This window comes from Halalkalibacillus halophilus DSM 18494 (assembly GCF_000423105.1).
In the GTDB taxonomy this organism is placed as follows: Bacteria; Bacillota; Bacilli; order Bacillales; family Alkalibacillaceae; genus Halalkalibacillus; species Halalkalibacillus halophilus.
The window spans coordinates 1-57,671 of the sequence record NZ_AUHI01000008.1; the positions used below are offsets into that span (position 1 = coordinate 1).

A 57,671-nucleotide genomic window follows, 5' to 3' on the forward strand; every position below is an offset into this window, starting at 1 on the left:
GTTCAAGAAAGTAGATCTCATTATCTTAGATGAAATGGGTTATATTCCATTCAGTAAAGATGGAGCGGAGCTTCTGTTTCAGTTGATCACAGACTGGTATGAGCAGAAAAGTCTTATCATCACTTCTAATTTAGAATTTAGCCAATGGAATCGCATTTTTGTTGATGCAAGACTGACTGCTGCATTGGTGGATCGTGTGATTCACCATGCGCATATTCTAAGTTTCACCGGCAACAGTTATCGTGTCACACACGCACTATCGAATTACCCATCATAAAATATGGGCTGGCAATGTTCTCGAATTTCTTTTGCATTTTTATCAAGTTTTCTCTTGCAAAATACAATAATCACTTTAATCAAGTTTTTCATTAAAAAGAGCTCTATTGCTGCATCTCAGAACTTTTTATATGATATTAATAAAAACGGAGGTGAGCATCATTTGAATAAGTTACCATTAACAAAGCCATCTAACCTTATACTACTTGAAGAGATCTTACTAAGGTTACCTAGGAAGCATTTAAACTATGGAATTATTGAAAGTGAATTTTTAAAGGTTAGAGCTGGATACCTTGGTGAGAAATCCATTCCCTATTACCTTAATATCCTCGACCTTTCTAACGCTAATATCTTTCATGGTCTAAGACTACCTGCTCCGAATAATTACTTTCAAATCGATGTTTTAATTGAATTTGATAAATTTCTTCTGCTGATTGAAGTAAAGAACATTAAGGGATTAATCAAGCTTGGTCAGCACCCTGACCAGATGACTCAAACTATAAACTCACACACTAAACCTTTTGACGATCCCCTCTCTCAAGCAAAAATTCAATCCTATCATTTAACTAATTTTTTATTAAAACACAAAGTCCCGCAGAAACCGATTCATACTATTGCCGTTTTTAGTCACAAAGAAGTAATTCTTGACCTTGATATCGAAAACCCTAATTATATTCGCTCCATTCAATTACCTAACTTCATCACTAACTTAAAAAATGATTACGTTTCAAGTCACCTTTTACCTTCGAATGAGATATCTAAGATACTTCTCTCCTCCCATTCGCCAAAACAATACAATCTATCAAACTATAATTTAACTAAAGAAGACCTTCAAACAGGCGTCATCTGCACTAAATGCGATACTCTTCCTATGAAAAGAATAAATAGAAAGTGGTCATGCCCCAAATGCAACTATCAAAGTCGGTCTGCTCATGAAAATTCACTTAAATCCTACAAGATTTTAATAAATAATAAAATTTCAAATAAAGAAGCTCAAAAATTTCTTCATATCAACTCTACTACTTCATACAAAATTCTTAATCGATATACACAATCTAAAATTGGGGCTAATAGAGGAAGATACTACCTCCTCCCTTAACTCTCATCCAACATCAACTTCAAATATCGTTCAGCATCATCGGCTAGCCTTCCCGCCTCGAGTTGATTGTAATATTCGATTACTTGGTGAACCAACTTAATCCCTTCTTCCTTTTCACCTAATCGAATCAAGTACATTCCTTTCATTTGCTTAACTATTAGCCGAATATCTAAATCACGCTCACTACAAGTTTCTTTTAAAGAAGTTAGAAAGTATTCAAATGTTTCGTGATCCACTTGATAGTCTTTTATATTAACTGGTCCTAGCAATCGAAACAGTGTGTTTGTAAGGATGGATTGGTATTGTTTTTTATAAAAATCATTTCTGTAACTCGCTCTTTTGGAAACGTTTTTAGAAAGAACAACTACCATTTCTTCTGGCATATTTAATATGGTTGAAGCGTAAAGACGAAGTTCATAATTACCCCAAGCTTCCGTCTCGAATAAGTAGTTAAAAAGGTGGGTCGGTTCTTCATCTTGATCAATGTTTTCATTAGTTAAAATGCGTAGACGGATAGTTACTACATCCATATGACAGCGATAATAAATTAGGTTTGTTTCTTTCCAAAATTTCTCTTGTTTCCTATATAATCTTTTCAGCCATTCTACATCATCATAAAAATAAGCTTGCTCTACATCATCAAAAAATTTATTAAACCAACCTTCTTCTCCTTGTTTAGAAATATAAACAAATTCTTCCATAGTCATCATCAAATTCCCTAGTAATTTTTCCAATGTTGAAAAGGAGATATCCGATTCTCCTCGTTCAAATTTTGATAGAAATGATACCGATAGTTCATCTCCTGCTACTTCTTTTAACGTTTTGCCTTTATGTAATCTTACTTCACGGAGCTTTTTGCCGTTCTTCATGTTTAAACTCCTCCTTTCAAAAATTCCACTATATGAAAATTTTATCACATAAGACTCTTAGACGATTTAACATAGAAAAAAAGGGGGGCAAAATAATGATGAATCATTTTATCGTTCAAAACGTAAAGACTTTAAATTTTGATACCGAGCGCTTTGAAAAGAAAGATATTGAAATCAAAGATGGTGTAATTAAAAAGGTAGAAGAAAAAATAAATCAATCACTACCAACTATCGATTGTTCGAATCAGTATGTGATTCCTGGATTAATAGATATGCATGTACATATTAAGTCAGGATTTGCGCATGATTTTTTAGCAGCTGGAGTAACCACCGTTAGAAACACAGGTGGGAACGTGTTGGAATTGAAGTCACTAATAGAAGCAGAGCCAACTGCACCTATTCCAAGAGTTTTTTCTGCTGATCGAATCATCGATGGTCCTCCCGGTTTATGGGGTGATACTAGCCCGTGGAATTACGTAACATCTGATGAAACAGAGGCAATCTTAGAAGTTCGAAGACAAGCTGAAACTGGGGCCAACTTAATCAAAGTTTATGGATTATTAGAGAAGGATTTAATGAGAGCTGTGGTAGAAGAAACTTCAAAATACAATTTACCTGTCAGTTGTGACTTAGTTCAATCAAAGGAAATAAATTGTGTAGAAGCTGCTCGTTTAGGCGTGAAGTGGAATGAACATGCTGCTGGTGTTATACAAGCGCTTGGTTACAACTCGCTTACCTCATGGGATGGTCTATTTGTGGAAGAAAAATTATATCCTATCGCCCAAGAATTGATAGATCACAAAGTCATCCTCTGTCCTACAATGACCTTATTTGATCAAATGAATAAATATCCTAGTGTGTGGAATCCGCTTAAGGAGAACATAAATGAATCCTTGATCAATCAATGGAAGATGATTAGTCAACATAAAGAAAGTCTCAACCTGAGTGCAAAACTTACATCGATTAATCAAGCATTTTCTAGAATCTATAAACAATTAGGAGGAACAGTAGTTGCTGGTACTGATTCACCTGCTGGTATTTACACATGGCCAGGCTATGCTTTACATCGTGAACTAGAGTTGTTTGTTCAAAATGGATGGTCAAAAATAGAAGCTATTAAAAGTGCCACGGTTGATGCTGCAACCTCTATGGGAATACATGACTCAGGATTAATTGAACCCAGTTATAAAGCAGATTTGATTTTTCTCAAAGGGAATCCATTAAAATGTATCCAACAAACACAGTCTATAAATCAAGTGATGAAAGGAGGTAGACTATACTCTCAGGAAGAAATATTAAAAAATAAACCTTCTGAATCAGAAACAGTTCAATCTATGAAAGAATTTCTAGACGTATTTCACTCCCAAGTTAATGAATCATGGTACGAAGAGTTAATTAAAATTTTATAAAAAAACACCACGCCCCATCCCAGGTGTGGTGTCTACTAAATTCTATTAAACTCTCCCAGGCAATGGTGCATTCTCAGAAACTAATTTCTGATCACGCAACTCTTTCCAAAATGCTACTGGTATATCTGAGTTTAATGCATCTAAATTTTCTTTGATTCGTTCAGGTCGAGTTGTACCAGGTATGACTGCTGCAACTGCTGGGTGTGCTGCTGAGAATTGTAAGGCAGCAGCGATCACATCTACTTGGTGCTTCTCAGCGATTTGATTCAAGTGTTCCACATGAGAAGTCACGTCTGATGGTGCTTCCTGGTATTTATAATGATCTCCTCCTGCAATGACACCAGAGCCGAATGGAGCTCCGACCACAATTCCAACTCCTTGTTCTTCCGCTTTTGGCATCAAGCGTTGAAGTGCATGCTCATGGTCAAGAAGGGTATAGCGAGTAGCTTGTAAGCTAATGCCTGGGTTTGCGTTTTCTAGGTCTAATGTGATTTCAATTGGTTCTGTTGTATTAACTCCAAGACCCCAATCTTTAATCAAACCGTCTTCTTTCATTTGCTTCAATACTTGAAAAGCACCAGTTCTTGCTTCTTCATATTTCGCAAGCCACTCATCTCCTTGAAAGTCTGGAGAAATATCGTGTACAAACACATAATCTAATCGGTCCGTTTGCAGACGCTCAAGACTCTGTTCAATCGAACGGCGTGTTCCTTCTGCTGTATAATCATCTGTTACTTTATTTTTGCGGCCGAATTCAAATAGCCCTTCTTTTTCTTCTGTTTCGTCTTCTATTACACGACCAACTTTCGTACTTAACACATAATCATCGCGGTTATATTTTGATAATACTTCACCTAAACGGCTTTCTGCTAGACCTGCTCCATAAAACGGTGCAGTGTCAAAATAGCGAATACCATGATCCCACGCAGCTTGTACCGTGGCCTTTGCTTCATCTTCTGGAATATCTCTAAACATATTGCCTAACGGAGCTGTTCCGAAGCCAAGTTTTCCATCTTGTTTTAAGTTAATCATTTCTTTTCATCCTCCTCAGGAATGCATATTAAAAGTTATGCTTCCTATAGACATTTATATCTACCCAACTAATGGGCCTTCTTATGTAATTGCCGTTATTTTTTAGAAGTAAACATCTGTATACGCTTTCAGAAGGGATTTTCAATAGAATTACTTTATGCAAAAAATAAAACGCAGGCAAATGCCCACGTTTATTTTCGTTCAAAATCATATCCGCGTTCTTCTAATAATTCCAATACGTTATCTTCTCCAAAAAAGTGAGCCGTTCCAGCAGCAATTAAAATTTTACTTGCATCATGATTTTCAATTGTGTCTTCAATAGAATCTGCCATGCCTTGATCGCGTTCAAACAACAACCGATTCACATAATCTTCCTCGATTTCAGGGTTTTCTGCATCTTCCTCAACTTCTCGAGATACACCTATAAAATCCTCTTCCCCTGCTCGCCATGCTTTTAACATATCACTTAAGTCTTCTATTTGTTCATCCACGGAACGCGAAAGATTTTGTTCTAACGTATATAATTGAGAATCCATATCTCGTGTGTATAGTTGATCTATTAAATCATCATAGCTTTCTAATTCACCAATTTCTGTATCGTCAGAAACATTATCATATAAATATTCTTCTACACCATGGTCATAACTGTATTCAGATTCAGTTAAGATATGTTGAGCAAAAAGTTCCTCAACCATCCAAGGCTGGAACGAGTTCACCATATCAAAAGTGAGCATATTACTCTGAGCAACTTCTCGTACTTGATCTATTTGCTCTTCATTTAAGTAATCATCTAACCTCTCTCCCCCTTCTAAATACATATATTCACGTTGTTTTTCTGCCATTTCCATCAGCGCACTCTGATCAGACATATCAATTTCTGTCATTAAATATTCCGCATCAGAAATGGCGTCTTCAATTTCATCTCGAAGCGGGTACATATCCTCTTCCCCAGCATGGATCGTACCTAGTATGTACACTTCCTTATCATTGTGCTCCCCTTCCCAGAAAAAGCCTTCACTTTCTTCCGGCACTTCAAGATCTTCAATACTTTCGGGTTCACTTTGACACGCACTTAAAATCATTACCATCATAATAGAACTCCATAACAACTTCTTCATTAACGCTTACCTCCCTTATTTTCGTTCGAAATCATAGCCACGTTCAGCTAATAGGTCAATCACGTTTTCTCTACCAAAAAAATGGGCAGTTCCAGCTGCAATTAAAATTGTATCTGCATCATGGTTTTCGATCGCATCTTCAATGGAATCGGCTATATTTTCGTCACGCAAAATTAACCAACGATTAAAATAATCCTCTTCAAATTCCGCATTCTCTGCATCTTCATCCACTTCCCTTGAGAAATCACGAGCTTCCTCTTCACCCGCACGCCAACCATCTATGGCGTGATTAAGTTCGTTAATCGTTTCTTCAAAAGGGACCGAGAGAGCTTGTTTAAGGTCGTAAAACTGTCCCTCGATATCGGGATTATAGAGAATCTCCTTTCTTTCAATAGGATCTTCTAAACTTCCAATTTCCGTTTCTTCTGGTATATTTTCATATAAATACTCTTCCACCCCTTGATTAAATGAGTAATCAGTTTCATTAGCAATAAATTGCTCGAATAACCCATAAATCATATGTGGTTGAAAAGTGTTTGCAGTTTCAAATTTTAAATTATTATTGGCTTCAACTATTTCACGAACTCGCTCTAACTCCTCCTCGTTCAAATGATCTTCTAATTTCTCATTGTCTTCTAAGTACATATTTTCACGCTCAAATTGACTTAATTCTTCTCGAACATCAGAGTCAGTAATATGAATTTCTTTCAAAAGGTAATCTGTGTTTGCAATAACCTCTTCAATCTCATCTCGCAACGGATACATCTCTCGTTTACCCGCATGAATTGTACCTAATATGTACACTTCCTTGTCATTATGCTCCCCTTCCCAAAAGAAGCCTTCACTCTTTTCAGGAACTTCTATATCTTCAATGCTTTCTTGCTCATTTTGACAAGCACCTAGAAGTATCACTATCATAATCAAACCCCACAAAAATTTCTTCATTAAAGTTTATCTCCCTTATTTTCGTTCGAAATCATAGCCACGTTCAGCTAATAGGTCGATCACATTATCCTTACCGAAAAAATGAGCATAACCTGCAGCAAATAAAATTGTCTCCGCTTCATGGTTCTCAATAGCATCTTCAATGGAGTCCGCTATGTTTTCGTCGCGGATAAATAGCATCCGATTTACGTAGTCTTCTGCAGCTTTTGCATTCTCTGAATCCATATCAATTTCTCGTGATAGATCTATAAATCTTTCTTCCCCTGCACGCCAAGCTTTTACAGATTGGTTCGTTTCTTCTAAAATTTCCTCAATTGGCGTCGAAAGAAGTTTTTTCAAGTGATAAACCATCCCTTCGATATCTGGGCTTCTAAGAATGTCGATTTGCTCAATAGGATCTTCTAAGCTACCAATTTCCGTTCCTTCTGGTATATTTTCATATAAATACTCTTCCACACCTCGATTGAATGAGTAATCGGATTCTTTATAAAGAAAAAGATTGTATTCATCTCTCACTGCCCACGGTTGCATTGAATTCGCCATATCAAACGTCAAATTATTATTTTCAACCATATGACGTAATCTTTCTAATTCTTCCTCATTCAATTGATCTGATAACCTTTCATCTCCCTCCAAGTAAAAGTTTTCTTTCCTTAGTTCATTTATCTCTTCCTGTAAGTCCGGATCATCTATATATGTTTCTGTCATCAGGTAATCCGTACTTGCGATCACCTCTTCCACTACATCTCTCAACGGATACATCTCTTCCGCCCCCATATGAATCGTACCTAATATGTACACTTCCTTATCATTATGTTCCCCTTCCCAAAAGAAGCCTTCACTTTTTTCAGGAACTTCTACTTCTTCAAGGCTTTCCGGCTCACTTTGACAAGCACCTAAAACGATCAATGATAACAATGGAATTAAAAATATTTTTTTCATCTGCACACCTCTTGGATTCGTTATGTAAAACTAAACTAAAAGTAAGACCAAACTCGCAATAATCGTTAACAAACTTGATGCAAAATAAGGGCTGACTGGAGAAACGAATTCTTCTTGGGAACTATTTCTAGGTTTATATCCTCCAAAAATCCCTGCGAGCGTACTTACTTCTCCAGCAGTAGATACTTTTCCGCCATATGTAAAGAAACAAGATATTATTCCAACCATAAATATAGCATTTACAGGACTAAAACTAGTAAAATGGAGAACAGCCATACAAATCCCGCCGAGTATTACTAGTGAAATCCCCAATTTTAATAAAAAGATCCTCATAAAACTCCCCCATAAAAATAATTATATTCAGTGTAATAGAAATGTAACACCTTTTCAATATTTTCTAATAATTTCTAGGGAGGGCTTATTTTGAATAAAGCAATCGTATTTCATAGTGGAGGGAAAGATTCTATGTTGGCGCTACATAGAATTACTCATCGCGAAGATTTTGAAGTGGTCCGTTTAGTTACCACCATAAACAAAGATGAAAAACGATCAAGTGTCCATGCGATCCGGGAGCAATTAATTGATCTACAAGCAGAAGCATTACAATTACCACTTGAAAAGATCTATTTACCAGCTGCACCTTCTAATGAAATCTATCAATCTGCTTTAGCTGAGGTATTCCAAAATGCTGAAGAAGAAGGTGTTACTCATTTAGTATATGGGGACATCCATTTAGAAGATATTCGGGCTTTTCGTGAACAACAGCTCTCCGACTACAACTTGAAGCCGATTTTTCCTTTATGGGAAGAACCTACGAATAAACTAATGCAGGAATTTTTAGATTTAGGGTACGAGACACTCATCACTTCTATTGACCCGAGTAAAGTTCCTGAGAAATTTCTCGGTAAAAGATTATCTAAAAGTACAGTAGAAGAACTACCAAAGGACGTAGATCCCTGCGGTGAAAATGGGGAATTCCACACATTTGTCGTCGACGGGCCATTATTTAACCAATCTTTATCAATAGAAGTGATTCACGACATCACAAGTGATGGCTTTTACAAGCATGTCGATTTGAACCTCTAAATAAAAATAGCTGGAAACCTATTATTCAGGCTCCAGCTATTACTTCCTTACCTATTTTCCATCCAATCAGGTTTACCAAACCCTTCGAACTCTTCATCTATGATCTCTTCAAATTCTTCACTTTCAATAACTTCAACTATATCCTCTACATATTCCTCTTCTAAATCTTCCGTGTTCACGACTACCCGATTACGGTAATCATCAGGCATTTCCTCTAAAGCAATCGCATCTAGTAAATCAAGATCGGCATCTAGTGCATAATTTCCTGGAACTGCGGAGAGATCTTCACTCTCTACTAGTCTTGGAAGTTGAGCCGCTTCTACTTCTGTAATTTCTAAATTTAAAGGATTTTCTTCGATATCAGTTGTATCTGCACGTAAAGCGTCAATTTCGTCACTGATCGTAATTAGTCCTTCATCTTGCAGCATGATCAATGTTCGAGCTAAGTTAGTAGGATCATTCGCAATTGCGAGAGTGCTTCCTTCTTCAATATCATCAACCGAATCATACGTTTCTGAATAAAGTCCCATCGGAGCTGTAGGAACAATAATTACTTCTGATAAATCTAAATTATTTTCTTCTGCGAAAGAGTCCAAGTAGATTTTATGTTGGAATAAATTCGCATCAATCTCTCCATTTGCTAACACATTATTCGGTTGTACATAATCAGTAAATTCTTGGTTATTCACTTCATACCCTTTCTCTTCCAGTAAAGGTGCGATGGCGTTATTTACCATGTCTGAATACGGCCCCACTGTTGCACCAAATTCAATTGTGCTGTCTGATTCCGTACCACCTCCATCATCACTGGAAGAATCATCTCCACATGCTGAAATAATAAGTGTAGTAATAAGTACGATGAATAATAATGTAAATTTTTTCATATTAAACTCCCCTTTAATTTTTTAGCGTTTATCTACTGCTTTTGAAATATAATCTCCTAAATATTGAATGAACTGAACAAGTACAACTAAAACGATAACGGTAGTGAACATGACGGTATCATCGTACCTGTAATAACCATAACGAACAGCTAAGTCCCCTATACCACCGCCACCTATTGTCCCAGCCATTGCCGAGTACCCGATTAAACTAATTGCCGTAATTGTCAATCCACTGATTAAACCTGGTTTCGTTTCTGGTAAAATAATGTCTTTAATAATCAACCACGGAGAAGCACCTGTTGCGATCGCAGCTTCAATTACTCCTTTATCAATATCCCTCGCAGCCGCTTCTACAATCCTTGCATAAAAAGGAATCGCAGCAACAGATAAAGAAACAGATGCTGCATAAGGGCCTATTGTAGAGCCAAGTAAGATTTGAGTTACTGGAAACAAGAACACCATCAATATAATAAATGGTACCGAGCGAACTAAATTCACAATTACTCCAAATACTGTTTTTAACGTTTTATTCTGTAGAAAATTATTTTGGCTGGTGACATATAAAAGAATTCCTATAGGTAGTCCTAATATTAATGCAATGGTCAGTGAGATTCCTACCATAATCAGCGTTTCAAGAAAGGCGTGATTCAGCTCAGGTAATATTTCAACGATGCGTTCCATGTTGAATCACCTCCACATGCTTTAAACGTTTATATAAGTAGTCAATTGCTTGGTCGACCTCTTTCTGCGTCCCTTTTAACTCCATGATGAATACGCCAAGTGGAACATCTTTAATATAGTCGACTTTTCCATGTAGGATATTACCAGTCACTTGATTGTTCTGAAGCATATCAGATACCACGGAATCACTCGCTAAGCCATCTATGAATTTAAGTTGAACAACAGTTCCTGTGCATTCTTTCCTAAGTTTGTCTGGTAGATTAATATCTAAAACTGTTGCAATAAACTTTTGAGTCAATTCATTTTTAGGTTGGGAAAAGATCTTATAAGTGGATGCTTGCTCCACAATCCTTCCATCTTCCATCACGGCACATCGATCACAAATTTTCTTAACTACTTCCATTTCGTGCGTGATTAGTACGATCGTGATTCCAAGTTCTCGATTGATTTTTTGAAGTAAGTTCAAAATGGATTGAGTCGTATTCGGATCAAGTGCAGATGTAGCTTCGTCACATAATAGTACGCTTGGGTTATTTGCGAGTGCCCTTGCAATACTTACCCGCTGCTTTTGTCCCCCACTTAATTGAGCTGGGAACTGATCAACCTTATCTTCAAGGCCGACAAGTCTTAGCAATTCCGTAACTCTTTCCTTCCACTCTTGCTTTGGCACCCCTGCAGCTTTTAACGCAAAACTTACATTCTCATATACGGTCTTAGAAGATACCAAATAAAAGCCTTGAAAAATCATCCCAATCGACTGCCTTGCTTCTCTTAATTCCTTTTGAGGCAGTTCTAGCAAGTCGGTGTCATTTATGTAAATTGAACCGGATGACGGCCGCTCTAGTAAATTTAAACATCTTAGCAATGTACTTTTACCTGCACCGCTATAACCAACAATTCCGAAGATCTCGCCTGCATCGACTTCAAACGAAACATCTTCCACACCAATGACATCGCCTGTTTTCAAATGAAATACCTTATTCAACTGCTCTACTTTAATCATATTCCCACCCCTTTCTTTTTCTGTATTGTATAGACTGTTCCTGAAAATCGAGAGAAGCGATTGAATCAAAAAAGCTCCCTTTCGAAGTGAAAGAGAGCTTAAATAGAACGATATCTACTTTACTCTTATCTTCCAGAACGAAACATTCTGCAGGAAGTAGCACCACTCCACATAGGAAGGTTGCTGTGGCATCAAAGGGCCTGTCCCTCAGCCACTCACGATAAGAATCGATTGTGTATTTAATTGGATGAAGCTTTAAGTTGATAGGTTTTATCATAATAGTGCGTCAAAGAAAAGTCAATAAGATTATCAAAAAAGATTTAATTTTTCGATTCGTTTGATAGCTTCTTCTAGTCTTTCCGGGGTTTCTAATAATCCAATTCGTACATAACCTTCTCCATATTGGCCAAACCCATTACCAGGCGCTACAACTACATGCGCTTCTTTTAAAAGTAGGTCCGCAAATTCCTCTGATGTATAACTAGGAGGAATGGACAGCCAACAGAAAAATGTTCCTTTTGGCGCATCCACTTTCCAACCAATCTTGTTAGCTGCGTGAACAAAAGTATTTCGTCGTTCTTCATACAAGTTAAGTAAATCAGTTACTGGGCTTTGATCACCAAGAAGCGCTTCCTTTGCAGCTTCTTGAATAGCTCCAAATAAACTGACATACAAATGATCTTGAAGTAAATTAATATGTTCGATAATGGAGGGATTTCCAACTGCGAAGCCAACCCTCCATCCAGCCATATTATACGTTTTTGATAAGGTATAGGTTTCCACCCCTACTTCCTTAGCTCCCTCTGCTTGTAAAAAACTAGTCGGTTGACTGCTATCGAACCCAACTGCTCCATAAGCAAAATCATGTACAACAGCAAGATTATGTTCTTTGGCAACAGAAACCGTCTCATCGAAAAAGCTTTCACTCGCAACGGCAGAAGTGGGATTGTTTGGGTAATTTAAGTACATTAGTTTTGCTTGGCTTAGTGATGCTTTTCCTATTACCTCGTAATCTGGTAAGAAATTATTCTTTTCTAAAAGCGGCATGAAGGAAGGACGAGCACCGGCTAAAGCTATTCCGGATAAATAATCAGGATATCCAGGGTCCGGCAGCAGTGCTAGATCTCCTGGATTTAAAAGACATTGACTGATCTCAACTAATCCTGTCTTCGATCCGAAAAGGACTGCCACTTCGTGAGTAGGATCTAAATCCACATCGTAATTACGTTTATAAAAAGTTGCTACAGCTTCCTTTAGTTCTTGTTGTCCTCTAAAAGGAGAGTATTTGTGGTTTAAAGGATTTTCTGCGGACTTTTGTAAAGAATCTATGATGTGATTTGGCGTTGGTTGATCGGGGTTACCTTGGCCAAGATTAATTACATCATGTCCTTCATTTTTTAATTGCATCGTTTTTCTTACTAATTCTGCAAAGAACTGTTCCGGTAGTCTCTCTAACATTTGTGAGGGGCGGAATTCCATGCTCAAACCTCCCTAATTTTGCGGTTTAGTTTTCTCAAAGCTTATCTACTTTTTCACAACTTGTAAAGTGAATTTTTAAATTGACATCCTAATTGTTGGGTGACATAATCTATAATCAAACAAATCCACAGGTAAAAAGGAGTTTCCCTTTATGATTACATATCCAGTCAAAGGCGCACCAAATGCTTATCAGCTCGGTTATGGGGTGATACAACAATTAAAAGAATTAACTTCCCAACAACAATTACTTCATGGTTTTCTGATTCATGGGGATAAATCATGGGAAGCCGCAAAACCATTTATTCCTGAGGTCTCATGCACAAAAGAAAGCTATCAAAACCGGTGTACTAAATCAGAAGTAGAGCGCTTGAGCCAAGTGGCAAAAAACGCTTCAGCAGATTATATTATTGGGGTTGGTGGAGGAACGATCTGCGATTTAGCAAAAGCTGTAGGTAACCAAACGGGGCTTCCAGTCTTCTTGATCCCAACGCTCGCTTCCAATTGTGCGCCTTGGACACCTCTAAGCGTTTTTTATACAGAAAATGGCGACTTTGATGGATATGAAATATTCTCCACTGCTGTCCACCAAGTCTTAATTGATCCTGCACTCATCCTTACCTCACCAAAAGACTACCTATCCGCTGGCATTGGGGATACGATTGCGAAATGGTATGAAGCTGACGTACTTTCCAACCATTTAAACGAGCAACCCCTATCATTAGACATAGCCCTACATGCTGCGAAAATTTGTAGAGATGAATTGATTAAAAACGGAGAAAAAGCCCTCGTTGATCACGAAAAAGGAAATGTAACAAATGCTTATGTCCGTGTAATTGAAACGATCATATTAGCTGGAGGGATGGTAGGAGGATTTGGGGAAAAGTATGGTAGAATCGCTGCTGCTCACGCGGTCCACAATGGACTTACCCATTTGAAAGAAACAAGTAATGACTTACACGGAAATAAAGTTGCTTATGGAATTTTAGTTCAACTAGCTTTAGAAAATAACTTAGATGAAATTCGTAACATGAGGCAATTTTATTCAAACATTGGGCTTCCTACAAAATTAAAAGACTTGAATATTACTGAGTTTGATGAGGAGATGTTATATACTGTTGCAAAGGCAACGGTCAAACCTGGTGAATCCATTCACCTCATGGGAATAAGTGACGCTTCCGATGTTGTAAACGCAATAAAAACGGTTGAAAGTATAAATCAAGAAAAGTAGTTCGTTATCCAGAAAAGCTGCGTCATATCCAGAATTCTCCTCGTTTATCCACGAGAAATTTTTTATATCCAGAATTATGAAGTGGATATCCAGAAATGTCGCGTATATATCCATAAAAAGTAAAATTTATCCACAAATCTCTTTTCGCATGCAATAGTTACTTGTACTTGCTACCTTTTAAAATGAAAAAACTCCAGCCGCGGCTGGAGTTTTCCTGTCTATTAAAGCATTTCTGAAATTGTTTTTCCTTGTAGGAAGTTGTAAAGGTAGCCAGGTCCACCTGCTTTGGAGTCTGTTCCTGACATGTTGAAACCGCCAAATGGGTGATATCCAACGATTGCTGCTGTACAACCACGGTTAAAGTATAAGTTACCTACGTGGAAGTCTTCACGAGCGATTTCTAAGTGGTTGCGGTTATTTGAAATAACTGCACCTGTTAGACCGTAATCTGTGTTGTTCGCAATATCAATTGCTTCGTCGAAGTTCTTCGCTTTTGTGAATGCAACAACTGGTCCGAAGATTTCTTCTTGCATGATTCGTGCTTCTGGATCCACATCTGCGAAGATTGTTGGATCAATGAAGTAACCTTTCGAATCGTCACTGTTTCCACCTTGGACTAGCTTACCTTCTTTTTTACCAATTTCGATATAATCTGTGATCTTATCAAACGCACCTTGGTCTGCAACTGGTCCCATGAAGTAATTCTTATCTGAAGTATTACCTACATCAAGATCCTTCGTTAACTCAATAGCACGCTCTAATACTTGATCGTACACATCTTCATGAATCACTGCGCGTGAACAAGCAGAACATTTCTGTCCTTGGAAGCCAAATGATGATTGTACAATAGATTGAGCAGCAAGTTCGAGATCAGCTTCGTTATCGACAACGATTGTATCTTTTCCGCCCATCTCAATTACAGTACGCTTCAGCCATTTTTGACCTTCTTGTACTTTACCAGCTTTTTCGAAGATTCCTGTACCAACATCACGAGAACCTGTGAAGCTAATGAAACGCGTTTTCGGATGCTCTACAATGTAATCTCCTACTTCTTTACCGCTACCAGGAATGTAGTTGATTACACCTGGAGGCATACCTGCTTCTTCAAGTACTTCCATCAGCTTATAAGCAATAACTGGTGTCGCACTAGCTGGTTTTAATAGTACTGTATTTCCTGCAACCATTGGAGATACTGCAGTACCACACATAATTGCGAATAGGAAGTTCCAAGGAGATACAACTAGTCCAGCTCCTAATGGAATATATTCGAATCGGTTGTTTTCCACAACACGACTATTTATTTCGTGACCTTCATTAATTTCTAGCATTTGACGCGCATAATATTCTAAGAAGTCAATTCCTTCTGCAATATCTGCATCTGCTTCTTTCCATGGCTTACCGCCTTCTTTAATGATCCAAGCGTTAAACTCATGCTTACGTCTACGAACGATTGCCGCAGCACGGAATAGGATGTCTGCACGTATTTCTGGGCGAGACTTTCTCCACCACTCAAATGTTTCGTTCGCTACGTTCAATGCTTTCTCAGCTAATTCTTGATCAGCTTTTGATACGCTACCTACAACTTCGTCTTTCTTTGCAGGATTGTATGAAACGATGCGCTCATCTGTATAAATGTGTTCACCGCCAATAATTAATGGATAATCTTGACCTAACTCCTTTTCCACTTGCTTAAGGGCGTCTTCTAAAGCTTTTGCATTCTCTTTTATAGAGAAATCTGTAAATGGTTCGTGTTTGTACGGTTGTACCATGAATAAAAGCCTCCTCTAAATACATGATTCACGCTAGTAATAGCGCTTCCACATAATATTTTAAACCAATAGTAGACCGTTATCAAATAAAAAATCAGAAAAGCTCGTTTGAGGGTAAGAAGCTTAGAGGAATTTTGCTGTAGAGGAAGGTTGTTTGCTGGCAAAACACGCTTTATGCCGGCAAACGAATTCTTTCGCCTGCAATCGGAAATGTATGCCGGCATTCAATTTTTCTCACCTGAATAAGAGGTCCAACCGCCCGAAAATCAATTCCTCCCGCCCGATTCGACTAAAACGCGAGTCATCCCCGAAAAAAACGCCCACTAGGCAAATAGTGGACGTCTAATCTTATTGATAAATATGATAAGTTGGCTCTTCTTCTCCAGCTTTACGAAAGAGAACACTCTCTTGTTGAGATGGGGATTCTAACGTAATTTCCACATCAAAATGGGCTGGGAATTGATCCATTATAATTGTCGAGAGGTGCTGTGTGAAACCTATCACCTCTTGCTTACTATGGAATTCAATTGGGATATTAATCGACAACTCATTCAAGGTGTCATCAACATAAAATCCTTTACCAATTACACCTGTATAATTAGGGAAATATTCCTCTACTTCTCGTGTGAACTCTGCCATCATTTCCGAATGCTCATGATGATCTTCATCTGCTTCGTTAGATGGGAAAAGAACATACTTCTCATCTACCGATTCCCACTCGCCTGTTTGCATATCATTCGGTTCTACAACGGTTTTAGCTAGAAAATTGCCTGGAACCATAGCTCCTCGATCATTTTCTTTATAAAGAGTAAGTAAAATCGGAACATCTTGTAGTCCTTCCAAATTCCTCAATCTTTGAAGGACCGTATCAGCAGTCTCCTGGCCAAACTCCATTAAACGATCATCCCCGATGGTGGTAGTATAAGAGGGACCATCGGCAACGGAATAGCCATACTCTGAACGAAGCGCAATCGCAATTGCCACCCCGTTTAACTCTACTCGGTTATCTTCCCCATTCTCTTCACGCACTAAAAAGTTATGCTCTAATATATGAGAAAGGATTCGAGGGTTGTTTTCTTCTGCCTGCAGTTGCTCTTCGGTTGTAACTTCATCATCATCCACATCTACGCCAAGTGGTGGGTTTAATCCGCGCTGGACATCTGAGCGGGATAATTCTTCATTATCTTCAAGCATGTCATCGATTTCTTCTTCTGAAGCACCACGGTCTAACCATGTGTATAATAATTCACGGGAAACATATTGACCTTCTTGAAATAAATGATCTTCTGGGTCGAACACTTCCGTTGCATGACGGGTTAATCCTTGCTCTAATTCATTAATATCATAACGATTATAAATCTGATTTGATACTAGCCCTCGAGCAGCACCTGGTTGAAAAGGTAAGATGGTTCGATAATAATCATCTTCTAAACTATTTGCAGGAACAATCATACGTTGATCTTCCTGTGTTTCATCGGACTCTTGGATTACCTCTTCCTCTGTGTTGTATGTAGGGGCACAACCAGCAGCTAATAGTATCAAACCCAAGAGGAGATAACTTAACTTCCTCATCATTTCCCACTCCCTAAGCCTTTAAAGCTTCAATCATTTGTTGCTCATTCCAAACTTCTATATTTAGCGACTCGGCTTTTTCTAATTTAGACCCAGCATCTGCACCTGCAATTAGTAAATCAGTATTCTTACTAACACTGCCAGTAACTTTTCCGCCTAATGCCTCGATTTGTTTCTTGGCATCATTACGGGACATTTCATCTAATCTACCGGTTAATACAATGGTCTTATCGTAAAATTGCGAGTCCGTATCTGCCTCAAATACTTCCCCTAGATACGCCATATTCAGTCCTAACTCTTTTAATTCAGCAATTAATTCTTCTACTTGTGGTTTAGCGAAATAAGAAGCAATCGAAGAAGCCATTTTCTCGCCGATCTCATCAATAGATTTTATTTCTTCTTCGGATGCATTTTTTAAATCATCCATATGCTTAAACGCTTGTGCTAAAGTATCTGCCGCTTTATTGCCGACAAAACGTATTCCGAGTCCGAAGAGCAGTCTTTCTAAAGAGTTCTCCTTAGATGTATCTATTGCTTGTAATAAATTCGAAGCCGACTTCTCGCCCATACGTTCCATCGTTAACAGACGGTCCTTATCCAGCTTATATAAATCAGCAATTGTATGAATCAACTCATGATCAAACAATTGTTCAATGACTTTTTCACCTAACCCATCAATGTTCATCGCATTTCTAGAAACGAAATGAATTAATCCCTCTTTCAGTTGCGCCGGGCAATTCGGATTAATACAACGCCAAGCAACTTCTCCGTCTATTTTTGCAAGTTCACTATTACATTCAGGGCAGTTTTCAGGCATTCTGAAAACTTGCTCGTCCCCAGTTCGTTCTTCCGTAATAACCCGAACAACTTCCGGAATAATATCTCCTGCTTTTTTAATTACAACTGTATCATTAATGCGGATATCTTTTTCGACAATTAAATCTTCATTATGCAAGGATGCTCGTTGAACCGTTGTACCCGCAACCTGTACTGGTTCTAAAATGGCCGTTGGTGTAACTGCACCAGTTCTACCAATACTAAGCTCGATTTCCTTCACTTTCGTAATTGCTTCTTCTGCTGGAAATTTATAAGCAATGGCCCATCTTGGACTTTTTGCTGTGAATCCAAGCTCTTCTTGAAGTTCAATGGAATCCACTTTTATCACAATTCCATCTATTTCATAATCAAGATTCGCACGTTTTAGCGTCCAATCTTCTGTATATGCAATAACTTCTTCCATTGTATCAAAAGTTCGAGCTTCTTTGTTTGTTTTAAAGCCTAATTTTTCTAAATAGGACAATCGTTCACTGTGAGAAGAAGTCGTCGCAGCTTCCCACTCCCCTACACTATACAAGAATATATCAAGGTTACGCTTTGCTGCGATTTTCGGATCTAACTGTCGAACCGAGCCAGCAGCAGCATTACGAGGATTCGCAAACTTCTCTTCTCCATTCTTTTCACGCGCTTCATTTAGAGCTAAAAAAGATTTCTGAGGCATGAAAACTTCTCCGCGCACCTCAATCGCATTATTTTCAGCTATTCGAAGCGGGATATTTCTGACTGTCTTTAAGTTTTGAGTTATATCTTCACCTGTTTTACCGTCCCCTCGCGTTGCACCTTGGACAAATTCTCCATTTTCATATCTCAAAGAAACAGCTAATCCATCAATCTTCAACTCACATACATAACGAAAATCATCACCTACGCGCTCTCGAATCCGTCGATCGAAATCGCGTAAATCCTGTGAATCAAAAGCATTTCCAAGACTCAGCATTGGTACACGATGATTTACTTTCACGAATTTATCAAGCGGTTTTCCACCAACTCGTTGGGAAGGAGAGTCTGCAGTTAAAAGCTCTGGAAACTCCTCTTCCAGCTGAATTAACTCGTTCATCTTTTGATCATAAAAGGAGTCACTAACAGAAGGTTGATCCAGTACATGGTATTCCTCATTATATTGGTTGATTTCTTCACGTAAAGCTTCGAGTTGTTGTTTCGCTTGTTCCTGGTTCATCGACTGCCCACCTCGTTATTCTACTTTTTCAATTGGAGCGAATTGACCTAGTAATCGTTTGATCCCTCTTGGTGCCGGAAAAGCGATATCTAACTCTACTTCTTCGCCACTTCCTTCTACTTTCACAACTGTTCCTTCGCCCCACTTCTTATGTTTCACCTTGTCTCCTACTTGATAATCAGATGAAGGAGCTGTCGTTTTCATCTTTTGAGCTTTTCGTTTAAGCTTATGGCTTTCTTCTTTCTGACTCGATCCAACTAAGTCATTAAAGGCATCTTCTAAAGAATCATTTCCAAATGAGCCCGCTAACACGCCTTCTTGTTCCAATAAGTCAGTAGGAATTTCCTCAATAAATCTACTCTTCTCATGGAATTGCGTCCGCCCGAAAATTGTCCGCATCGTTGCATAGGATAAAAACAATTGCTTCTCTGCGCGTGTAATTCCTACATATGCTAATCGTCGCTCTTCTTCCATTTCTTCTTGATCAAAAATCGAACGGCTATGCGGGAAGATATTTTCCTCCATACCTATTAAGAATACCAATGGAAACTCCAACCCTTTTGCCGCGTGTAAGGTCATTAGTGTAACCTTTTTATCTGATTCATCTGTATTATCTAAATCTGAAATTAAGGCTAAGTCTGTTAAAAAAGTAACTAAAGACGGCTTTTCTTCTTCCGTCGCTTCTTCAAACTGTTTCGTTACTGTTTTAAACTCTTCTAAGTTTTCTAAGCGACCTTGAGATTCAATCGATCGCTCATTTTTAAGCATGAGTTCATAGCCTGTTCTCTCTAACACCTGATCGACTATTTCTGTAATCGTTAAAAACTCTTCTTGCTTTCTCCAATTTTCAATCATGCTTCGAAACGACTGAAGTTCTTGACCTGCTTTTTTACTCACACCAACTAAAGCAACATCACCCGTTGCTTCATACAGCGATAAATCATGCATTTCCGCATGCATCTGTAGCTTGTCGATCGACGTTTTTCCGATACCACGCTTCGGTACGTTTACAACACGCATAAAACTGATGTCGTCGTTTGGATTCGCAATCAATCTCAAATAAGCCAGTAAATCCTTAATTTCTTTACGGTCGTAGAATTTTGTTCCGCCAATAATTTGATAAGGAATATTTGATTTTACAAATACATCCTCCATGGCACGAGACTGGGCATTGGTTCGATATAAAATCGCCATCTCATCATAATCAAACTGACCTTCATGTTGCAGGGATTGAATTTGATCAATCACGTAACGTGCTTCCTGCCTTTCATCACTTGCTTGATATAACTTTAACTTCATGCCATCTGTATTTTCCGTCCACAGATTTTTGGGTTTACGAGAACTGTTATTTTCAATAATATCGTTCGCTGCTTGAAGGATCGTCTTCGTCGAACGATAATTTTGTTCTAAGTAAATGACGCGTGCTTTCGGATAGTCTTCTTCAAAAGATAAAATATTATAAATGTCTGCTCCACGCCATTTGTAGATCGACTGGTCAGAATCTCCTACCACACAAATATTTTGGAATCTTTCAGCTAACTTTTTCACTAACTCATACTGCGCTTTATTTGTATCTTGGTACTCATCCACATGAATATACTGGAAGCGATTTTGGTAATATCGCAAAACTTCCGGCACACGTTCGAATAAGAAGAATGTTTCCATAATTAAACTATCGAAATCTAACGCATCATTTTTACGTAAGATGGTTTGATACGTTTCATATAAAGAGGCAAGTTGCTCATCATGATAGTTATTTGCTTGCTGCTTCATCACTGCGGGAGTTATCAGTTGATTTTTGGCATTACTAATTGCTCCTAGGACAGCACGAGGGTCCATTTGTTTCGGGTCTATGTTTTGAATCCTAAGGGCTTCTTTCACGACTGTTTTCATGTCTGTTGCATCATAGATCGCAAAGTTACGATTTATTCCAATCCGGTCCCCATCCCGGCGAAGTATTCGCACACAAAGGGAGTGGAACGTTGACATGATGATATCCCTTGCTTCATCGCCAACTAACTTCTCCACACGATGCTTCATTTCTTTCGCCGCTTTATTCGTAAAAGTTATCGCTAGCACATTGTATGGCATAACTCCTTTTTCAGCCAGCAAATAGGCAATACGATGGGTAAGCACACGCGTTTTCCCACTCCCCGCACCTGCCATTACCAATAACGGACCTTCTGTATGTTTTACCGCTTCTTTTTGTTCTTTATTCATCGATTCTAATATTTCGTTCATTGTTAAACTCATCTATAATCCACCCTCATTTTGATCCACTTTTTTCACTGCGTGTACGGTTCGAAGTGCAGCCTTTATATCGTCATATATAATATTTCCAACCACGACCATATCTGCTACTTCCGCCATTTCTGTAGCCTCTTGTTTCGTAGTGATTCCACCACCATATACAATTAAAGTTTCGTTGACCGCATGTTTCACTTTTTCCACTAAAGCTCTGTCTCCATATGTACCGCTGTATTCCAGATATACAAATGGCAAATGAAATAAATGCTCTGCCACTTGCGCATAAGCAATGACATCCTCTTCCGTAGGTAAGTTCGCGTTTGTATGTTGATATGCTTTCGATTCAGGGTTCAACATAATATAACCTTCCACCATCAGCTCTTCCCAATCAATTAATTCACCATATGTTTTAATCGCCTGATGATGTAAGTCAATCATCCATTTTTTATCTTGGCTATTTAGAACGGTCGGAATAAAATAAAAGTCAAACCCCGGTGTAACAGACTCCACATTTGACACTTCTAGGACACAAGGAACAGAGTAGCGTCTCACACTTGCTAGCAAATGAATCGTTTGATCAAGCGTAACATCATCTGTCCCCCCAATAATAATAGCGTCCGTTCCAGATTCACATAACTTCTCTAAATCTTCCTCGCTAATTTCTTTGTTCGGATCTAATTTAAATATGTGTCGCCAATTACGGTATTCTTCAATCACTGCGATTCCTCCAACGAACTAATCTATATTCCTATATTATATCAAAAATCAATGCCTGTTTTCACCGTTTTATCTAAATGGATTTCCTACAATCTAGTTACATGTTGAGAACCATGCGAAGATATGCTACGATAAATAAACAAAATGAATCAAACTAACTATGAAGGATCAATAGTAGCTAATTTCTCTAGCAAAAGCGATTCAGGGGTGGTGAAAGCCTGAAGCTATACTTTAGCGAAACGGAAATCCGGAGTTATTTCCATATGAAAGTGGATCTTTTTTTAAAAAGATCAATCAGGGTGGAACCGCGGGAAGCATACTCTCGTCCCTGGGCTATTTACATAATAGTCCAGAGACGAGAGTTTTTTATTATACTAAAGGAGGCCACTAATTATGGCTAATGAAATGGAACATATTGTTAATCATTGTAAACACAGAGGATTTGTATTCCAAGGCTCAGAAATCTATGGCGGACTCGCTAACACTTGGGATTACGGCCCTTTAGGAGTAGAGCTAAAAAAGAACTTAAAAGATGCTTGGTGGAAGAAATTTGTCCAGGAATCGCCATACAATGTAGGACTAGACGCTGCCATTTTAATGAATCCAAAAACATGGGAAGCATCAGGTCATCTAGGGAATTTCAACGACCCAATGATCGACTGTAAAGATTGTAAAACGCGTCATCGCGCCGACCACTTAATTGAGACTCACCTTGAGGCGAAAGGTGCCGAACGTGTTGTGGACGGGCTTCCTTTTGATGAACTGGAAAAAATGATCGCAGATGAAGAAATCACATGTCCAAATTGTGGTTCCACCAATTTCACTGAAATCCGCCAGTTCAACTTGATGTTCAAAACACACCAAGGTGTAACGGAAGATAGTTCAGATGAGATTTACATGCGCCCAGAAACAGCTCAAGGGATCTTTGTAAACTTTAAAAATGTGCAACGCACGATGCGAAAAAAACTGCCATTTGGAATTGCTCAAATCGGAAAAAGTTTCCGTAACGAAATCACACCAGGAAATTTCATTTTCCGTACTCGAGAATTCGAACAAATGGAAATGGAGTTCTTCTGTAAACCAGGAGAAGAAATCGAATGGTATGATTATTGGCTAAATTATTGCCATAACTGGTTACTCAACTTAGGACTTACCGAAGATAAAATTCGCCGTCGTGTCCATGATGACGATGAATTATCCCATTACAGTAATGCTACTACAGACTTAGAATACCAATTCCCATTTGGTTGGGGAGAATTATGGGGTGTCGCATCACGTACCGACTTTGACCTGAAACAACACGCAGAACATAGCGGGGAAGATATGGAATATATTGATCAGCAAACAAATGAACGTTATGTACCTTATGTTATTGAACCTGCATTAGGTGCTGATCGTCTAGCCTTATCTTTCTTAACTGACGCTTATGAGGAAGAAGAACTTGAAGATGGATCAACACGTACGGTGATGCACTTCCACCCAGCTGTTGCTCCTTATAAAGCTGCAGTCTTTCCACTGTCGAAAAAATTATCGGAAGAAGCTCAAGAAGTATTCCAAGATTTAGCAGGCGAGTTCATGGTTGACTATGACGAAGCTGGTTCGATCGGTAAACGCTACCGTCGCCATGACGAAATCGGAACACCATATTGCATCACGTACGATTTTGATTCTAAAGACGACGGACAAGTCACTGTTCGTAATCGCGACACAATGGAACAGAATCGTATGCCTATCAGCGAACTAAAAGGCTTTTTAAGAGATAAAATTCAATACTAAAGTAAATCCTCCCACCAAATAGGATGGGAGGATTATTTTATAACAAATAATCAATCATTGATGTCGCAATTGTAAAGTAAATTAACAGTCCTAAAATATCGTTAATCGTCGTAATAAATGGACCAGATGCTACGGCTGGATCAATCTTAAACTTATTAATAATGAGGGGAATAAACGAGCCGATCACAGTTGCAATACTTAATGATAAGAAAATAGAAGTACCTACAACACCTGCGAGGATTAAGTTTTGTTCATAGAAAATCACAATCAACAATGCTAAAGTAGTAGCACTTCCAACCCCAATCATCATTCCCGCAAACAATTCCCTCCGAAGAACTTTCCAAATATCTTTTCGTTCAAAAGAACCAATTGCCAAGTTACGCACCATCACTGCTAATGACTGGGTTCCCGTATTCCCTGCTGAGTCCATAATCAAAGGAATAAATGCTGCCAATAAAACAATTTGCTCAAGCGTTTCTTCAAATTGACCAATCACCTCAGCCGTTATCAAACCTAAGAACATCAGCATAACGATCCAAGGAGCTCGCTTTTTCGCTGCGTCAATTGCACTCATGTTCGGATCCGTGGCACCACGAGTAGCCGAGATTTCCCCGATATCCTCTGTCATTTCTTCTTCAATTACATCTAAAATATCATCGACAGTAATAATCCCAACAAGCTCATCATCATCTTTCACTACTGGAGCTGCGAGAAAATCATATTTTTGGATTAGGCGCGCCACTTCTTCTTGGTCTTGGGAAACATGAACCGAAACAACACGGTCACTCATGATTTCAGAGATCGTTTGTGCCGGATCGCTAGTGATTAAATCTCTTAATGAAATTACCCCTGTTAATTTTCCGGCTTCATCTGTTACATATAAATAATAAATCGTTTCGGCATCAGGACCTTCTTCTCTTAGTCGTTCCATCACCTTACTGATTGTCTCTGTTGTTTTTAATGAAATATACTCTGTAGCCATTAAAGAACCAGCAGATTCAAATTCATATTCAAGAATCTGCTTCACGCGAGAAGCCATTTTCGCATCCATTTCATTCAACACAGAAACGACCTGACTTTCTTCCAGGTCATTTAAAAAATCAGAAACATCATCAGAAGCCATTTCATTTAACGTTGCAATCCACTGCTCCCGGTTCATCTCTTGCATCATTTGAATTTGTTCTTCTTGCTTTAACCCTTGAAATATATTCGCTAACTGCTTAGCTGTTAAATACTTATAAACCATTTTGCGCATTTGAGGCGAGTCTAAATTTTGAAACCATTCGACTCGATCTTGAATATGGAGAGCCATCAACGATTCTCTAAAAGCATCCTCTTTCTCATGACCCAGGTACTCATTCAATTGATTAAATTGATTTTGCTTATTTAATTTGCGCATCATGTTGTGTAAACCCTCCTTGGCTACCATTTCGTGATGGACTAGTTATTTAGATTGATTGCGACAGGCGATTGAGCTTTCTGACAGTTGATTGGAGCCTGCTAACGGTTGATTGGGCTTCCTGACGGTTGATTGGAACCCGCTAACGGTTGATTGGGCTTCCTGACGGTTGATTGGAACCCGCTAACGGTCGATTGGGCTTCCTGACGGTCGATAGGAGCCCGCTGACGGTTGATTGGGCTTCCTCACGGTTGATTGCAGCCCGCTGACGGTTGATTGAGCTTTCTCACGGTCGATTGCAGCTCGCTAACAGTTGATTGGGCTTCCTCACGGTTGATTGGAGCCTGCTAACGGTTGATTAGACTTCCTGACGGTTGATTGGAACCCGCTAACGGCTGATTGGGCTTCCTGACGGCCGATTGGAGCCTGCTAACGGCTGATTGGACTTCCTGACGGTTGATTGGAACCCGCTTTTCATAATCCAGTTTCATTTACGAATTAAAAAATCCACAGAGAAATCTGCGGAGAAATGATCATACTTCCTATTCAAAAAAGCATTCTTTTCAATAAGGAGAAAAGAATGCTTGATTAATAAGCTTCAGAAAAAGCATTTCCTCCAATCGTTTGAGCTTTAGCACTGTATGGCATAGGAAAAATTCCAGCTACATTAAAAACTACCTTATGTCGATAGTCCCTGCTGACCCATTGGCGTCTTTGGACGTTTTTGGGCAGTAGCGTTTCTCCAAACAGGAGCCTCACCTAACGAGGATTATTTGATTTGTTATTTTTAATGATAAAAAATATGTTACTATTTGTCAATTTAATTGAATAGGATGAGTGATCCTCCGACGATAAAACAATAAATAGCGAAATAAATTAATCTGCCATTTGTAACTACATGTATAAATACTTTAATTGCAAACACGGAGACGACCAAAGCAACCACAAAGGAAGCAAGGTATAACCACATTGTCTCAGGGTTCATTACGCCTGCTGATACGTCTTCTAATGTAAAAATCATACTACCAAATCCGACTGGAATGGATAAGAAAAAGGAATATTTCAAGGCAACTTCAGGTTCGATTTTTCTAGCAAGGGCAGCGACTAGCGTAGCTCCTGAACGACTAATGCCTGGCGCTAAAGCTGCTGCTTGCGCAAAACCTACGATGACAGCATCCGTAATCGTGATGTCACCCTCTTCTTTATCCCCGTTCAAATTACGTACAAGCCATAAAAGAATTCCCGTTATAATTAAGGCAAATCCAACTATAGCGATTGCAGTAAGGGAACCACCGATAAAGTCAGCAAACAAACCACCAATGACAACTGCTGGAATCGTCCCAACAATCACAAGGAGGGTGAGTCTCACCGAAGCTTTCCCCTCTTGCCCTTTTGTTTTAATATAGGCAATTAATCCTCTAACAATTTCACTGATATCAGATTTATAGACTATAAAAACGGCTAAAAGCGAAGCGAAGTTCAAAAATACTTCAACATGAAGATCCGGAACCGCTAAATCGAAATAGTGTTGGGCGATTCGAAGATGTCCACTTGATGAAATCGGTAGAGGTTCTGTTAAACCTTGTACCAAACCGAGAATGATATAGTGAAAAAATGCTATAATAGTTTCCATAGATGTCTCCTACTTGTTTATTATCTTCAGTAATTGTAAACGGTGTATGGAAATTGTCAATAATGGAGTGACTAAATTGCGTGAACATTCTTTAACTATTCTAGCTATTGCAATCGGGGCAATATGTGGCACGTTACTTCGATACGCGATGTACATAAATATAACGACGGCTGCTTTTCCTTTAGACACTCTACTAGAAAATTTACTAGGGAGCTTCATATTAGGAGCCTTAACAGCCTATTTCCTATTTAAAAATTTTCCTACTTGGCTAAAAGCTGGTTTGGGAATTGGATTTTGTGGTGGTTTTACAACCATGTCAACACTTGCTCAAGACGCTGTTACATTACTTCAACAAGGTGAAATGTTTATTTTTCTATCGTATATTCTGCTCAGTGCTGCGGGCGGAATTGCTTTAGCGTTTTTCGGATATAAAATCGTCGAAAATAAACTTGCCCCTAAGGAGGAAACAAACTAATGGACATACTTTTTATTGCCTTAGGTGGAGCAGTGGGTGCGATTGCGAGATTTTATATTGGAATATTTCTTAAAAGAGATCAACACCAATTTCCACTTGCTATACTTCTCATCAATTTAATCGGTGCATTAGGACTTGGCGTGTTTCTTAGTTTATATACTTATGAAAACACTACAGCGACTGTCATATCAGTTGGTTTCTTTGGCGCATTCACAACCTTCTCTACTTTTAGTATGGAAGCATTGAATTTAATAAAAGCAAAACGACTAACTCATTTTATCTGGTATGTTGGGTTAAGTATAGTTGGAGCAATAGCACTATTCGCATTTGGATTTTATCTATTCCAATAAAAAGGAATTAAACGCGAAAGTCTAGAAATTGGTTAAGAGGAAGTTTTTTTAATAGGTGGAGGTGTACAAATGAGTGAAGACCCGGAAAGACAAAGGGAAAGATTGCGACAACAAGAGTTAAAAGATAATCCTCTTGGAAATCTGAATGATGCTTCTAACCGCGCCAGTACCGGCAGCCTTGTGGACTTAGTGAATAGCTTAGGCTGGAAGGGAACAATCATTCTTATGCTTGTGCTAGCAATTGGTGGAATGGTAGCTTTATATTTCACGAATTAAAATATGTATTCAGGTATAAAAATCCGTTTGCCGGCATAGGGGAATCTGATTCCGGCGAAGCAACTCCTGATGCGGGCGGAGGGTCCACTTATTCGGGTGAAAGATTTAATTTGCGGGTGGAGAACTCCGTATGCCGGCATAGCCTTACATAATTAGTATAAAAAAAGACTAAGCATTTTCTAATATGCTTAGTCTCTTCCATCATTTATTTCTCTTCTTCATGAATGCGATCTAATACAAGTTCATAAGCATCATTGCCGTAATTTAGGCAACGCTTCACGCGAGATATTGTCGCTGTAGAAGCGCTCGTTTCTTCTTCGATGCGTTGATACGTATGGCCTTCACGTAGCATTCTTGCTACATCTAGACGTTGCGCCAATGCTTGAATTTCGTTGACTGTTGCTGCATCATCGAAAAATCGATAACATTCTTCTACGTCTTTAAGAGATAAGATTGCTTCAAATAACTGATCCAATTCTCTTCCTCTTAATTTATCAATTTGCATGTTGGTTCCTCCTTCTTATTCGTATGTAACCATTTCAGAAAGCCCTGGAGAAGTAGGAATCACATTAATCCATGTTTGTCCTTTTACGAGTGGTGCTTCTTCCCCGTCGATATATGGTTTCATGACACCGTCCGTTGCGCGCCACTGAATTTCTTGGACTACTCCATTTTGAATTAAATAGCCATTTCCTTCTGATTCAATATCAATTTCTCTTCTTCCTTCATCATCGATTACACGATGCCCTGTTTCATAGATTAACACATTTTCTACCATCAATGGTTCTTCTGTATTCAAGTCTCTAGAAACTTCTCCATCACTTGAACGAAGATAGGAGTTCTCCTCTTCATCATAACTATAAGAAACTTGGTTATACGTTCCATAAGTTAACTCAATTTCCGTTGCGGAATCTCCTTCCACTGTGTCACCTTCATTTAAGAAGTTATAATTATAAAACTCTTCTTGTTCTGTTTGAATATCATTACGGTTGGCTACTTCATAAGCATTTTCTAAATACGCGTAAGAATTATGAGGAGCTTGTCTAAATGATTCACGTTTGAATAAAAATTGATCATCGTCGTAATATGCTCCGTTTAAATTATCTACCCAGCCAGCTCTGATTTGGTCTTCAATAAAATCAGCAGCACCATGATAAACATAGATGGCACCATGTGCTTTAGCTGTCTCAATGTAGTATGATCTCGCGCTTCTTACCGGGCCGACAACTTCAGGAATATCACTATGAAATAACGCTACGAGCCGTGTGATATTTCCTTCTGCCAAAAATTCATACACAACATCTGCTCTAGTCAATCCTGTTTGAGGTCGCGCACTTTTATGATTATTAATTTGTACAGCAAGGACTCTGTGATCAACGACTTCATTCGTACCTTCCCCGGTTAGAGGATACATCTCACTAGGTACTTCATTCGTTTGTTCCTCTTCTTCATCCGGCTCCGTTTCTTCCTCCACCGCATCTTCTTCCTCTACTTCCTCTTCTACTTCCGGCTCCTCTTCCTCAGCCGCTTCTTCGTCATTACAAGCCACCAAAATCATGGAGAAAGCCAGTAATACGGTTAAAACTAACCACCATTTCCTCATCTCATAGACCACCCTTAATTTTACTTTTTATCTATCTTCTATTTTAACGCATAACGGACGGAAAGAGTATCTCCTTTTTCTTCACATCCATTAATCCTTTTGGGGTCAATCTGATATATGGTAAATGTGTGGAAGATAGAAATAATAATGTATAAACAGGATCTTGAAAACGATAACCAAAATCGATTAAAACTTGCTGAAGCTTCTCTTCTTGACCGATTAACTTTTCCATGGAGATATCTGTCATAGCTCCCTTAAGAGGAAGTGGTAATTCATAGATAATTTTCCCTTGATGTGCCAAAACAATCCCTCCACCCATTTCCTTCATTCGATTAAAAGCAAGCTTCATATCACCTTTTCTTTTTCCGATTAAAATAAAATCGCCTGTATTGGAATACGTACTTACCATTCCACCAAGTTGCGTCGTGAAACCTTTGATATAGCTTGAAATACGCCATTTCCCTTCCCGGTCGAGTAATAAAGCAAATGCTTCATCATGTGTTTCAGAAAGTTGGTCGGTATGTGATTCTAATTTAACAGGATAAGGCTTTAATATAACGTCATTTTGCATTTCCATCCCAATTGGTGTAGAAAAAGTAAAATCCGCTTCTTTCAACTCCCACACGATATTTAGAGGTTTTAAGTCAGTTTTTTCAAAGTCAACTTGCTTTGATTCCTCGTGCACTGGTTGATTTTTATATCTAGTCCATTTTCCTTTCGCAAGAACAGCTTCTGGGAATGGATTTGTTTGCTCACTTAGAAAATTAATATGAGCGACACGACCAGGGGCAATACTACCAATCCTCTCCCGCAATCCAAAGTAAGTCGCTGGATTTATAGTTGCCATTCTGTAGGCATCTACCACTGGCACTCCCAGTTCTAATGCGATTTGAATAAGCGGTTCGATTACACCACTTTTATAAAAAGATGGGGTTGATCCGTCCGTTGTATAGAACAGGTAGTCCCAGTTTTTAATCTCATGTGATAGAAGACTTTTTATAATTTCAGACAAATCCGATCGAATGGAAGAATTTCTTAACCCCGCATAATATCCTATGCGAATTCTTTTTAAAACATCCTCCCCCGAAATCGATTCGTGATCCCCGTCTGTCCCTAATAATTTCATTTTCGTTAAAGTATTTTCCGATGCACCTGGAAAATGACCTTCCACCACTTTACGAAGTCTTCTTGTTTCTTGCATCCAATGAAGACCTCGTTCGTCATCTTTTAAGATATCCGGCCAACTCGTAAGCTCGCCACCTTGAATCACAGCATCATGGTTTAACCATTCCAACACTGCCGCTTCATCGACTCGTTCATCTTCATCACGAAGTTCTGATTGAGAATCAAACCTAGCCCACCAAAAGATCGAAGCTGGATGACACTGCATTTCATCTAGAAAAGAAAACGCTTTCTTATTTCTTAATAATAAAAACAAAATTAAATTATCATTCACTAACGTGGTTGTACCTCTTGTTACTGCATATTCTGCTAAAGTTTGGGGATTATAAAGCTGGAATGGATGCGCATGAGGTTCCACATAGCCGGGTACTAAAAAATAATCCGTACAATCAACCACTTCAGTAGAGGATTGAACTTCAGGCAAACGATCACCGACATATACAATTCGGTCCTCATAAATCCATATATTCGCACGTTCCCATTCTCGCATGTACACATTTAAATATGTAGCATTTTTCAAAAGCTTGGTCGGAGCTAACTGATTCTCAACCACAGACACATGTTCTCGAAGTTGGCGATTTCTCCAACGGTATAAATTTTCATTCATCATCTAGCCCCCAATCGACTGAATCAAGTAGTTATGTAAAATTTTAATACATTAAAGATGTGAAAGGAAGAGAAAAAATGGAAAATCAAAATATCGGCGTAGTTAATGCTATGATCCGAATCACATGCGGTTTTGTTTTACTAGTATTCTCCGCATTAAAAATTAGTCGTCGCCCCTGGAAACAAAAATACTGGCTCGCCTTAATCCTAGCAGCAACCAAAATAGCAGAAGGCATCGTTAAATACTGCCCAGTCACAAGCATGGTCGAAAAACAACTAGGACATCGATTGCAATTCACACTTAAAAAAGAAGAATAAAGACGATCAGAACCTACCTGACTATAGTTGGGTAGGTTTTATTTTATGTATGCGGGAGGGTATTAAGATAAATTTTGGTTACTGAACTTAGCGGGGGGATATCCAATTTAATTTTGACTTACCCAACTTAGCGGAGGGATTTCCAACTTGATTTTGACTTATCCAACTTACGAGAGGGATATCAGACTTAATTTAACTTTATCAAACTTTACGAGAGTGATATCAGACTTAATTTAACTTTATCAAACTTTACGAGAGAGATATCAGACTTAATTTAACTTTATCCAACTTTACGAGAGAGATATCAGACTTAATTTTGGCTTATCCAACTTCCTAAATCAGCCTTTGTTACAGCATATCAGCTTTCATTTCAATATATCAGCGGTCACCCACACTTATCAGCCTTCATCCAATTATATCAGCGCTCACCTGCACTTATCAGCCTTCATCCAATTATATCAGCGGTCACCCGCACTTATCAGCCTTCATCCAATTATATCAGCGCTCACCTGCACTTATCAGCCTTCATCCAATTATATCAACGCTGACTCAAATTTAGCAGTCCCCACAACTCACAACCTCTCCCCTCTCACTCCGCCCACCCAACATTTCATGCAGCAACCACACCATCTTATGTAACCAAACTTCCATCTCATGCAAAATTCGAAAAACGCTTCAGCAATATATGCAAAAATATGGTTAACTAAAATGGAAGGGGGAATCGCATTGAAAATTAATGTAGACATTGATGAATCCTATGAAGATGAAACGACGGTTACTATCCGCGCTAAAAAATGGACTCAAGACATTGATGCACTGATGAAAAATATTCAAAAGTCACATCCGAAAAGAGTCATTGGCGAATTGGAAGATCAGTCGGTGCTTCTTCAACCAGAAGAAATTGAATACTTTTATGCAGAAGGAAGAAAAATATATGCAGTTATAAACTCTCAGAAATATGAAGTCCATATGAAGCTTTATGAAGTAGAAGAACAACTTGAAGCAAGTGGTTTTATTCGGTTTTCCAAATCGGTAATCGGTAATATAAATCAATTATCTCGTTTTGAAGCTAGTTTTCGCGGGACTCTTTGTGTCTACTTTCTTTCAGGTAATAAAGAGTATGTGTCTAAAAAGTATGTGAACGTATTAAAAAAGGCTTTAGAAGGAGGGAACTTACATGATATTTGAAGCTATTCGACGAGGTTTTTTTGGGATTTCGTTCGCGGGTATCTTAACATTTATCGCGTTAACTATTATAGTTGTTCAAAATGCTGATGTGACACTATCTGAAGTTTGGTTAAATTTTGCGGGAAGTATTTTGATCGGGATTTATTTTGGAGTAGCATCCTTACTATTTGACTTAGAAGAATGGTCCACGATGAAGCAGACAGTCATTCACTTTTCTCTATCTGTTACATTCTTTTTGCTGATTGCATTATTTATGACAGGTTGGGTTCCTTTAGATCCAGTAGAAATAGCTATAAGTATAACCATTTTCGTAGTGATCTATATTTTATTCTACACATTTTCGTACCTATACTTTAAACAGCAGGAAAAAAGTTTAAATAAATCTATCAATAAATCATAAAAAATCCCCTCTTAACCAATAAGAGGGGATCACTTTTATTCTTCTATTTTAATTGCTTCAAATACAATCTCCTGATGAGAAATCTCAGGCTCTTTCTTCCCTTTAATCTCTTGGAATACCGGCTTCTCATTTCTGCGCACGGGTTGATATCCCTCTTCTTCCATCGCTTTTAAGCAAGCTTCAACAGAAGGGTAATCACTGACCATGAACTTTTTCTTCTTCACGCTGTAATCGACTTCCTTTCACTTTTTTCACCCAGAACCCTCCGTGAATTTGACGAGGCTCGTAAGCGATGATAAATGCTTTCGGGTCAATTTCTTTAATTTGTTCATATAATAGCACTTCGTATTTTCTTGGAGTTAGAACCTGTATAGCTAGTCGGTCACCCTCCATTCCATAAGCATACCAACTCGTTACACCATAACCTTTATTTCTTAATGTTTCTGTAAACGGAATACTTGGATCAGAAGAAATGACGTTTACAGTTATGTAACCAATCGCCAATTTCTCTTCAATCTTCATTCCAGTAATTACTCCGATCCCGAACCCTAATGCATATGCAACTAGATTCTGGATTTGGTCTAAGTTATCTAACACTAAACCTAAACCTAATGTGTAAGCCGTGATTTCAAAAACACCTACTGTTGCCGCTATATACCGCTTTCCTTTTAAAGTGAATATCAAACGAACAGTTAATAACGATACATAAACGATATTTACACATAGGATAATTAACAACATAACTATTCCAGATTCTAACATGGTGGCCTCCTTACTTTCTTCTAAATCACATTTGGAACATCACCATTTCTGCCTACATATCCTAGAAGTGAAAGATAGGTGAAAACTATGTTCAACCTTCAAAAATTAGATCATTTCAAAGACAATATGGATCAATTTTTTGGTCAGCCTTTTTGGGATGAGTTTGAAAGTATTCTAAATCCGAATCTTCCAGCTGTCAATGTTTTTCGAAAAGAATACGAGATTATCGTTGCATGTTTAATCCCGAATCTCAAAAATTTAAAATCTATCACTTGTACAATTCAAGATTATTCCATTTTACTTACTGGAGAGATCAGATTGCAACCAAAAGGCTTTGAAACCATCCAAGAAGAAATAATACAAGGAAGCTTCAACCGGACGATTGAGCTTCCCTGTAAAGTACGAACAGACCAGAAGAATGCCTATTACCAACAAGGCATTCTTTGGATTGAATTGTATAAAGACGTTCAGGCACTTGAAAAAAATTCAAATGTAAAAATAGCTAATCAAGATTCAACTAAGAAATTATTCTGGGATGAACATGAAGTAAAGAATAAAGACTACAAATAGAACGTACATGGATGGGTGGATCTCTTTACCGCGCCCCTTAACAAGCATCGTGATTGGATAGAAAATGAAGCCTACTGCTATCCCAGTTGCGATGCTGTATGTTAATGGCATTGCTATTACTGTTAAAAATGCAGGTACAGCAATTTCGAATTTATCCCATTCAATATGACGTAAATTCGCTGCCATAAGAATCCCGACGATGATTAAAGCGGGAGCTGTTACCTCAGATGTAACTACCCCCAATAAAGGCGAGAAGAATAAGGCGAGTAAAAAGAGCGCCGCAGTGACCAAGGAGGCAAACCCTGTTCGAGCACCTGCACTCACCCCTGTTGTCGATTCAATATAAGATGTTGTTGTAGAAGTACCAAAAGCTGCACCTGCTACCGTTGCTGCTGAATCTGAGAATAATGCACGGTTTGCACGTGGAAGTTTACCTTCTTTCATCATTCCACCTTGTGTTGCTACTGCTACAAGTGTACCAGCTGTATCAAAGAAGTCGACAAATAAGAATGTCAGAATAACTACTAAAAGTTGCAAAGTGAAGATTTCACCAAAATTCGCAAATGCGGCACCAAAAGTAGGCTCTAGACTTGGTACCGTGCTTACCACGTCATTCATACCTGATGGAGGGCTGATTAAACCAAATAACATCCCTGTAACGGCAGTAATGATCATACCGTAAAACACGCCACCTCTTAATCCAAGTGTTAGCAAAATAACCGTTGCAACCACACCAAATATTGCAAGAAGTGTATAAGCGTTCGTAACGTCCCCGAGTGTTAAGAATGTTGCAGGATCCGCCTCAATAATTCCTACATTCGTTAAACCAATAAAAGCGATAAAAATACCAATACCTGCACCAACGGCAAGCTTTAAATTATTTGGAATAGCATTAATAACTTTTTGTCGAATACCAGTTAATGTTAATACAATAAAAATAAGACCAGAAGCTAACACACCAGCTAATGCAGTTTCCCAAGGAATTCCCCACTGTAAAACAACCGTATAAGCGAAGAACGCGTTTAACCCCATACCAGGTGCTAGTGCAATTGGATATCTTGCAATTAAGCCCATTATAATTGTACCTACAGCCGCTGCAAGAGCAGTTGCTACAAATACCGCTTCTGGGTCCATTCTAGTCACACCAGCAGGCAATTCTTCCACATCCATCAAAGTTAAAACAGATGGATTCACGAATAAAATATAAGCCATTGCTAAGAATGTTGTAATTCCACCAATAATTTCTCTACGATAATTCGTTCCTAATTCCTCAAACTGAAAATACTTCTTCATGATTGTCCTCCCCCATTTCTTGAAACGTTGACTGATCAAATAATCAGCTCTTTTATTAAACAAAAAAAGCACTCTTGCATGAAACAAGAGTACCTACGAGGAGAATTGCATATACTTCACACATTTAAATAAAGTACATACAATCACTCGTAGTCGGATTATTTACGGTAATCCGGTAGAAACTCATGGGCCATATCCCCAACATTATACAAGTGTTTCAAGTGATTTTATTTTTAATTACACTAACACTCTAACTATTTTCACTAAAATAGTCAAGAACGTTCGGAAAATATTTTATCCATCAATTTATTCCAAAGCTCGACAACTTCTTCATGAGACGCGCGAACATCCTCTTCCCGGTACACATACCGCTCATAAATTCTTGTCATTTTCGTCATATCTCCATTACCTAGGCGACGGTCCACTTTCTTCGCAAATTCACCTAACGTCTGCCCAGATTCATGGTATAAACCTTTCTTATTTAACGCTCTGATTAACGTATCATAGGCTTTAGGGAAGGACTCCAACTGACGGTCACGCTTCAATTGTCTTTCTCTATATTTCCGAACAATATGCATACGATACTTCAGGACTACAAACGTAGTCACTAAAATAACTAACACAATTCCTATCCACTGAAGAATCGAAAGACCTCCATCCGATCCAGAACCAACGCCTGTCGAGTCATCTGCGTCTGTGTCCTCTGTTTCTTCTCCTTGGTCTGGTTCAGGTGCTTCCGATTCATCGGAAGCGTCTAATGTATCATCTGTTTCTCCGTCCATTAAATCATCAACATCTTCGCCAGTGCTAATACTTGCCTCATTGGAGAAGCCAATTGTCGGCTCAAATGGAACCCAGCCAACATCATCAAAATAAACTTCTACCCAGGAATGGGCATTGTTGTTTTGGATTTCATAAACATTCGACCCAGCGTCAGGGAGTGCATCTTGATCTGGTGCAGACTCCCCACCAGTAAACCCTTTTACCCATCGTGCTGGTATATCTAGTTCCCTTAATAAAACGACCATCGACGTCGAAAAGTTATCACAATATCCTCTTTGGGTTTCGAATAAAAATTGATCGACATAATCTTCATCTTCTTCCGGCCTGGGAACATCTTCTGTTTCATAAACGAAATCACCGTTTTCAAAATACTCTTCGATCGCCATCGCCTGATCATAACGATTATCATCGACATCCGCTACAATCTCTTCCGCTAATTCGCCCACTCGATCAGGTAAAGAATCTGGGTTATTCAAATAAGGAGAATCTTGTTCGGTTTCTGAGCTGGTTGGTACTTCCCGCATTGCGTTTTGCGGGAAACTAGGAAAATCAGAGTACATATAATAAGGTTCAGAGGCAACCACTCGCTCCCCCTCAAATAGGGAAAACAGTTCTCCTGTTCTAGAGCTATATTCGTGCGTAACATTTCCTTCAGGCACAATTTGTATGGTTCCATATAAATATGGAATTTTATCTAGATTACCTGGATTTTCAAATTTTAAAGTTGTTTCACGACTATTAAACTCCACGGACTCTCCATAATATTCTAATCCACTAATGTTCGCATCGGCCCCCGTATACTGATACTCATCACTGGAACGCACCCACCCTTTACCGGTGTAAACATCCTTTGTTTCTACTTTCCAGTAATGCGAATTGTTAACTTCCGCATAAAAGACCGTTGTCGGATCCGCAGTGAAGCCACCACCAAGTTGTTCATCATTCACACCATAACCAACTCGGTTCGTACCAGCACCGCCACCGCCAGCTCCAAAACTACTCTCTGCTGCCCCCTCTAAGAAAGGAACAGGATCTGGCCATTGCGGGTCATACTTTGGCGCAGCATAACCTATTCCTGCACTAATAATCACTACAGCCAATATTGGAGCGAGCCATTTCGTAACAGAGTTTAACACAGGTACATTCAAGCGCTCGCGATCAATGATTCGATGTAAATTCGCGAGACCTAAAATAATTATACTAATGACAAAAGTACGTATAATCCCATTCGTCCCGTCCATTGCAGTAAACGTATCTAACAAAGTGATATAAACGATTGTTAGTAGAACAAAAGGAAATGGACGCTTCACAATGACAAACCAGTAGTATAACAAATAGCTAAGCATCCATAGTAAAACTAAAAATAACAGCGTTCGAAAAGATGGAGTCAAGGCGTCCCAATTCTGTCCCCATAACTCCCCGATATTTCCACGAATGTCCTCAAATACAAGTCCAATCCACTCCAAAGACAATAGTGGCAAATCATAAAACAAAGCATGCATGACAAAAAAGACACCAAATAACTTTAGTATCACTGTTAGCCAAGTAGGTATGTAGATTAGCGTTAACAAAAAGCAATACACCACAAAGATAAAGAAGATTTGTGCATTCCCCGTATCTGTCACTTGCTCTAGTGGATAGATCCACTCGAGCATCAACAACATAGCACCTACGTATAAGATTACATCCATCCATTGGTTTGCGTGTTCTGACCTCAAACGCATTACGCGTTCACCTCAATGTATTTCTTCGTCAAATTATCTTCATTTAACCAAATCAACTTCACACCAGAACGTTTCAGTCTGTCCATCCACTCTTTTTGTTCTGTTGATAAAAGCTCCTTACTAGAAACCAGATAAACTTCGACTTCAATATTAGATTGATTGATTAATAGTAAACTATCATGCATTTCCTTTGTTAAGAAATGACTAACGACAATTAAATTTTGATCTTTAGATAAGTGAAAGGCTTCCCTTTGTAACTGTTGATAAAAGGAACTCCCCTCCACCATTTGTATACTAGCTAACAAGGAAACAACCCGTTCTTTCACTTGTGGATTTCTCCCAAGTTCAATAGCTTCTCGACCAGCACCTAGAATGACAAAATTCACATTCCCATGTGTTCGGATCGACGTTTCTAATAGGGCATGCGTTAATTCCACTGTTGCTTCGAATGCTAACCAATCCTTCTGGGACTGCTTGATTCCGTTAAATATAATCGTTAAATCTTTATGTTTTTCCTCTTCAAACTCCTTTGTGACTAGTTTCTGTTTGCGAGCAGTTGTTTTCCAATCTACCCAAGACACCTGATCTCCCGGTGCATAATCCCGAATCCCCGATACTACTGTTGTATGGTTTGCTTTCACGGAATAGGCAGATTGCTGCCCGTCTTCAAAAGTAGAACGTTCTTGATTAATTTGCATTTTCACTTCACCAGGTTCAACAAAGATCTCCGTCGGAACCTGATACACTCGTTTTTTCTTTACTAACCCGAATGCGTCACCAGTGGATAGGTATGTTTGACGGAAATAGTGCTTCCCTCTAGGAACAGCTGGGACCTCATAAGTATAGGTTATTCTTCTTTTAAACCACGGAAAGATAACCGCTTTATTTAAATCACGATTTTTAAGCATATGAGGTTGTTTAAGGAAATTGTACTTATGATGTCTTGTATCACTCCAGTCCATTGTTTCAGGTAACTCATCTTCTATAATCAAATAAAACAACGGATACGGAAGCCTTCTTTTTATTTCAATTGTTACTTGTACATTACTACCAGCACTTGCATACGTACTAGATAACGCACGGTTGATTTTCAATGCTTTTATAGGAAAGAAAAACATCGAAAACGAATAGATCAAAATTGGTAAGAAACCATAAAATAAAAACCAACTTACAAATCCACCTTGAAACATCGCATACGAAAACAACGTTCCCAACAAAAGAACAACAAATAGAATTCTTAATATATACGTAACAGAACGTAGCATATTAACCTCTTTCTACCGGCACAACCGTCTTTTTAATAACATCTTCTAATACAGAAGGTGCACTCTCTCCTTGGAATTTCGCTTCTGAATTCAATAATAAACGGTGGGACAAAACGTGGGGGGCTAAATACTTCACATCATCAGGAAGAAGATAATCTCTTCCTTGAATATAAGCATACGCTTGGGCTGCTTTCATTAAAGCAATCGAAGCACGCGGACTTGCACCTAATTGGATCAACGAGTGTTTACGTGTATTGGAAACAATTTCTACGATGTAACGTTTAATTGAATCACTTACATGAATCTCTTTCACTTGGCGTTGACGCTCCATCAATTCTTCCTTGCTCATCACAGAAGTAAGCGTATCAATTGGATGACCAGCAGAGGTTCGATCAAGCATTACCATTTCCTCTTGTTTCGCAGGATACCCCATGTGTAACTTTAATAAGAATCTGTCCAACTGAGCTTCCGGTAATGGATAAGTCCCTTCATATTCGATCGGATTTTGAGTAGCCATGACAAAAAACGGTCGACTTAAAGCCATCGTCATGCCATCTACTGTAATATGACTTTCTTCCATACTTTCTAATAAAGCTGACTGCGTTTTAGGAGACGTACGATTGATTTCATCAGCTAGCACAATATTCCCCATGATAGGACCAGGTCTGAATTCAAATTCCATATTTTTTTGATTATAAACAGAAACTCCAGTCACATCTGAAGGTAATAAATCAGGTGTAAATTGCACGCGTTTGAAATCTAAATCCAAAGACTTCGCAAGTGCCCTAACAAGCATCGTTTTCCCTACTCCAGGTACATCCTCTAAAAGCACATGTCCACCTGCAAATAAGGCCACTAAAGTTAATTCAATCGCATCCCTTTTACCGACCATCACACGTTCCATATTTTCAAACAGTTGATCTAGCTTAGACTGTTGGTTCATCATTTGCTGGGTCATCCAAATACCTCCTAAATTGTCATAACTTTTTGTCTTATTTAATCATACTATAAAAAGCAGTAAAGTTGGATAATTTAAGACTAATTTCGCCTTAGTCCTTTCGATTTTTTGGTTCTGGTATGTCATAACCAAGTGCTCGCATATTTTGACGGTAATTCCTACAGTCTTCTTTAAAGCAATTTGGCTTAAAATCTTTTGGCAAACCATCTTTAAACTTTTCATAACAAAAACAACGCTCCATGGAATTCTCCTTTTTAAGAATAGATCAATGCCTGTTTGACCGGGGATATAACAGGGTAACAGACTATGTATACACTTTATACAATATTATGCTATTATTATTATACATTCAACAGAAAAGAGTGAAGACGATGTACAACATAAAAGCCGTAGCCAACATGCTAGATATGCCTACTGTTACCATCCGCGCTTGGGAAAAAAGGTACGAAGCTATTTCACCACAGCGAACAGAATCCGGACATCGTCTCTATTCAGAAGAAGATGTACATGATTTAATTTGGATTAAAAAACAAGTAGATCAAGGCATTAAAGTTAGCCAAGCAGTTAGTCTCTTAAAAGAAGAAAAAAAATCACGCAAGGAACCTATACAAATAGCTTCCGCATCATCATACGAACAACAACAACAAGTTCTTTATCAAGCAATAGTAAGAAGTGACGAAGAAGAGATCCAACAGACACTCGACTTATTTTTCGCCCAATTCCACCATAAAGAAGTATTCTTTTCGATTATTGCACCTGTCATGAAGCGAGTTGGAGAAGCATGGGCACGTAAAGAATTGTCGGTCGCACATGAACATATGATTACCCAAATCATTCATCAGCGTTTCCACCATTTTTTCCGAGTGTTCCCGACGAAAAAGCACCTTCCACAAGTGATGGCATTATGCCCACGTAACGAAGAACATCAATTAGGCTTATTGCTTTTTTCATTAGTATTACGCGAAAATGGCTGCCCAGTCGTTTATCTCGGTTCCAACACCCCATATGAGGGATTGGAAGAACTACTGATGACTCAACAGATTCAAGTCGTGTGTTTCTCAACTACAAGTGAAGAAACACACGCGGAAATCAAAGAATACGTCGAACGCATGAAAGCGGTGAACCCACTATTAAAATTTGTTATAGGCGGCGCAGGAAGCAAACAAGGTGAGAAAATCGAAGGCGTTACCTACTTAGATGAATCACATCAATCTTGGGATCATTGGCTAGAGTCACTTATTTAATATGTACCTGTCGCGAGGAAGCGGCAGGTTTTTTATTAGGATTAGTTGGTGGTTGGATATATTTTTAATTTAAATCAATCCAATAACGATCCACGATATTTCCCCACGGTTCGGTTACAGATTCCGCCTGCTTTCCTCCGTTATTTTTAATCACTTTTTCAGAAGGAAGATTATCAGAATTTACAGCAACTAAAGCTCGCTCAACCCCTTCTTGCTTTAAGATCCCAAGTGCTTTTCTTAAAATATATGTCGCGTATCCTCTCCCCCGAACGGACGGCTTCACACCATATCCAACATGCCCACCAGTAGCTTCCAAATCTTCCGTTAAATCATATCTAATATTAGTCGCACCAACAATTTCCGAATTTCCACGCAGTAAAAAATATGTACCATTTCGCACTCTTCCAGGCTTTAAACCTTCACCAGAATCTTCGAGTGCCAACTCCCTTTGAAACGACTCAAAATCATCCGGATAACTACGCAATCCAGATGGGGTAATCCGCTCCCCATGCGCCTTCCAATCATCGTAAAAATCTCTAATCTGCTCCTCGTTAATATCTTCAATAGATACAAGTTTCAAATGATCCTTCACACTTACTCCCCACTTCCAAAAAGATACTAATTTAACATGGATTGTATCATAACTTACTTCTAAAAACGAATACATCATACAACCACTGATATTTCACGGTGTCAGCTGATATATTCATTCAATCGCTGATTTCCCTCGGCGACCGCTGATATATTCATTCAACCGACGATATCTCATGGCGAACGCTGATATATTCACACAACCGACGATATCACGCGGTGACAGCTGATATATTCATTCAACCGCCGATATCCCATGACGAACGCTGATATATTCATTCAACTGCTGATATCTCTAATCCAAAAATAAAAAGCCCCGCGATGGCGAGGCTTCCTAATCATCTTAACGTCTAACTTTATCAATAAGAGTTAAGCAATAAATTGCTGCTAAACCGACTACTACATAAATAATGCGTGGGAATGCTGCGTCCATTCCTCCGAATATTCCACCTACTAGATCCCATTCAAACAGACCAACTAGTAACCAGTTTAAACCACCTATAATAACTAATACTAGTGCTAATACGTTTAAACCTTTCATGAAAAACACTTCCTTTCCATTTATTCTTTGTATAATTATTGTACACTTTTTATATAACCGAATTTCAGTAACATTAAACCAAAAATCGGAAAAAATAATTTCAAATGTATTTTTCTCCAGTAACCTAATTTTTATGCACATTCTTAAAAATAGCCCATCACTACATACTTAACAAACAAAAGTTTATATGTTAAACTTTTGTTAAAATAACCTCAAAGGAGGGGATCCCTTGAACAAGGAGCAACAAATTTTGCAGCAGATTCGCTTAAATCCTTATATTTCTCAGCAAGAGTTATCGACTCAAATTGGCATTTCCCGTCCAGCAGTCGCTAATTATATTAAAAAATTAATAGAAGCTGGTGAAATAAAAGGGAGAGCTTATATTTTAAACGAGCAGCCGGTTGTAACGTGCATTGGAGGTGCGAATATTGACCGGAAAGCATATTCCCTTCAAAAAGTTCGCATGCAAACTTCTAACCCTGTTACCACCCAAGAGTCATTAGGTGGAGTAGCACGTAACGTAGCGGAAAATTTAGCTCAACTTAATCTCCAACCTCATCTATCTACCTTTGTCGGTGCTGATAAGGAAGGAGATTGGATCAAAGAATCGTCTCAAGATCTAGGAATTGATACAAGCCAAATTATTACCATCCCAGAAAGCAGAACAGGTACTTACACTGCGTTTTTAAATGAAGATGGAGAGCTCGTTGTTTCTATGGCTGACATGGAGATTTATAATCATGTGAGTACCAACATGTTAGAGGCAAAATGGAAATATATCTCCCATTCTAGCGCGATTTTTGTAGATACAAACATTCCACAAGAAAGCCTTGAAATGCTCATTCATAAATGTGCGCTAAAAGGAATCGCCTTATTCTTAGACCCTGTTTCTTCCATCAAAGCGGAAAAATTACCTCATGACCTATCAGGAATTCATACCATTTTTCCAAATAAAGACGAGGCAGAAACGCTATCTGGAATTTCGATTTCATCCGAAGCAGATTATCCTGAGGCCTGTCGACGGATCACCTCAAAAGGTGTCAACCAAGTCATCCTTTCTTTAGGTGAAAAAGGTATTTATTATTATTCTGACGAAAGGCATGGGCTGATCCCGTCTAAAAACGTCGATGTTGTTGACGTAACGGGTGCTGGAGATGCTTTTGCCGCAGGATTCATTTACGGATTTATAAATAATCAAACCTTAAAAGAAACATGCAAACTCGGCATGGCAAGTGCTTTACTTACGTTACAGTCGAGTCAATCATGCACAGAAAATTTACACCCAAACCAAATTACACAATTAGCAAAGGAGTTTTAATTTATGAAACAATACATCACTTATACAAAAGAAGTAGAAGAAGCATTAAAAAATAACCAACCTGTTGTAGCGCTAGAATCAACGATTATTTCCCATGGCTTGCCCTACCCTCAAAATATCGAGATGGCTCAAAAAGCCGAACAAATTATTCGCGACCAAGGTGCTGTTCCAGCGACAATCGGAATTATGGATGGAGAAATAAAAATTGGTCTAACAGAAAATGAGCTAAACACCTTTGCCACAACAGAAGGCGTTCACAAGGTTAGCCGCAGAGATTTCGCTTACGTAATCGCTACAAAAGAAATCGGTGCTACGACGGTTGCCGGCACGATGATCGCAGCTGAACTTGCAGGCATTCACGTGTTTGCGACTGGTGGTATAGGCGGCGTTCACCGTGAAGGAGAAATGACGTGGGATGTATCTGCAGACTTAACAGAACTTGCCCAGACGAATGTTGCCGTTGTTTGTGCTGGTGCGAAATCGATTTTAGACATCGGAAGAACACTGGAATACCTTGAAACAAATGGGGTACTTGTCATCGGATATCAAACCAACACATTCCCTTCTTTCTACTCGCGCGAAAGTGAATTCGGTGTAGATTATCAAATCGATCAGCCAGAAATAGTGGCAGAAACGCTTCACACAAAGTGGGATCTAGGACTAAATGGCGGAGCAGTCATTGCCAACCCTGTACCAGAAGCAGCAGCAATGGATTTCAATCAAATAGAAGAAGTCATTTTGCTTGCATTAAAAGAAGCAAAAGAAGCGAACATTACGGGAAAAGACGTAACTCCATTCATCTTAAGCAAAGTGAAGTCCCTAACAGATGGAAAAAGCTTAGAAACAAACTTAGCACTTGTTTATCATAATGCTGAAGTCGCAGGTAAAATTGCCAAAGCATATAGTGATGCCAGATCCTAAACCACATACAATTACAAGCTTCAGCAAATAATAAAGTTCGGATGATCAGAAATCGATCATCCGAACTTTTTTCAGTAAGAATAAATGCCAACCTATAAAAGTTGTAAATCTTACATTTTTATTAGCTCCATATCATACAAATGATATAGAGGTGATAATTTTGTCGAGAGTAGCATACACAGAAAAAGACATTGGTTTAATGGCAAGGATGATGAGGGCTGAAGCCGAGGGTGAAGGACAACTAGGGATGCTTATGGTTGGGAATGTAATTGTAAATCGAACAAAAGCTGATTGTTTAGATTTTGATGATGTAAGGTCGATTAGAGATGCCATTTTTCAAGTTCAAGGTGGAAATTATTCCTTTGAAGCAGTTCAAAAAGGAGATTTATTTTATCAACCCGCAAGAGGCATAGAGAAAAAATTAGCACGGCAAGCAGTAAAGTTCTGGAGGCAGCACCCTGCCATGTATGCTCTATGGTATTTTAATCCCTATGAAGTTTGTCCTACTACATGGCACGGTCAACCATTTACAGGACAATACAAGCAACATTGTTATTACGAACCCATCCCAGATACATGTGAAAGCGTTTATGGTTATTAATAAGAAGCAAGGGCTACAGAAAATATAAAAGTGGTCATCAACAACGAACAGTTGGAAATGACCACTTCTTAAATTTACATGAACGGCTTTCACACTAATGCTCAAACATACACGACTTCACGCACAAGCCTGTCAACAAACGCTTCACACTTTTCCCGTTCTGACTGCATCGGCGAAAGCTCTACTTTCAAGGTAACAGCAAGGTTCGCATGGACATACAACATATCCCGAAAGGCATCAACCGCGCCACAAAAATGTGGGTAACAACGATCACCCGTGCCGAAGATGCCAACAGATACATTTGAAACGTCTTGCTCTTCCAATGCTTCATATAAATCCATCATCGAATCTGGGATTTCTCCATTTCCCCAAGTAAAAGTTCCAATCGCAAGGCAGTCGAACTCCCCTAACTCGTCTATAGGAACATCTTCTACGTCATACCATTCGATCTTCGAATTTCGCTTCAGCCACGCTTCATAGACCCAACTAGCGAGCTCCTCTGTATTTCCCGTTGCACTCGTGTAAATAACCGCTGCTCTCATAGCTTACAACTCATCAAAATCATTGGAGTTTGTCACCTTACTATACGTTCGTGATTTCTGTTCAAAGAAATCCGACTTCGTTTCGTTGATCATTTCATCACTAAATACATGAATCCAAGGCATCGGATTATCACGTTCTTCATAAACTGGGTCTAATCCAATTTGTCTTAAACGCTTATTCACAAGATACTCCACGTAATGATCAAATTCCTCAAGCGAAATTCCCTCAATATCTTTCAATACATAGTGAGCCCATTCCTTCTCTAATGTCGCAGCTTCCTTCATCGTCGAATAAATATACTCGATATTTTTCTGAGAGTTCAAAGATGGATTTTCACTAATTAATATTCGTAAAAATTGAGAAACAAAATAAGCATGCTGCATCTCATCACGCTGGATATAGCTGATCATCGTACTTGTTTTCATCATCTTTTGTTGCCTGGCAAGATGATAAAAGAACGCAAATCCCGCATAAAAGTAAATCCCTTCTAAATTAATCGAATTTACAGCCAGCTTAAACAAATGCTCCGGTGTTGGCTCGTCTCTAAACTGTTCATAAGAAGCAAGAATCAAATCGTTTCTTTTCTTCACAATCGGATCTTCTTTCGCACGATTGAATTCCTCTTTCTGCACACTAGTAGGAACAAGCGAACTCAAGATATAAGAATAAGACTCATTATGAATCGCCTCTTGCTGAGAAATCACAGCAAAAATGGCTTTGAAACTAGGATCAGTCACATAGTCCATCACTTGATACATCGTTGGCGTTTGTAAACTATCCAGAGATGCCAACTGCGTATTAATTCTTAAAAATACATCCTGCTCCGTAGATGTTAAGTGATCCCACTGTTTAATGTCATCCTGCATATTAATCTCTTGAGCTTTCCAAAAGTTCGATAACAATGTTTGATACAAATCATACATTTCAGGATAGGCAATGTCATTCCAGTTTAATAAACCAGAAGCTTTGCCATTCACAATCCCTGTTGCCTTATTCGGATATTCTGGATTTAATAATTTGATTTTATTAAGTGTCTGTTCCATCGTCAAAACTCCTCTCTTAGCTGTGACAAGCTTCGCATTCTTCGATTTCAAACTGTGAAGTACTTCTAATATAATACGTCGTTTTCAATCTATTTCTCCACGCCTCTTGATGTAACTCCAGTAACTGTCTCGCCTTAATATCATGGCGAACATATAGGTTAAAGCTCACACCTTGATCGACATGGCGCTGTCTAGCAGCATTTTGACGGATACTCCAGTGTTGATCTAATTCGTGGCGCGCCTTTCGATAGTACGGATACGTCTCATGCGTTAAATCAGGAACCGTTACTTTAAATTTGAAATTCTTCTTCTCTTCCGCATATTCGACGGCATAAATTGGATCGATCCCATCAGTGGAACCACCGATTTTCGCTGTTGAAGAATTCGGAGCAACTGCCATCAAGTATCCATTTCGCATCCCATGCGTTTGAACATTTTGATTCAGCTCCTGCCAAACATCTGAATCATACCCTTTTCGGTCAAAATAAGTCCCATCGACCCATTCTGATTGGTCGAACATCGGGTAAGACTCTTTTTCTTTCGCCAATTCCATCGACGACTGAATCGTATGATAAGCAATCGTCTCATAAAGCTTATCAGCATAATCCACAGCCTCATGCGATTCCCATTCAATCCCTTCAAGCGCTAGTAAATGGTGCCAACCAAATGTACCTAGTCCAATAGCTCGATACTTTTGATTCGTAATCTGTGCCTGTCTTACCGGAATTGTATTTAAATCAATCACATTATCAAGCATACGAACCTGGATGGAAATAAGTCGGTCCAGCACATCGGCTTTCACAGCACGCGCTAAATTAATAGAAGATAAATTACAAACTACGAAGTCGCCCGGCTTTCGCACCATAATAATATTGTTATCATCATCAATATATTCATTTTGAATCGTAGTCGGCGACATATTTTGCGTAATTTCCGTACATAAATTACTACAATAAATCGAAGCCCGACCAATCTCATCTGTACGCTTATTCGCATTTTGACGATTCACTTCGTCGCGATAAAACATATATGGCGTCCCTGTTTCTAACTGAGCTACCATAATACGCGCCATAATATCCATAGCCCGATACGTTTTCCGAGGCAACAACGGATGATTCACCGCTTCATAATAACGCTCGGTAAACACTCGATTGTCTTCTTCATCATAAAAATCTTCAAGACCTAATAATTGCCCATCGCGATCCTTCCAGCCCATGAACTGCTTCACCTGATGCGGGCAAAACGTATGCCAATCACCAACACTACGCCCATTTTCATCCACTTTCTCAAGCTGCTCCATAAATAAATCAGGAATAGAAACTCCAGTAAAAATATCATGTGCTTTTCGGCGTTCATCCCCATTATTTGTTTTTAAATCTAAAAATCCATTCATAATATCTTTATGGAAAACGTCTAGATAAATTGCTACAGCTCCTTGCCTCTGCCCTAGTTGATCCACACTTACGGCCGTATCATTAATTAAACGAATCCACGGAACGACTCCGGAAGAGTTCCCTTTAAATTTCTTAATGTCAGACCCAAGTGCTCGAACTTTTCCATAATAGATACCGATTCCGCCACCATCTTTACTCAGGCGAGCAATGTCCCAATTATTTTGGTAAATACCGTCTAGCGAATCATCAACGGTGTCAATGAAACAAGAAGATAACTGTCCATGACTCTTCCCAGCATTAGATAACGTCGGTGTCGCAACCGTCATGTATAAATTGCTCATTGCCCAGTAAGCTTCTTCAATGTAAGCTATCCGATTTTCCTTTGGTTCTTCTTTCATTAACATCATCGCAATAATCATAAAACGCTCTTGTGGCAACTCATATAAATGACCATCATGATCCTTAGTTAAATAGCGATCAGCTAATAAAAATAATCCGATATAATTAAAATATTGATCACGATCGGGCTTGATAAGCGTCCCTAATCGTTCCATCTCTTCTTTAGAATACGACTCTAAAAGTTGCGAAGAATAAATTCCTTTAGACGTCATCTCTTCAATTAAGGAATAAAAATCACCATACTTCACACCAACACTTTCCTGACGATTACGAGCAGCCTCTTCATACAACGATTGCAAATAAAAATGTGCAGCAACAAACGTCCATTCAGGCTCCCCCATATCAATGTGGTTCAAAGCATAAAACATCGCATACTCACTAGCATCCGTTAAAGATCCATCTGCTTGTGCCTGCTTGATTTTTTCCTTCACCGATGTAATATCTAAATTCAACTCTTTCGATCTACGTTCCAACTCAACTATAACGTCATCTACGACTACTGTATCCACGGCTATTCCTCCTAAAATATAAAAAATCCACTCAATTAGTATTGAGCGGATGAAACGACAGCGCGTCGGACATATGATATAAAATATGTACACGGGGCCCCCGAATCATCCTCTCAGTCCCCGAAGAGGGTGAAACTACATGAATGTAAGACAGGTCTACTGACTCATGCTTCCACCTACTAAGAGCCCTTCCCATACGATCCATCGCACAGTGGTTTCAACTCTGTTCGTCAGCATTACAGTTGCGGGGGCAGTTCTGGATTTTCACCAGATTCCCTTAAAGCCTTTTACGGCATCTCACATCACGGCGTTACTAAATATAGATTTTTTAAACAATATAAACACTATATATTGTGTCTAAACACAGTTTAAACTACTCATGGAAAAATATCAATAGATAAATAGACTTTAATTTTATCTTAATCCAGCTCGATTCTTTCGATGTTGTTTTCTAGAATCAGCCGTCTCAAACAAGCGCTTCTCTTCATCCGTTTCTGGAATAATTTTCGGCACTTCTTTCGGCCTCCGATTTTCATCCACTGCCACCATAGTCAAAAATGATTCCGTTGTCATCTCCTGCTTACCAATCAATAAATTATCAGCATACACTTTCACATACACTTCCATCGAAGATCTGCCCGTACTTGTTACAAACGCCTCCAAAGTAAGTGCATCTCCAACTTGAGCAGATGACATAAAATCAACCGAATCAATTGAAGCTGTCACCACCACCGAATTAGAATGTTTCATAGCAGTTAACGCAGCAATCTCATCAATATAAGCCAATACTTTCCCACCAAAAATCGTATCCATATGATTCGTATCCGGCGGCAGCACCAATCGAGTCTGAGTCATCTTAGAATGACTCACTGGTAATGGATTCACATCTATTCCCCCTCTTTTTTTGAAATAAAAAATACACCCTCTAAAAGAAGGTGTACGAAATTACACAGAGACATTCACCGACATACAATGTTGGCTTCTCTTCATGTAACATCCTCCTATCTCCCGTAGGTAAAAATGTTCTTTCCGATGGCAGGTCTCCTGACTTAGAATCAACTCCATATAGCCCTTCCCGTTCCTTGAACAGTGGGTTATCCATATGAATCCTCCATTACAGTGGCGGGACCGTGACGGATTTTCACCGTGCTTCCCTTTTCAGCTTTTATAAAAAGCCACCATCGAACGCATTCAATTGTCAATATCGAGGGAACCCCTCATAGTTAAACGTACTCTTTTCAGGAGATGGTTGTCAATTAATTTTGAAACTAAGAATGTTAGAAAATTGCAACTCTAATTCCTTCTATTGCTCTGGAGATTTGCTGTTAACTGGAAGTCGTTGTAATATTTCACCTATCATCAAATTTCCTATTTATGAAGGAAACTATTAAAATAACCCTAATCTCTCCAGCCCATCAACACCCTTGCCACTAAAGCTAAAATAGGGAGCTCGATTAACGGACCGATCATCAGTGCGAGCACAATCACTGGCTCCTCTGGGAATGCCACTACTGCTATGGCCAGTGCGATTGGGGAGTTTCTGGCTAACGTGACCATAATTAGACTCACTTTTTTGTCGTGTGATAATTTCATACGACGACTAAGCGTGCTTCCTAACACAAAGTTACTGGCAAAAAAGATAAGCAACGGAAAGACCATAAGTAAAACGAGTTGGATTTCGCTCATTAATACAGAGGCTTCTGAGGCAAAAATAGCGATAACTGCAATACATAGAAACACGATATTTCCCTTTATAAATATCGCTTCAGCCTTATCTTTCAAATCAAATCTGAAATATTCAACTCGACTCAGTAATCGCGTGATTCCTGCAAGAAGCAATGGAATCAAGAAGACGAGTAAAACCCCCTGAACAACTGGAAACATCCCCACGAATTCATAATTGTCGAAGAAAACATAAATATATAAAGGTAATAAAAGCAATTGAATAAGCAAATTAATGGGAAGCAAAGCAGACGATAAAGCGATATTCCCCTTTGAAATTTTGGTGAAAACTAAGTACCAATCTGTGCAAGGAGTAACCATTAACATGACAAACCCAACCCATAGCATAGGTTGCTCTGCTAGGAAAATCCATCCTAGTCCAAAGGCGAGTAGTGGTGTCCACACAAAGTTAATTATGAGCGTCACAAAAACTATTCTTTTATGATGAAGGACTGATATAAACTCCCTGAATGGAACGGTCAGAAATATACCATACAACATCAACATCAATGCAGGCATGACTATAGTGCCTGCATAATTTTCAATTACATGCACTGTACTTAATCCCACCCCCACTAATATTGATAGTAAAATCATAATAGGCTGTAATTTATCCATTCTCGACATAATGTTTAGCTCCTTATGTTTTCATCAATGTTTAATCCCCTACCGCTTCGAAATAGAATAATCAATAGAAAGAAACTGTATTCCGAACATCCACATTTCATGAGTAGCTTTAAGGTCTTCCTTTTCCTTGTCTGACTTCCAGACGACAAATCGTTCATCAATAGGTAAACGAATACGGAACCATTTCGTAACGTAATAGATTCCTTCATCACCCTTTCCACCTTTAAAAGCTTCACTGGTGAGAATTAAATTATTAAGCTTATTTTCCGGTCGAAGGATCCCAGTCATTTGGCCGAGTGGTAAGGGGAGCGCAATGTTCATATATGCCCAGTCGTCATATTTATGATAAGAGTATGCGGCGACGAACAAAGCTTTCTTTGTTTTCCTAGACGTCCTCACCCATGCTCGAATAACGTCTCGGCCGTCTTTTTCGCTATCTACTATGCGGATCTCACTTTCCACACCTAACGATTGATCTTCGTGATTTAAGGGAAGGTCGATTTGTTCTATTCTCGAGCTGACTCCTTTATAGAGTAGTGATAGAAAATGAAACCCTTTAAGCCAAGTCGTTTGTGACACCAAGTGATGCGATAACGTATTTTCATAAAAGTCCTTCACTTGGGGATCCACATCAGCCGCATTAAAATTCTTTTGATGAAAAATATCAAAGTCATCCACCAACCCATTAACCTTACCCTCACGAATATAGTTCGATCGGTGGAAAAAGTCAGCTCCAATCTTCCACCTTCCATACAAACGACTATAGGTCACGCCATACGGCTTAAACGCCATACCTGGGCGAACCAACAGCCACCCCACTACTCCTAGCAACACAAACCCAAAAGCATTACCAATTCCATGTACAACCACCATATCAGGAATAGAGATAAGCTCGGCTCGTAGCAATCTACCAAGCCCGTAGTAAAACGCGAGCAACATCGTAAACACAATAGTAAGAGAAGAAAGTAACAGAAGTAAATAAGCTAAAGTGTGATCCACCAGCTTACGACCTTTAACCACGGTATAGTAGGCATACGCACCCAAACTAATCACAAACACCACAACAAACATAAACTCAATGAGACGTGAATAAGTAATTCCAATCGCAATACCCATTGGACTAATGATCACACCCACCGCCATCACACGATAAACAATGGAAACACTACCTTGAGATTGCCTTGAGCTTCTTCCTAACATCCCAATGAAAATGGGCGTGATTAATGCAGAAAAATGAAAATGGATAGCCGTAAGCAAGATAATCTGAGCCCCAAAGTCCATCACATCTATTCCAAACTGGAAAATCGAAAACCATGCCCCACCTAAAGCCATATACATTAAACCGACATCGATACTGACTTCTTCTAAGTAGGCAAAACCGCGCGCTAGGAGCCTTGATAATCCATAAAAGAAAACGAATAAAGTCCATAAGAGCCAACCTAGTGAAAACATACCCCCAACCAAGCCAGGAGGATATATAAAACTTATTAACGCTAAAACAGCTGCGACCGGATAGGCATACACACAGAGTTTATAAGATTTGAAGAAACGACCCTGACGATCTTGAGTTTCCGTTAAAGCAAGCGTCAGTGGCAAGATCACCAAAATTGCAAACAAAAGTAATATTTCAATAAGGGACACCGTGAGAAAGGATAATGACACTCCCCATAGAAGTGCGCCTAATATTGCTTGTGTGATAGTAAATTTCTTCATATTAACTCTCCCTTAGTTCACATTCCTTTTAAAAACGGTCAAGGTTCCTTCTTTACATGCTGAGATATTTCAATTTTATTAGTACCGTACTTAGTCGAAGACGCACCTCTATATTCTTAAAACTTACTGAATAAGTTATTACCTGAACATATTTAGGTGGCTTTTCCAAAATTAATTCTAACATATAGGAGTTAAAGCCAGAGCTAGTACAATACCATATAATTTAAACAATCTAGATATTTAGCACATTTTCTCTCTATAATAGAATGTTTCTACAAAAGTTGGATATACATAAAGTATATACATTGTAGAAACGAGGTGTTATAATGAAGTCACAAAATAAACGTAGTGATACAACTAAGGGAGTGAGCCAAGTGGCAAAGGTTCAAAAATGGGGAAATAGTTTAGCAATTCGCATTCCTAACCACTACGCTAAAAGCCTAGGTGTCGAAAATGGTTCTGAATTAGAATTACGATTATTAGATGATGAAATGGTTGTGAAACCTATAAACACTAAACCGACATTAGATGATCTATTAGCAAAAACAGAATGCAAAAAGAATCCACACTTAGACTATGACTTTGGAAAAGCAGAAGGGAAGGAAATGATTTGAGTTTAAACGTTCCACGCAAGGGTGATCTCGGCTTTTTAGATTTCAACCCTCATTCTGGTGTTGAGCAAGCTGGGAATCGCCCTTGCCTTATATTAAGTCCCGAAGCATTTAACCAAAAAACTGGCTTGGCAGTCGTGTGTCCTATTCGATCTAAAAGTGGAGATTGGCCATTCGAAGTGTCTTTGCCTTCAACTTCTAAAATTTCAGGCTATGTATTAACAGACCAAGTGAAAAGTATCGATTGGAAAGCTCGAAATTACAACTACCGAGATACAGTGCCGGAGAGTATTGTTCAGGAATGTATCGATATGATCCATACGTTTATATCTTAACAAACTTTATATACAATACTTTTATAATTAAGAGAACAACCAATTACTCAAATTTGTACAAGTCAATTTCTTCTCCTATAGTTATAGCACGGAAAGGGTTTCTATCTTTCGATTTCAACAATTCAATAAAGTCTGAAGTGAAGTCTTCTTTGTTAATAATTATTCTTGTGGAACCAGATACTCCATGCCCATCTTTTATAGGAATAGGTTCAATAGATTCCGGGTTTTTAATGTATTCATAAAAGAAACTGTCTAAAACTATATTCGCATAGCTAGAATTGGTTGATTCGTTGCTGAATTGAAATTGCACTTCAAAAATAAGTTCATCGTTGTTTTCTTCTATCTCATACGTGAAACTCTTAACTTCTGCACTTGAATTAGAAATGAAAATCCACCATATAAATCCTAAGGAAATAACAGACAAAACGAGCAACATTATTTTGTTTTTCTTCAAGTTATCCGCCTCCTATTACACTCAATAACCTTATGTAAATTCATAAAATATTCTTATACTAACTTTAACATAATTTTCTATTTAACCTTACTTAAAATTTCAACCGTGAGAATCTTTCTTCACATTCCAGCACCTTATACTCCTTTGTCTTAAAAAATAAAACACGCAAATTCAATTAAGAATTCACGTGTGAAATAGTGTGTATTTTATTTAAGAAAAACTTCTGAGCAAAACCATTTTCTCTACCCTTACAATTTAATGCTGACTTGGTAAATCTTCATCAAAGATATGAACTGGTAAGTCATTTAAACTACCAGCTTGGCTAGTAACAGATGTCATCGAAAGTCCTGCTGTTAGAATAATTCCTGCAACAATACCTGTAAGTAATTTTTTCATATAATTAATCCTCCTTTCTCCTTATTAAGCTCACTTCTATATTCCATATAAGCTTTTTCAACAATTTCAGCGTAATCATATTTTTCTTCTAACAAAAAAGTGCTAATCGATTTAGAAAAGAATTCTTCTGCTTTCAAGTGATTCATATGTTTCAAACTTCTTGCCATCTGATAATATAACTCGCCCAATAAATATAAAGTTTCATTACGATTGCAAACTTTAACACCTTGTTGACTATAGCTTAATGCATAGGAAAGCTTGCCAATTTTAAGAGCAGTTTTCGATGCACCATATAATAATCTCAATTCGATTGTGTAATCTTTGTTCACTGGAAAACCATGCAACTTCTCTAAAGCAAGATCAAAAACCTTCAATGAAAACTGGTAGTTATCAGATTCATAAAGTACAATTGCTATACTATTTAGGATCTCAAGTTCCCGAACCCTATTGGAAACGATTGATTTCATTTTCAAAGCATCCATCAAAAATTTTAATGCTATATTTTTATCTTTATTTAAATAAAACTCAGATATGCCTAAATGCCATAAAATAAATTGTAAAAATTCTTGATTTTGTTTTGCCAGCGGCGTTTTTAGCTCACTTTTCATTAATCTATTTAATTCTAAATAATTTTTATCTCGGCGATAGATTCTTGCAAATTCTTTTACATCATCGATATAATCCACTCGATCTGACTCAATCTGATGAAAAAAATATTCTGCGTCCAAGCCTAGCTTTTTGGAAATCAAATGAAGTGTAATACTAGAGGGGAATTCGTCTCCTGTTTCTAGTTTACTAATCTGTGCCTGGGTACAGATCCCTTCTGCCAGTTGCTTCTGCGTCATTTCTGCATCAAGTCTAGCCTGCTTAAGCACCTTGCTGAATTTATCCAAATTCACCTACCTCACACCCTATTCTTTCAAATTAGATTACAAAACAACAAAATATTCCTATTATTATATTGTTTCATCAAATGCAAAGAAAGACGGCGTAATTGATAGGGTAGATGTCGTAAATAGCTCTAAACCGCAAATACATCCAAAATAGTAGTATGGTAGATTCTAATTAATAACCTCTAATGTTCAACTTATCAATAGTTTACCATTAATGTTCTGAAAATTCCAACATTGAAAAAATAAGTATAATATTCCCCCATTATCGCTTGTTTTTTCTCTCAATCTACCAACACATATATTTGTGGTAACTATTGATGCCCCATCACATTGGCGGTTATAAAATTTGAAAGGGGTAGATGTCGTGAAAAAGTTATTGGTTCTCTTAAGTGTTCTCGTTTTACTTCTTGTGCCTTTTCAGACGGTATTTGCAGACGATTCCCAGTCAGGTAAGCAAGATCAGTATCTCGTTCAGTTTGATGGACCAGCTAAGCAAGGACTCCTTAACGCATTTGGTGTAGAGGAGGAAGAAATTCTTCACGAATTTAGTTTACTTCCGATCTATCATTTAGAACTAACCGAACAACAAGCAAAAGGGCTGAAAAACCACCCGCAAATTAAATTTGTGGAAAAAGATGCAGAAGCAAAAGCAATTGCCCAACAAACACCTTGGGGAATCCCTCGAGTAGAAGGGACTACTTCTCAAAACAATGGCTACACTGGTGATGGGATCGATGTAGCTGTATTAGATACTGGAATTGACAGGTCGCATGTCGATTTGAATGTGTCTGGAGGGTATTCTGTATTTGGCGATTCACCTTATTATGATGGGGATGGACATGGGACACACGTAGCAGGTACTATCGCAGCATTAGATAATAACAC

Annotated in this window: 58 protein-coding genes, 5 riboswitches and 1 other annotated feature (1 of these 64 running past the window's edge); of the genes, 20 read left to right on the forward strand and 38 right to left on the reverse strand. The window is 38.5% G+C overall.

Annotated elements, in window-relative coordinates; all coding sequences use genetic code 11:
- Together G532_RS0105665 and G532_RS0105670 are read left to right on the forward strand one after the other, a co-directional pair.
- Window positions 1-277: ATP-binding protein (locus tag G532_RS0105665; protein WP_027963925.1), on the forward strand; the 277-nt coding region annotated here is incomplete at its 5' end.
- A 162-nt stretch (window positions 278-439) separates the two neighbouring features.
- Window positions 440-1,375 (forward strand): nuclease-related domain-containing protein, encoded by a 936-nt coding sequence (locus tag G532_RS0105670; RefSeq protein WP_027963926.1) that lies wholly within the window; start codon window positions 440-442, stop codon window positions 1,373-1,375.
- On the opposite strand, the gene G532_RS0105675 is transcribed toward G532_RS0105670, so the two are convergent.
- Window positions 1,372-2,244 (reverse strand): helix-turn-helix domain-containing protein, encoded by an 873-nt coding sequence (locus G532_RS0105675; RefSeq protein ID WP_027963927.1) that lies wholly within the window; start codon window positions 2,242-2,244, stop codon window positions 1,372-1,374. The two genes, G532_RS0105670 and G532_RS0105675, sit on opposite strands and share 4 nt — an antisense overlap.
- Before the next feature lie 95 nt (window positions 2,245-2,339).
- Here G532_RS0105675 and G532_RS14845 point away from each other — a divergent pair, with 95 nt between their 5' ends.
- Window positions 2,340-3,653 (forward strand): amidohydrolase family protein, encoded by a 1,314-nt coding sequence (locus tag G532_RS14845; protein WP_051189076.1) that lies wholly within the window; start codon window positions 2,340-2,342, stop codon window positions 3,651-3,653.
- Window positions 3,654-3,698: 45 nt separating this feature from the next.
- On the opposite strand, the gene G532_RS0105685 is transcribed toward G532_RS14845, so the two are convergent.
- The 5 genes from G532_RS0105685 to G532_RS0105705 all read right to left on the reverse strand — a co-directional run bounded on the left by G532_RS0105685 (window position 3,699) and on the right by G532_RS0105705 (window position 8,023).
- Window positions 3,699-4,685 (reverse strand): aldo/keto reductase, encoded by a 987-nt coding sequence (locus tag G532_RS0105685; RefSeq protein ID WP_027963928.1) that lies wholly within the window; start codon window positions 4,683-4,685, stop codon window positions 3,699-3,701.
- 191 nt (window positions 4,686-4,876) lie between these two features.
- Window positions 4,877-5,803, reverse strand: coding sequence for a TraB/GumN family protein (locus G532_RS0105690; RefSeq protein ID WP_027963929.1), 927 nt, complete (start codon window positions 5,801-5,803; stop codon window positions 4,877-4,879).
- 15 nt (window positions 5,804-5,818) lie between these two features.
- A complete protein-coding gene (locus G532_RS0105695; RefSeq protein WP_169513896.1) occupies window positions 5,819-6,721 on the reverse strand; it encodes a TraB/GumN family protein in 903 nt (300 codons plus the stop codon).
- Window positions 6,722-6,763: 42 nt separating this feature from the next.
- Window positions 6,764-7,690, reverse strand: a complete 927-nt coding sequence (locus G532_RS0105700; protein ID WP_027963931.1) for a TraB/GumN family protein — start codon at window positions 7,688-7,690, stop codon at window positions 6,764-6,766.
- Between the two features lie 30 nt (window positions 7,691-7,720).
- Window positions 7,721-8,023 (reverse strand): hypothetical protein, encoded by a 303-nt coding sequence (locus G532_RS0105705; RefSeq protein ID WP_027963932.1) that lies wholly within the window; start codon window positions 8,021-8,023, stop codon window positions 7,721-7,723.
- 90 nt (window positions 8,024-8,113) lie between these two features.
- Between G532_RS0105705 and G532_RS14850 the strand changes: the two genes are divergently transcribed.
- Window positions 8,114-8,776 carry a Dph6-related ATP pyrophosphatase gene (locus tag G532_RS14850; RefSeq protein ID WP_051189077.1) on the forward strand — a complete coding sequence of 221 codons (663 nt, stop codon included), beginning with the start codon at window positions 8,114-8,116 and terminating at the stop codon, window positions 8,774-8,776.
- A gap of 47 nt (window positions 8,777-8,823) precedes the next feature.
- Here G532_RS14850 and G532_RS0105715 read toward each other — a convergent pair whose 3' ends face one another.
- The 4 genes from G532_RS0105715 to G532_RS0105735 all read right to left on the reverse strand — a co-directional run bounded on the left by G532_RS0105715 (window position 8,824) and on the right by G532_RS0105735 (window position 12,823).
- Window positions 8,824-9,660 (reverse strand): MetQ/NlpA family ABC transporter substrate-binding protein, encoded by an 837-nt coding sequence (locus G532_RS0105715; RefSeq protein ID WP_027963933.1) that lies wholly within the window; start codon window positions 9,658-9,660, stop codon window positions 8,824-8,826.
- A gap of 21 nt (window positions 9,661-9,681) precedes the next feature.
- Window positions 9,682-10,341: a methionine ABC transporter permease gene (locus tag G532_RS0105720; protein WP_027963934.1), complete on the reverse strand. Its 660-nt coding sequence runs from the start codon at window positions 10,339-10,341 to the stop codon at window positions 9,682-9,684.
- Window positions 10,325-11,344 carry a methionine ABC transporter ATP-binding protein gene (locus tag G532_RS0105725; RefSeq protein WP_027963935.1) on the reverse strand — a complete coding sequence of 340 codons (1,020 nt, stop codon included), beginning with the start codon at window positions 11,342-11,344 and terminating at the stop codon, window positions 10,325-10,327. Before G532_RS0105725 ends, G532_RS0105720 begins: the two co-directional genes overlap by 17 nt.
- Window positions 11,345-11,466: 122 nt before the next feature.
- Window positions 11,467-11,571, reverse strand: a riboswitch (SAM riboswitch).
- 82 nt (window positions 11,572-11,653) lie between these two features.
- Window positions 11,654-12,823: a pyridoxal phosphate-dependent aminotransferase gene (locus G532_RS0105735; protein WP_027963937.1), complete on the reverse strand. Its 1,170-nt coding sequence runs from the start codon at window positions 12,821-12,823 to the stop codon at window positions 11,654-11,656.
- Window positions 12,824-12,974: 151 nt separating this feature from the next.
- Here G532_RS0105735 and G532_RS0105740 point away from each other — a divergent pair, with 151 nt between their 5' ends.
- On the forward strand, window positions 12,975-14,051 hold the full coding sequence (locus G532_RS0105740; protein ID WP_027963938.1) for an iron-containing alcohol dehydrogenase family protein: 1,077 nt from the start codon (window positions 12,975-12,977) through the stop codon (window positions 14,049-14,051).
- Between the two features lie 221 nt (window positions 14,052-14,272).
- Here G532_RS0105740 and pruA read toward each other — a convergent pair whose 3' ends face one another.
- From pruA to pcrB, 5 genes are all read right to left on the reverse strand, one after another.
- A complete protein-coding gene (gene pruA / locus G532_RS0105745; protein WP_027963939.1) occupies window positions 14,273-15,820 on the reverse strand; it encodes an L-glutamate gamma-semialdehyde dehydrogenase in 1,548 nt (515 codons plus the stop codon).
- A 348-nt stretch (window positions 15,821-16,168) separates the two neighbouring features.
- Window positions 16,169-17,392 (reverse strand): CamS family sex pheromone protein, encoded by a 1,224-nt coding sequence (locus G532_RS0105750; RefSeq protein WP_027963940.1) that lies wholly within the window; start codon window positions 17,390-17,392, stop codon window positions 16,169-16,171.
- Between the two features lie 13 nt (window positions 17,393-17,405).
- The gene (gene ligA, locus G532_RS0105755; protein ID WP_027963941.1) at window positions 17,406-19,406 is read right to left on the reverse strand and encodes an NAD-dependent DNA ligase LigA; all 2,001 of its coding nucleotides are present in this window, start codon (window positions 19,404-19,406) and stop codon (window positions 17,406-17,408) included.
- A gap of 15 nt (window positions 19,407-19,421) precedes the next feature.
- A complete protein-coding gene (gene pcrA / locus G532_RS0105760; protein WP_211220355.1) occupies window positions 19,422-21,659 on the reverse strand; it encodes a DNA helicase PcrA in 2,238 nt (745 codons plus the stop codon).
- Complete coding sequence (gene pcrB, locus G532_RS0105765) at window positions 21,660-22,367, reverse strand: heptaprenylglyceryl phosphate synthase (protein ID WP_027963943.1); 708 nt, start codon at window positions 22,365-22,367, stop codon at window positions 21,660-21,662.
- Between the two features lie 154 nt (window positions 22,368-22,521).
- Window positions 22,522-22,703, forward strand: a binding site (T-box leader).
- A gap of 60 nt (window positions 22,704-22,763) precedes the next feature.
- Here pcrB and G532_RS0105770 point away from each other — a divergent pair.
- Window positions 22,764-24,146, forward strand: coding sequence for a glycine--tRNA ligase (locus G532_RS0105770; RefSeq protein WP_027963944.1), 1,383 nt, complete (start codon window positions 22,764-22,766; stop codon window positions 24,144-24,146).
- Between the two features lie 37 nt (window positions 24,147-24,183).
- On the opposite strand, the gene mgtE is transcribed toward G532_RS0105770, so the two are convergent.
- On the reverse strand, window positions 24,184-25,548 hold the full coding sequence (mgtE, locus tag G532_RS0105775) for a magnesium transporter (protein WP_342662647.1): 1,365 nt from the start codon (window positions 25,546-25,548) through the stop codon (window positions 24,184-24,186).
- Window positions 25,549-26,152: 604 nt separating this feature from the next.
- Window positions 26,153-26,319, reverse strand: a riboswitch (M-box (ykoK) riboswitch).
- A gap of 46 nt (window positions 26,320-26,365) precedes the next feature.
- Window positions 26,366-27,178, reverse strand: coding sequence for an undecaprenyl-diphosphate phosphatase (locus G532_RS0105780; protein WP_027963946.1), 813 nt, complete (start codon window positions 27,176-27,178; stop codon window positions 26,366-26,368).
- Between the two features lie 76 nt (window positions 27,179-27,254).
- Here G532_RS0105780 and G532_RS0105785 point away from each other — a divergent pair, with 76 nt between their 5' ends.
- The 3 genes from G532_RS0105785 to G532_RS0105795 all read left to right on the forward strand — a co-directional run bounded on the left by G532_RS0105785 (window position 27,255) and on the right by G532_RS0105795 (window position 28,279).
- Window positions 27,255-27,653, forward strand: coding sequence for a fluoride efflux transporter FluC (locus G532_RS0105785; RefSeq protein WP_027963947.1), 399 nt, complete (start codon window positions 27,255-27,257; stop codon window positions 27,651-27,653).
- Window positions 27,653-28,003, forward strand: a complete 351-nt coding sequence (crcB, locus tag G532_RS0105790) for a fluoride efflux transporter CrcB (RefSeq protein ID WP_027963948.1) — start codon at window positions 27,653-27,655, stop codon at window positions 28,001-28,003. Before G532_RS0105785 ends, crcB begins: the two co-directional genes overlap by 1 nt.
- Before the next feature lie 69 nt (window positions 28,004-28,072).
- Entirely contained in the window at window positions 28,073-28,279 is a 207-nt protein-coding gene (locus G532_RS0105795) for a DUF6366 family protein (RefSeq protein WP_027963949.1), read from the forward strand.
- Window positions 28,280-28,484: 205 nt separating this feature from the next.
- On the opposite strand, the gene G532_RS0105800 is transcribed toward G532_RS0105795, so the two are convergent.
- Genes G532_RS0105800 through G532_RS0105810 form a run of 3 tightly spaced genes read right to left on the reverse strand, consistent with a single transcriptional unit; the run spans window position 28,485 to window position 31,671 of the window.
- Window positions 28,485-28,784 (reverse strand): YerC/YecD family TrpR-related protein, encoded by a 300-nt coding sequence (locus tag G532_RS0105800; protein WP_027963950.1) that lies wholly within the window; start codon window positions 28,782-28,784, stop codon window positions 28,485-28,487.
- A 15-nt stretch (window positions 28,785-28,799) separates the two neighbouring features.
- A complete protein-coding gene (locus G532_RS0105805) occupies window positions 28,800-29,882 on the reverse strand; it encodes a DUF3048 domain-containing protein (protein ID WP_027963951.1) in 1,083 nt (360 codons plus the stop codon).
- Between the two features lie 43 nt (window positions 29,883-29,925).
- On the reverse strand, window positions 29,926-31,671 hold the full coding sequence (locus G532_RS0105810; protein ID WP_027963952.1) for an adenine deaminase C-terminal domain-containing protein: 1,746 nt from the start codon (window positions 31,669-31,671) through the stop codon (window positions 29,926-29,928).
- A 77-nt stretch (window positions 31,672-31,748) separates the two neighbouring features.
- Between G532_RS0105810 and G532_RS0105815 the strand changes: the two genes are divergently transcribed.
- The 3 genes from G532_RS0105815 (at window position 31,749) to G532_RS0105825 (ending at window position 33,576) form a co-directional block, all read left to right on the forward strand.
- Window positions 31,749-31,988 carry a YgaP family membrane protein gene (locus tag G532_RS0105815; RefSeq protein ID WP_027963953.1) on the forward strand — a complete coding sequence of 80 codons (240 nt, stop codon included), beginning with the start codon at window positions 31,749-31,751 and terminating at the stop codon, window positions 31,986-31,988.
- A 726-nt stretch (window positions 31,989-32,714) separates the two neighbouring features.
- Window positions 32,715-33,176 (forward strand): LytTR family DNA-binding domain-containing protein, encoded by a 462-nt coding sequence (locus G532_RS0105820; RefSeq protein ID WP_027963954.1) that lies wholly within the window; start codon window positions 32,715-32,717, stop codon window positions 33,174-33,176.
- On the forward strand, window positions 33,166-33,576 hold the full coding sequence (locus tag G532_RS0105825; RefSeq protein ID WP_027963955.1) for a DUF3021 domain-containing protein: 411 nt from the start codon (window positions 33,166-33,168) through the stop codon (window positions 33,574-33,576). Before G532_RS0105820 ends, G532_RS0105825 begins: the two co-directional genes overlap by 11 nt.
- A gap of 35 nt (window positions 33,577-33,611) precedes the next feature.
- On the opposite strand, the gene G532_RS15820 is transcribed toward G532_RS0105825, so the two are convergent.
- Window positions 33,612-33,782 (reverse strand): NETI motif-containing protein, encoded by a 171-nt coding sequence (locus tag G532_RS15820; RefSeq protein WP_084500579.1) that lies wholly within the window; start codon window positions 33,780-33,782, stop codon window positions 33,612-33,614.
- A complete protein-coding gene (locus G532_RS0105835; protein ID WP_027963956.1) occupies window positions 33,772-34,338 on the reverse strand; it encodes a DUF2179 domain-containing protein in 567 nt (188 codons plus the stop codon). Before G532_RS0105835 ends, G532_RS15820 begins: the two co-directional genes overlap by 11 nt.
- Before the next feature lie 87 nt (window positions 34,339-34,425).
- On the opposite strand from G532_RS0105835, the gene G532_RS14855 reads away from it, so the two are divergent.
- Entirely contained in the window at window positions 34,426-34,908 is a 483-nt protein-coding gene (locus G532_RS14855; protein ID WP_051189078.1) for an Hsp20 family protein, read from the forward strand.
- Here the strand turns inward: G532_RS14855 and G532_RS0105845 are convergent.
- The 5 genes from G532_RS0105845 to G532_RS16025 all read right to left on the reverse strand — a co-directional run bounded on the left by G532_RS0105845 (window position 34,864) and on the right by G532_RS16025 (window position 41,172).
- Entirely contained in the window at window positions 34,864-36,201 is a 1,338-nt protein-coding gene (locus G532_RS0105845; RefSeq protein WP_027963957.1) for an NCS2 family permease, read from the reverse strand. The two genes, G532_RS14855 and G532_RS0105845, sit on opposite strands and share 45 nt — an antisense overlap.
- A gap of 130 nt (window positions 36,202-36,331) precedes the next feature.
- A riboswitch (purine riboswitch) is annotated at window positions 36,332-36,433 on the reverse strand.
- 40 nt (window positions 36,434-36,473) lie between these two features.
- A complete protein-coding gene (locus G532_RS0105850) occupies window positions 36,474-38,708 on the reverse strand; it encodes a DUF4129 domain-containing transglutaminase family protein (protein ID WP_027963958.1) in 2,235 nt (744 codons plus the stop codon).
- Window positions 38,708-39,973 (reverse strand): DUF58 domain-containing protein, encoded by a 1,266-nt coding sequence (locus G532_RS14860; protein ID WP_051189079.1) that lies wholly within the window; start codon window positions 39,971-39,973, stop codon window positions 38,708-38,710. Before G532_RS14860 ends, G532_RS0105850 begins: the two co-directional genes overlap by 1 nt.
- Before the next feature lies 1 nt (window position 39,974).
- On the reverse strand, window positions 39,975-40,931 hold the full coding sequence (locus G532_RS0105860; RefSeq protein ID WP_027963959.1) for an AAA family ATPase: 957 nt from the start codon (window positions 40,929-40,931) through the stop codon (window positions 39,975-39,977).
- A gap of 91 nt (window positions 40,932-41,022) precedes the next feature.
- Entirely contained in the window at window positions 41,023-41,172 is a 150-nt protein-coding gene (locus G532_RS16025) for a hypothetical protein (protein WP_156882548.1), read from the reverse strand.
- Window positions 41,173-41,302: 130 nt separating this feature from the next.
- On the opposite strand from G532_RS16025, the gene G532_RS0105870 reads away from it, so the two are divergent.
- Window positions 41,303-42,175, forward strand: coding sequence for a MerR family transcriptional regulator (locus G532_RS0105870; RefSeq protein WP_027963960.1), 873 nt, complete (start codon window positions 41,303-41,305; stop codon window positions 42,173-42,175).
- Window positions 42,176-42,239: 64 nt separating this feature from the next.
- Here G532_RS0105870 and G532_RS0105875 read toward each other — a convergent pair whose 3' ends face one another.
- The gene (locus tag G532_RS0105875) at window positions 42,240-42,842 is read right to left on the reverse strand and encodes a GNAT family N-acetyltransferase (RefSeq protein ID WP_051189080.1); all 603 of its coding nucleotides are present in this window, start codon (window positions 42,840-42,842) and stop codon (window positions 42,240-42,242) included.
- A gap of 267 nt (window positions 42,843-43,109) precedes the next feature.
- Entirely contained in the window at window positions 43,110-43,307 is a 198-nt protein-coding gene (locus tag G532_RS0105880) for a DUF378 domain-containing protein (RefSeq protein WP_027963962.1), read from the reverse strand.
- Between the two features lie 229 nt (window positions 43,308-43,536).
- Between G532_RS0105880 and G532_RS0105885 the strand changes: the two genes are divergently transcribed.
- The 3 genes from G532_RS0105885 to G532_RS0105895 all read left to right on the forward strand — a co-directional run bounded on the left by G532_RS0105885 (window position 43,537) and on the right by G532_RS0105895 (window position 46,147).
- On the forward strand, window positions 43,537-44,625 hold the full coding sequence (locus G532_RS0105885; RefSeq protein WP_027963963.1) for a carbohydrate kinase: 1,089 nt from the start codon (window positions 43,537-43,539) through the stop codon (window positions 44,623-44,625).
- 3 nt (window positions 44,626-44,628) lie between these two features.
- Complete coding sequence (locus G532_RS0105890) at window positions 44,629-45,546, forward strand: pseudouridine-5'-phosphate glycosidase (RefSeq protein WP_027963964.1); 918 nt, start codon at window positions 44,629-44,631, stop codon at window positions 45,544-45,546.
- A gap of 160 nt (window positions 45,547-45,706) precedes the next feature.
- On the forward strand, window positions 45,707-46,147 hold the full coding sequence (locus tag G532_RS0105895; RefSeq protein ID WP_027963965.1) for a cell wall hydrolase: 441 nt from the start codon (window positions 45,707-45,709) through the stop codon (window positions 46,145-46,147).
- A gap of 101 nt (window positions 46,148-46,248) precedes the next feature.
- Here G532_RS0105895 and G532_RS0105900 read toward each other — a convergent pair whose 3' ends face one another.
- The 6 genes from G532_RS0105900 to G532_RS0105930 all read right to left on the reverse strand — a co-directional run bounded on the left by G532_RS0105900 (window position 46,249) and on the right by G532_RS0105930 (window position 54,097).
- A complete protein-coding gene (locus G532_RS0105900) occupies window positions 46,249-46,689 on the reverse strand; it encodes a flavodoxin domain-containing protein (protein WP_027963966.1) in 441 nt (146 codons plus the stop codon).
- Window positions 46,690-46,692: 3 nt separating this feature from the next.
- Window positions 46,693-47,733 carry a ribonucleotide-diphosphate reductase subunit beta gene (locus tag G532_RS0105905; RefSeq protein ID WP_211220356.1) on the reverse strand — a complete coding sequence of 347 codons (1,041 nt, stop codon included), beginning with the start codon at window positions 47,731-47,733 and terminating at the stop codon, window positions 46,693-46,695.
- Between the two features lie 16 nt (window positions 47,734-47,749).
- Window positions 47,750-50,035: a ribonucleoside-diphosphate reductase subunit alpha gene (locus G532_RS0105910; protein WP_027963968.1), complete on the reverse strand. Its 2,286-nt coding sequence runs from the start codon at window positions 50,033-50,035 to the stop codon at window positions 47,750-47,752.
- Between the two features lie 132 nt (window positions 50,036-50,167).
- A riboswitch (cobalamin riboswitch) is annotated at window positions 50,168-50,349 on the reverse strand.
- A 100-nt stretch (window positions 50,350-50,449) separates the two neighbouring features.
- Window positions 50,450-50,890, reverse strand: a complete 441-nt coding sequence (locus tag G532_RS0105915; protein WP_035512661.1) for an acyl-CoA thioesterase — start codon at window positions 50,888-50,890, stop codon at window positions 50,450-50,452.
- 162 nt (window positions 50,891-51,052) lie between these two features.
- Window positions 51,053-51,233: riboswitch (cobalamin riboswitch) on the reverse strand.
- Window positions 51,234-51,433: 200 nt separating this feature from the next.
- Window positions 51,434-52,384, reverse strand: a complete 951-nt coding sequence (locus G532_RS0105925) for an arsenic resistance protein (protein WP_027963970.1) — start codon at window positions 52,382-52,384, stop codon at window positions 51,434-51,436.
- A 39-nt stretch (window positions 52,385-52,423) separates the two neighbouring features.
- Window positions 52,424-54,097: a YndJ family protein gene (locus G532_RS0105930; RefSeq protein ID WP_027963971.1), complete on the reverse strand. Its 1,674-nt coding sequence runs from the start codon at window positions 54,095-54,097 to the stop codon at window positions 52,424-52,426.
- A 326-nt stretch (window positions 54,098-54,423) separates the two neighbouring features.
- Between G532_RS0105930 and G532_RS0105935 the strand changes: the two genes are divergently transcribed.
- Together G532_RS0105935 and G532_RS0105940 are read left to right on the forward strand one after the other, a co-directional pair.
- Window positions 54,424-54,711: an AbrB/MazE/SpoVT family DNA-binding domain-containing protein gene (locus G532_RS0105935; protein WP_035512632.1), complete on the forward strand. Its 288-nt coding sequence runs from the start codon at window positions 54,424-54,426 to the stop codon at window positions 54,709-54,711.
- A complete protein-coding gene (locus tag G532_RS0105940) occupies window positions 54,708-55,043 on the forward strand; it encodes a type II toxin-antitoxin system PemK/MazF family toxin (protein ID WP_027963973.1) in 336 nt (111 codons plus the stop codon). The genes G532_RS0105935 and G532_RS0105940 overlap by 4 nt, the downstream gene beginning before the upstream one ends.
- A 43-nt stretch (window positions 55,044-55,086) precedes the next feature.
- Here G532_RS0105940 and G532_RS0105945 read toward each other — a convergent pair whose 3' ends face one another.
- The 3 genes from G532_RS0105945 to G532_RS0105955 all read right to left on the reverse strand — a co-directional run bounded on the left by G532_RS0105945 (window position 55,087) and on the right by G532_RS0105955 (window position 56,792).
- Window positions 55,087-55,497: a hypothetical protein gene (locus G532_RS0105945; protein ID WP_027963974.1), complete on the reverse strand. Its 411-nt coding sequence runs from the start codon at window positions 55,495-55,497 to the stop codon at window positions 55,087-55,089.
- Window positions 55,498-55,752: 255 nt separating this feature from the next.
- Window positions 55,753-55,893 carry a hypothetical protein gene (locus tag G532_RS16030; RefSeq protein WP_156882550.1) on the reverse strand — a complete coding sequence of 47 codons (141 nt, stop codon included), beginning with the start codon at window positions 55,891-55,893 and terminating at the stop codon, window positions 55,753-55,755.
- Complete coding sequence (locus G532_RS0105955) at window positions 55,890-56,792, reverse strand: helix-turn-helix domain-containing protein (protein ID WP_027963975.1); 903 nt, start codon at window positions 56,790-56,792, stop codon at window positions 55,890-55,892. Before G532_RS0105955 ends, G532_RS16030 begins: the two co-directional genes overlap by 4 nt.
- A 358-nt stretch (window positions 56,793-57,150) precedes the next feature.
- Between G532_RS0105955 and G532_RS0105960 the strand changes: the two genes are divergently transcribed.
- Window positions 57,151-57,671, forward strand: the 5' portion of a protein-coding gene (locus G532_RS0105960; protein WP_027963976.1) for a S8 family peptidase. 598 nt of this gene lie beyond the right edge of the window; only the first 521 of its 1,119 coding nucleotides appear in the window; the start codon lies at window positions 57,151-57,153; its stop codon lies off the right edge, out of view.

What these genes read in the sequence shown, in the direction of transcription:
- G532_RS0105675 (WP_027963927.1), bottom strand. Translation starts at nt 2,244, where the DNA reads ATGAAGAACGGCAAAAAGCTCCGTGAAGTAAGATTACATAAAGGCAAA.
- G532_RS14845 (WP_051189076.1), top strand. Translation starts at nt 2,340, where the DNA reads ATGATGAATCATTTTATCGTTCAAAACGTAAAGACTTTAAATTTTGAT.
- G532_RS0105685 (WP_027963928.1), bottom strand. Translation starts at nt 4,685, where the DNA reads ATGATTAACTTAAAACAAGATGGAAAACTTGGCTTCGGAACAGCTCCG.
- G532_RS0105690 (WP_027963929.1), bottom strand. Translation starts at nt 5,803, where the DNA reads ATGAAGAAGTTGTTATGGAGTTCTATTATGATGGTAATGATTTTAAGT.
- G532_RS0105695 (WP_169513896.1), bottom strand. Translation starts at nt 6,721, where the DNA reads ATGATAGTGATACTTCTAGGTGCTTGTCAAAATGAGCAAGAAAGCATT.
- G532_RS0105700 (WP_027963931.1), bottom strand. Translation starts at nt 7,690, where the DNA reads ATGAAAAAAATATTTTTAATTCCATTGTTATCATTGATCGTTTTAGGT.
- G532_RS0105705 (WP_027963932.1), bottom strand. Translation starts at nt 8,023, where the DNA reads ATGAGGATCTTTTTATTAAAATTGGGGATTTCACTAGTAATACTCGGC.
- G532_RS0105715 (WP_027963933.1), bottom strand. Translation starts at nt 9,660, where the DNA reads ATGAAAAAATTTACATTATTATTCATCGTACTTATTACTACACTTATT.
- G532_RS0105720 (WP_027963934.1), bottom strand. Translation starts at nt 10,341, where the DNA reads ATGGAACGCATCGTTGAAATATTACCTGAGCTGAATCACGCCTTTCTT.
- G532_RS0105725 (WP_027963935.1), bottom strand. Translation starts at nt 11,344, where the DNA reads ATGATTAAAGTAGAGCAGTTGAATAAGGTATTTCATTTGAAAACAGGC.
- G532_RS0105735 (WP_027963937.1), bottom strand. Translation starts at nt 12,823, where the DNA reads ATGGAATTCCGCCCCTCACAAATGTTAGAGAGACTACCGGAACAGTTC.
- G532_RS0105740 (WP_027963938.1), top strand. Translation starts at nt 12,975, where the DNA reads ATGATTACATATCCAGTCAAAGGCGCACCAAATGCTTATCAGCTCGGT.
- pruA (WP_027963939.1), bottom strand. Translation starts at nt 15,820, where the DNA reads ATGGTACAACCGTACAAACACGAACCATTTACAGATTTCTCTATAAAA.
- G532_RS0105750 (WP_027963940.1), bottom strand. Translation starts at nt 17,392, where the DNA reads ATGAGGAAGTTAAGTTATCTCCTCTTGGGTTTGATACTATTAGCTGCT.
- ligA (WP_027963941.1), bottom strand. Translation starts at nt 19,406, where the DNA reads ATGAACCAGGAACAAGCGAAACAACAACTCGAAGCTTTACGTGAAGAA.
- pcrA (WP_211220355.1), bottom strand. Translation starts at nt 21,659, where the DNA reads ATGAGTTTAACAATGAACGAAATATTAGAATCGATGAATAAAGAACAA.
- G532_RS0105770 (WP_027963944.1), top strand. Translation starts at nt 22,764, where the DNA reads ATGGCTAATGAAATGGAACATATTGTTAATCATTGTAAACACAGAGGA.
- mgtE (WP_342662647.1), bottom strand. Translation starts at nt 25,548, where the DNA reads ATGATGCGCAAATTAAATAAGCAAAATCAATTTAATCAATTGAATGAG.
- G532_RS0105780 (WP_027963946.1), bottom strand. Translation starts at nt 27,178, where the DNA reads ATGGAAACTATTATAGCATTTTTTCACTATATCATTCTCGGTTTGGTA.
- crcB (WP_027963948.1), top strand. Translation starts at nt 27,653, where the DNA reads ATGGACATACTTTTTATTGCCTTAGGTGGAGCAGTGGGTGCGATTGCG.
- G532_RS0105795 (WP_027963949.1), top strand. Translation starts at nt 28,073, where the DNA reads ATGAGTGAAGACCCGGAAAGACAAAGGGAAAGATTGCGACAACAAGAG.
- G532_RS0105800 (WP_027963950.1), bottom strand. Translation starts at nt 28,784, where the DNA reads ATGCAAATTGATAAATTAAGAGGAAGAGAATTGGATCAGTTATTTGAA.
- G532_RS0105805 (WP_027963951.1), bottom strand. Translation starts at nt 29,882, where the DNA reads ATGAGGAAATGGTGGTTAGTTTTAACCGTATTACTGGCTTTCTCCATG.
- G532_RS0105810 (WP_027963952.1), bottom strand. Translation starts at nt 31,671, where the DNA reads ATGAATGAAAATTTATACCGTTGGAGAAATCGCCAACTTCGAGAACAT.
- G532_RS0105815 (WP_027963953.1), top strand. Translation starts at nt 31,749, where the DNA reads ATGGAAAATCAAAATATCGGCGTAGTTAATGCTATGATCCGAATCACA.
- G532_RS0105825 (WP_027963955.1), top strand. Translation starts at nt 33,166, where the DNA reads ATGATATTTGAAGCTATTCGACGAGGTTTTTTTGGGATTTCGTTCGCG.
- G532_RS15820 (WP_084500579.1), bottom strand. Translation starts at nt 33,782, where the DNA reads ATGGTCAGTGATTACCCTTCTGTTGAAGCTTGCTTAAAAGCGATGGAA.
- G532_RS0105835 (WP_027963956.1), bottom strand. Translation starts at nt 34,338, where the DNA reads ATGTTAGAATCTGGAATAGTTATGTTGTTAATTATCCTATGTGTAAAT.
- G532_RS14855 (WP_051189078.1), top strand. Translation starts at nt 34,426, where the DNA reads ATGTTCAACCTTCAAAAATTAGATCATTTCAAAGACAATATGGATCAA.
- G532_RS0105845 (WP_027963957.1), bottom strand. Translation starts at nt 36,201, where the DNA reads ATGAAGAAGTATTTTCAGTTTGAGGAATTAGGAACGAATTATCGTAGA.
- G532_RS0105850 (WP_027963958.1), bottom strand. Translation starts at nt 38,708, where the DNA reads ATGCGTTTGAGGTCAGAACACGCAAACCAATGGATGGATGTAATCTTA.
- G532_RS14860 (WP_051189079.1), bottom strand. Translation starts at nt 39,973, where the DNA reads ATGCTACGTTCTGTTACGTATATATTAAGAATTCTATTTGTTGTTCTT.
- G532_RS0105860 (WP_027963959.1), bottom strand. Translation starts at nt 40,931, where the DNA reads ATGACCCAGCAAATGATGAACCAACAGTCTAAGCTAGATCAACTGTTT.
- G532_RS16025 (WP_156882548.1), bottom strand. Translation starts at nt 41,172, where the DNA reads ATGGAGCGTTGTTTTTGTTATGAAAAGTTTAAAGATGGTTTGCCAAAA.
- G532_RS0105870 (WP_027963960.1), top strand. Translation starts at nt 41,303, where the DNA reads ATGTACAACATAAAAGCCGTAGCCAACATGCTAGATATGCCTACTGTT.
- G532_RS0105875 (WP_051189080.1), bottom strand. Translation starts at nt 42,842, where the DNA reads ATGTATTCGTTTTTAGAAGTAAGTTATGATACAATCCATGTTAAATTA.
- G532_RS0105880 (WP_027963962.1), bottom strand. Translation starts at nt 43,307, where the DNA reads ATGAAAGGTTTAAACGTATTAGCACTAGTATTAGTTATTATAGGTGGT.
- G532_RS0105890 (WP_027963964.1), top strand. Translation starts at nt 44,629, where the DNA reads ATGAAACAATACATCACTTATACAAAAGAAGTAGAAGAAGCATTAAAA.
- G532_RS0105900 (WP_027963966.1), bottom strand. Translation starts at nt 46,689, where the DNA reads ATGAGAGCAGCGGTTATTTACACGAGTGCAACGGGAAATACAGAGGAG.
- G532_RS0105905 (WP_211220356.1), bottom strand. Translation starts at nt 47,733, where the DNA reads ATGGAACAGACACTTAATAAAATCAAATTATTAAATCCAGAATATCCG.
- G532_RS0105915 (WP_035512661.1), bottom strand. Translation starts at nt 50,890, where the DNA reads ATGACTCAGACTCGATTGGTGCTGCCGCCGGATACGAATCATATGGAT.
- G532_RS0105925 (WP_027963970.1), bottom strand. Translation starts at nt 52,384, where the DNA reads ATGTCGAGAATGGATAAATTACAGCCTATTATGATTTTACTATCAATA.
- G532_RS0105930 (WP_027963971.1), bottom strand. Translation starts at nt 54,097, where the DNA reads ATGAAGAAATTTACTATCACACAAGCAATATTAGGCGCACTTCTATGG.
- G532_RS0105935 (WP_035512632.1), top strand. Translation starts at nt 54,424, where the DNA reads ATGAAGTCACAAAATAAACGTAGTGATACAACTAAGGGAGTGAGCCAA.
- G532_RS16030 (WP_156882550.1), bottom strand. Translation starts at nt 55,893, where the DNA reads ATGAAAAAATTACTTACAGGTATTGTTGCAGGAATTATTCTAACAGCA.